62 protein-coding genes (2 of these 62 running past the window's edge) are annotated in these 54,253 nt (G+C 60.1%); 29 read left to right on the forward strand and 33 right to left on the reverse strand.

The features are described from left to right. Window positions 1-398: the 5' portion of a hypothetical protein gene (locus N4A58_RS11065; protein WP_293709601.1), read on the reverse strand. Its footprint begins 157 nt before the window's first position; only the first 398 of its 555 coding nucleotides appear in the window; its start codon is at window positions 396-398; the stop codon falls past the left edge of the window. A 235-nt stretch (window positions 399-633) separates the two neighbouring features. Continuing rightward, complete coding sequence (locus N4A58_RS11070) at window positions 634-1,077, reverse strand: BrnA antitoxin family protein (RefSeq protein WP_293709603.1); 444 nt, start codon at window positions 1,075-1,077, stop codon at window positions 634-636. Between the two features lie 130 nt (window positions 1,078-1,207). Between N4A58_RS11070 and N4A58_RS11075 the strand changes: the two genes are divergently transcribed. Continuing rightward, entirely contained in the window at window positions 1,208-1,801 is a 594-nt protein-coding gene (locus N4A58_RS11075) for a thymidine kinase (protein ID WP_293709605.1), read from the forward strand. Between the two features lie 26 nt (window positions 1,802-1,827). On the opposite strand, the gene N4A58_RS11080 is transcribed toward N4A58_RS11075, so the two are convergent. From N4A58_RS11080 to N4A58_RS11100, 5 genes are all read right to left on the reverse strand, one after another. Further along, a complete protein-coding gene (locus N4A58_RS11080; protein WP_293709607.1) occupies window positions 1,828-2,781 on the reverse strand; it encodes a D-glycerate dehydrogenase in 954 nt (317 codons plus the stop codon). After that, entirely contained in the window at window positions 2,775-3,113 is a 339-nt protein-coding gene (locus N4A58_RS11085; protein WP_293709609.1) for a tRNA-binding protein, read from the reverse strand. Before N4A58_RS11085 ends, N4A58_RS11080 begins: the two co-directional genes overlap by 7 nt. Beyond that, a complete protein-coding gene (gene proC, locus N4A58_RS11090; protein ID WP_293709611.1) occupies window positions 3,106-3,918 on the reverse strand; it encodes a pyrroline-5-carboxylate reductase in 813 nt (270 codons plus the stop codon). The genes N4A58_RS11085 and proC overlap by 8 nt, the downstream gene beginning before the upstream one ends. Window positions 3,919-3,978: 60 nt before the next feature. Continuing rightward, complete coding sequence (locus N4A58_RS11095) at window positions 3,979-4,479, reverse strand: YbjN domain-containing protein (protein ID WP_293709613.1); 501 nt, start codon at window positions 4,477-4,479, stop codon at window positions 3,979-3,981. A gap of 298 nt (window positions 4,480-4,777) precedes the next feature. Beyond that, window positions 4,778-5,023, reverse strand: a complete 246-nt coding sequence (locus N4A58_RS11100; RefSeq protein WP_293709615.1) for an accessory factor UbiK family protein — start codon at window positions 5,021-5,023, stop codon at window positions 4,778-4,780. 96 nt (window positions 5,024-5,119) lie between these two features. On the opposite strand from N4A58_RS11100, the gene lgt reads away from it, so the two are divergent. From lgt to pgeF, 3 genes are read left to right on the forward strand one after another with little or no spacing between them, the layout of a single operon-like run. Next, window positions 5,120-5,989 carry a prolipoprotein diacylglyceryl transferase gene (gene lgt, locus N4A58_RS11105; RefSeq protein ID WP_293709617.1) on the forward strand — a complete coding sequence of 290 codons (870 nt, stop codon included), beginning with the start codon at window positions 5,120-5,122 and terminating at the stop codon, window positions 5,987-5,989. Next, the gene (locus N4A58_RS11110) at window positions 5,986-7,053 is read left to right on the forward strand and encodes an SAM-dependent methyltransferase (RefSeq protein WP_293709619.1); all 1,068 of its coding nucleotides are present in this window, start codon (window positions 5,986-5,988) and stop codon (window positions 7,051-7,053) included. Before lgt ends, N4A58_RS11110 begins: the two co-directional genes overlap by 4 nt. A gap of 2 nt (window positions 7,054-7,055) precedes the next feature. Next, window positions 7,056-7,811, forward strand: coding sequence for a peptidoglycan editing factor PgeF (pgeF, locus tag N4A58_RS11115; protein WP_293709621.1), 756 nt, complete (start codon window positions 7,056-7,058; stop codon window positions 7,809-7,811). A gap of 716 nt (window positions 7,812-8,527) precedes the next feature. Here pgeF and N4A58_RS11120 read toward each other — a convergent pair. Beyond that, window positions 8,528-9,028, reverse strand: a complete 501-nt coding sequence (locus tag N4A58_RS11120; protein WP_072704980.1) for an Lrp/AsnC family transcriptional regulator — start codon at window positions 9,026-9,028, stop codon at window positions 8,528-8,530. Between the two features lie 216 nt (window positions 9,029-9,244). On the opposite strand from N4A58_RS11120, the gene trxB reads away from it, so the two are divergent. Continuing rightward, complete coding sequence (trxB, locus tag N4A58_RS11125; RefSeq protein WP_072704977.1) at window positions 9,245-10,195, forward strand: thioredoxin-disulfide reductase; 951 nt, start codon at window positions 9,245-9,247, stop codon at window positions 10,193-10,195. Window positions 10,196-10,307: 112 nt separating this feature from the next. Here the strand turns inward: trxB and N4A58_RS11130 are convergent, their stop codons facing one another. Continuing rightward, window positions 10,308-10,535, reverse strand: coding sequence for a DUF1150 family protein (locus N4A58_RS11130; protein ID WP_072704973.1), 228 nt, complete (start codon window positions 10,533-10,535; stop codon window positions 10,308-10,310). 5 nt (window positions 10,536-10,540) lie between these two features. Beyond that, window positions 10,541-10,954 carry an Hsp20 family protein gene (locus N4A58_RS11135; protein WP_072704970.1) on the reverse strand — a complete coding sequence of 138 codons (414 nt, stop codon included), beginning with the start codon at window positions 10,952-10,954 and terminating at the stop codon, window positions 10,541-10,543. A gap of 159 nt (window positions 10,955-11,113) precedes the next feature. On the opposite strand from N4A58_RS11135, the gene N4A58_RS11140 reads away from it, so the two are divergent. Genes N4A58_RS11140 through N4A58_RS11150 form a run of 3 tightly spaced genes read left to right on the forward strand, consistent with a single transcriptional unit; the run spans window position 11,114 to window position 12,941 of the window. Then, window positions 11,114-11,338, forward strand: coding sequence for a DUF465 domain-containing protein (locus N4A58_RS11140; RefSeq protein ID WP_072705386.1), 225 nt, complete (start codon window positions 11,114-11,116; stop codon window positions 11,336-11,338). A gap of 48 nt (window positions 11,339-11,386) precedes the next feature. Further along, on the forward strand, window positions 11,387-11,875 hold the full coding sequence (gene purE, locus N4A58_RS11145; protein WP_293709626.1) for a 5-(carboxyamino)imidazole ribonucleotide mutase: 489 nt from the start codon (window positions 11,387-11,389) through the stop codon (window positions 11,873-11,875). Beyond that, window positions 11,868-12,941: a 5-(carboxyamino)imidazole ribonucleotide synthase gene (locus N4A58_RS11150; RefSeq protein WP_293709628.1), complete on the forward strand. Its 1,074-nt coding sequence runs from the start codon at window positions 11,868-11,870 to the stop codon at window positions 12,939-12,941. The genes purE and N4A58_RS11150 overlap by 8 nt, the downstream gene beginning before the upstream one ends. On the opposite strand, the gene N4A58_RS11155 is transcribed toward N4A58_RS11150, so the two are convergent. Next, entirely contained in the window at window positions 12,934-14,118 is a 1,185-nt protein-coding gene (locus N4A58_RS11155) for an alpha-D-ribose 1-methylphosphonate 5-triphosphate diphosphatase (RefSeq protein ID WP_293709630.1), read from the reverse strand. The two genes, N4A58_RS11150 and N4A58_RS11155, sit on opposite strands and share 8 nt — an antisense overlap. Before the next feature lie 74 nt (window positions 14,119-14,192). Between N4A58_RS11155 and N4A58_RS11160 the strand changes: the two genes are divergently transcribed. Next, complete coding sequence (locus N4A58_RS11160) at window positions 14,193-14,642, forward strand: NUDIX hydrolase (RefSeq protein WP_293709632.1); 450 nt, start codon at window positions 14,193-14,195, stop codon at window positions 14,640-14,642. On the opposite strand, the gene N4A58_RS11165 is transcribed toward N4A58_RS11160, so the two are convergent. From N4A58_RS11165 to groES, 4 genes are all read right to left on the reverse strand, one after another. Beyond that, complete coding sequence (locus N4A58_RS11165) at window positions 14,608-15,444, reverse strand: DMT family transporter (protein ID WP_293709634.1); 837 nt, start codon at window positions 15,442-15,444, stop codon at window positions 14,608-14,610. The genes N4A58_RS11160 and N4A58_RS11165 overlap by 35 nt on opposite strands. A 227-nt stretch (window positions 15,445-15,671) precedes the next feature. After that, complete coding sequence (locus N4A58_RS11170) at window positions 15,672-16,148, reverse strand: GNAT family N-acetyltransferase (protein ID WP_293709801.1); 477 nt, start codon at window positions 16,146-16,148, stop codon at window positions 15,672-15,674. 128 nt (window positions 16,149-16,276) lie between these two features. Further along, the gene (gene groL, locus N4A58_RS11175) at window positions 16,277-17,914 is read right to left on the reverse strand and encodes a chaperonin GroEL (protein ID WP_293709636.1); all 1,638 of its coding nucleotides are present in this window, start codon (window positions 17,912-17,914) and stop codon (window positions 16,277-16,279) included. A gap of 45 nt (window positions 17,915-17,959) precedes the next feature. Further along, window positions 17,960-18,247 (reverse strand): co-chaperone GroES, encoded by a 288-nt coding sequence (gene groES, locus N4A58_RS11180; RefSeq protein ID WP_072704948.1) that lies wholly within the window; start codon window positions 18,245-18,247, stop codon window positions 17,960-17,962. A gap of 229 nt (window positions 18,248-18,476) precedes the next feature. Here groES and N4A58_RS11185 point away from each other — a divergent pair, with 229 nt between their 5' ends. Together N4A58_RS11185 and N4A58_RS11190 are read left to right on the forward strand one after the other, a co-directional pair. Beyond that, the gene (locus tag N4A58_RS11185; protein ID WP_293709638.1) at window positions 18,477-19,478 is read left to right on the forward strand and encodes a TraB/GumN family protein; all 1,002 of its coding nucleotides are present in this window, start codon (window positions 18,477-18,479) and stop codon (window positions 19,476-19,478) included. 85 nt (window positions 19,479-19,563) lie between these two features. Next, window positions 19,564-20,484: a manganese-dependent inorganic pyrophosphatase gene (locus tag N4A58_RS11190; RefSeq protein ID WP_293709640.1), complete on the forward strand. Its 921-nt coding sequence runs from the start codon at window positions 19,564-19,566 to the stop codon at window positions 20,482-20,484. A gap of 65 nt (window positions 20,485-20,549) precedes the next feature. Here the strand turns inward: N4A58_RS11190 and N4A58_RS11195 are convergent, their stop codons facing one another. Together N4A58_RS11195 and N4A58_RS11200 are read right to left on the reverse strand one after the other, a co-directional pair. Next, a complete protein-coding gene (locus N4A58_RS11195) occupies window positions 20,550-20,921 on the reverse strand; it encodes a hypothetical protein (protein WP_072704940.1) in 372 nt (123 codons plus the stop codon). Beyond that, complete coding sequence (locus N4A58_RS11200; protein ID WP_293709642.1) at window positions 20,918-21,394, reverse strand: cupin domain-containing protein; 477 nt, start codon at window positions 21,392-21,394, stop codon at window positions 20,918-20,920. Before N4A58_RS11200 ends, N4A58_RS11195 begins: the two co-directional genes overlap by 4 nt. A gap of 116 nt (window positions 21,395-21,510) precedes the next feature. Between N4A58_RS11200 and N4A58_RS11205 the strand changes: the two genes are divergently transcribed. The 8 genes from N4A58_RS11205 (at window position 21,511) to N4A58_RS11240 (ending at window position 27,034) form a co-directional block, all read left to right on the forward strand. Continuing rightward, window positions 21,511-22,203, forward strand: coding sequence for a LysR family transcriptional regulator (locus tag N4A58_RS11205; RefSeq protein ID WP_293709644.1), 693 nt, complete (start codon window positions 21,511-21,513; stop codon window positions 22,201-22,203). After that, window positions 22,155-22,454 carry a LysR substrate-binding domain-containing protein gene (locus tag N4A58_RS11210; RefSeq protein WP_293709646.1) on the forward strand — a complete coding sequence of 100 codons (300 nt, stop codon included), beginning with the start codon at window positions 22,155-22,157 and terminating at the stop codon, window positions 22,452-22,454. The genes N4A58_RS11205 and N4A58_RS11210 overlap by 49 nt, the downstream gene beginning before the upstream one ends. A 68-nt stretch (window positions 22,455-22,522) precedes the next feature. Continuing rightward, window positions 22,523-23,011 carry a DUF2867 domain-containing protein gene (locus N4A58_RS11215; RefSeq protein WP_293709648.1) on the forward strand — a complete coding sequence of 163 codons (489 nt, stop codon included), beginning with the start codon at window positions 22,523-22,525 and terminating at the stop codon, window positions 23,009-23,011. Window positions 23,012-23,108: 97 nt separating this feature from the next. Continuing rightward, window positions 23,109-23,984: a TIGR01459 family HAD-type hydrolase gene (locus tag N4A58_RS11220; RefSeq protein ID WP_293709650.1), complete on the forward strand. Its 876-nt coding sequence runs from the start codon at window positions 23,109-23,111 to the stop codon at window positions 23,982-23,984. Window positions 23,985-24,106: 122 nt separating this feature from the next. Next, entirely contained in the window at window positions 24,107-24,550 is a 444-nt protein-coding gene (locus N4A58_RS11225) for a MaoC family dehydratase (RefSeq protein ID WP_293709652.1), read from the forward strand. A gap of 38 nt (window positions 24,551-24,588) precedes the next feature. Next, the gene (locus tag N4A58_RS11230; protein WP_293709654.1) at window positions 24,589-25,524 is read left to right on the forward strand and encodes a bifunctional riboflavin kinase/FAD synthetase; all 936 of its coding nucleotides are present in this window, start codon (window positions 24,589-24,591) and stop codon (window positions 25,522-25,524) included. Further along, entirely contained in the window at window positions 25,521-25,991 is a 471-nt protein-coding gene (locus N4A58_RS11235; RefSeq protein ID WP_072704925.1) for a YcgN family cysteine cluster protein, read from the forward strand. Before N4A58_RS11230 ends, N4A58_RS11235 begins: the two co-directional genes overlap by 4 nt. Beyond that, complete coding sequence (locus N4A58_RS11240; protein ID WP_293709656.1) at window positions 25,991-27,034, forward strand: low specificity L-threonine aldolase; 1,044 nt, start codon at window positions 25,991-25,993, stop codon at window positions 27,032-27,034. The genes N4A58_RS11235 and N4A58_RS11240 overlap by 1 nt, the downstream gene beginning before the upstream one ends. Window positions 27,035-27,113: 79 nt before the next feature. Here the strand turns inward: N4A58_RS11240 and N4A58_RS11245 are convergent, their stop codons facing one another. After that, the gene (locus N4A58_RS11245; RefSeq protein ID WP_293709658.1) at window positions 27,114-28,103 is read right to left on the reverse strand and encodes an adenosine kinase; all 990 of its coding nucleotides are present in this window, start codon (window positions 28,101-28,103) and stop codon (window positions 27,114-27,116) included. 17 nt (window positions 28,104-28,120) lie between these two features. After that, entirely contained in the window at window positions 28,121-28,765 is a 645-nt protein-coding gene (gene nth, locus N4A58_RS11250) for an endonuclease III (RefSeq protein ID WP_293709660.1), read from the reverse strand. A 128-nt stretch (window positions 28,766-28,893) separates the two neighbouring features. Here nth and N4A58_RS11255 point away from each other — a divergent pair, with 128 nt between their 5' ends. The 4 genes from N4A58_RS11255 to N4A58_RS11270 all read left to right on the forward strand — a co-directional run bounded on the left by N4A58_RS11255 (window position 28,894) and on the right by N4A58_RS11270 (window position 31,993). Beyond that, the gene (locus N4A58_RS11255) at window positions 28,894-29,706 is read left to right on the forward strand and encodes a methylated-DNA--[protein]-cysteine S-methyltransferase (RefSeq protein WP_293709803.1); all 813 of its coding nucleotides are present in this window, start codon (window positions 28,894-28,896) and stop codon (window positions 29,704-29,706) included. Between the two features lie 107 nt (window positions 29,707-29,813). Beyond that, window positions 29,814-30,494 carry an OmpA family protein gene (locus N4A58_RS11260; protein WP_293709662.1) on the forward strand — a complete coding sequence of 227 codons (681 nt, stop codon included), beginning with the start codon at window positions 29,814-29,816 and terminating at the stop codon, window positions 30,492-30,494. A gap of 172 nt (window positions 30,495-30,666) precedes the next feature. Beyond that, window positions 30,667-31,212: an NADPH-dependent FMN reductase gene (locus N4A58_RS11265; protein WP_293709664.1), complete on the forward strand. Its 546-nt coding sequence runs from the start codon at window positions 30,667-30,669 to the stop codon at window positions 31,210-31,212. 22 nt (window positions 31,213-31,234) lie between these two features. Beyond that, entirely contained in the window at window positions 31,235-31,993 is a 759-nt protein-coding gene (locus N4A58_RS11270) for a MaoC family dehydratase N-terminal domain-containing protein (RefSeq protein ID WP_293709804.1), read from the forward strand. Here the strand turns inward: N4A58_RS11270 and N4A58_RS11275 are convergent. Next, a complete protein-coding gene (locus N4A58_RS11275) occupies window positions 31,990-32,766 on the reverse strand; it encodes an alpha/beta hydrolase (protein WP_293709666.1) in 777 nt (258 codons plus the stop codon). The two genes, N4A58_RS11270 and N4A58_RS11275, sit on opposite strands and share 4 nt — an antisense overlap. A gap of 91 nt (window positions 32,767-32,857) precedes the next feature. Between N4A58_RS11275 and N4A58_RS11280 the strand changes: the two genes are divergently transcribed. Then, entirely contained in the window at window positions 32,858-34,327 is a 1,470-nt protein-coding gene (locus N4A58_RS11280) for an NAD-dependent succinate-semialdehyde dehydrogenase (RefSeq protein WP_293709668.1), read from the forward strand. Here N4A58_RS11280 and N4A58_RS11285 read toward each other — a convergent pair. Then, window positions 34,324-35,220, reverse strand: a complete 897-nt coding sequence (locus N4A58_RS11285; RefSeq protein ID WP_293709670.1) for a LysR family transcriptional regulator — start codon at window positions 35,218-35,220, stop codon at window positions 34,324-34,326. The two genes, N4A58_RS11280 and N4A58_RS11285, sit on opposite strands and share 4 nt — an antisense overlap. Window positions 35,221-35,318: 98 nt before the next feature. Between N4A58_RS11285 and N4A58_RS11290 the strand changes: the two genes are divergently transcribed. Further along, window positions 35,319-36,287 (forward strand): NAD(P)-dependent alcohol dehydrogenase, encoded by a 969-nt coding sequence (locus tag N4A58_RS11290; protein ID WP_293709672.1) that lies wholly within the window; start codon window positions 35,319-35,321, stop codon window positions 36,285-36,287. 57 nt (window positions 36,288-36,344) lie between these two features. On the opposite strand, the gene N4A58_RS11295 is transcribed toward N4A58_RS11290, so the two are convergent. The 5 genes from N4A58_RS11295 to N4A58_RS11315 form a co-directional block, all read right to left on the reverse strand. Next, on the reverse strand, window positions 36,345-36,809 hold the full coding sequence (locus N4A58_RS11295) for an Hsp20 family protein (RefSeq protein WP_293709674.1): 465 nt from the start codon (window positions 36,807-36,809) through the stop codon (window positions 36,345-36,347). A gap of 129 nt (window positions 36,810-36,938) precedes the next feature. Beyond that, window positions 36,939-37,718 carry a trypsin-like peptidase domain-containing protein gene (locus N4A58_RS11300; protein ID WP_083595603.1) on the reverse strand — a complete coding sequence of 260 codons (780 nt, stop codon included), beginning with the start codon at window positions 37,716-37,718 and terminating at the stop codon, window positions 36,939-36,941. Window positions 37,719-37,820: 102 nt separating this feature from the next. Further along, a complete protein-coding gene (gene glcF, locus N4A58_RS11305; protein WP_293709676.1) occupies window positions 37,821-39,137 on the reverse strand; it encodes a glycolate oxidase subunit GlcF in 1,317 nt (438 codons plus the stop codon). Next, window positions 39,137-40,249: an FAD-binding protein gene (locus N4A58_RS11310; RefSeq protein WP_293709678.1), complete on the reverse strand. Its 1,113-nt coding sequence runs from the start codon at window positions 40,247-40,249 to the stop codon at window positions 39,137-39,139. Before N4A58_RS11310 ends, glcF begins: the two co-directional genes overlap by 1 nt. 84 nt (window positions 40,250-40,333) lie before the next feature. After that, complete coding sequence (locus N4A58_RS11315) at window positions 40,334-41,782, reverse strand: FAD-linked oxidase C-terminal domain-containing protein (protein WP_293709680.1); 1,449 nt, start codon at window positions 41,780-41,782, stop codon at window positions 40,334-40,336. Between the two features lie 93 nt (window positions 41,783-41,875). On the opposite strand from N4A58_RS11315, the gene N4A58_RS11320 reads away from it, so the two are divergent. Together N4A58_RS11320 and N4A58_RS11325 are read left to right on the forward strand one after the other, a co-directional pair. Further along, window positions 41,876-42,595 carry a DUF599 domain-containing protein gene (locus N4A58_RS11320; RefSeq protein WP_293709682.1) on the forward strand — a complete coding sequence of 240 codons (720 nt, stop codon included), beginning with the start codon at window positions 41,876-41,878 and terminating at the stop codon, window positions 42,593-42,595. Window positions 42,596-42,631: 36 nt separating this feature from the next. Continuing rightward, window positions 42,632-43,000, forward strand: a complete 369-nt coding sequence (locus tag N4A58_RS11325) for a hypothetical protein (protein WP_293709684.1) — start codon at window positions 42,632-42,634, stop codon at window positions 42,998-43,000. 7 nt (window positions 43,001-43,007) lie between these two features. On the opposite strand, the gene N4A58_RS11330 is transcribed toward N4A58_RS11325, so the two are convergent. The 4 genes from N4A58_RS11330 to N4A58_RS11345 are packed head-to-tail and all read right to left on the reverse strand — an operon-like array spanning window position 43,008 to window position 49,677. Then, window positions 43,008-45,059 (reverse strand): hypothetical protein, encoded by a 2,052-nt coding sequence (locus N4A58_RS11330; protein ID WP_293709686.1) that lies wholly within the window; start codon window positions 45,057-45,059, stop codon window positions 43,008-43,010. Then, a complete protein-coding gene (locus N4A58_RS11335) occupies window positions 45,056-47,803 on the reverse strand; it encodes a DUF4159 domain-containing protein (protein WP_293709688.1) in 2,748 nt (915 codons plus the stop codon). The genes N4A58_RS11330 and N4A58_RS11335 overlap by 4 nt, the downstream gene beginning before the upstream one ends. After that, a complete protein-coding gene (locus N4A58_RS11340) occupies window positions 47,804-48,673 on the reverse strand; it encodes a DUF58 domain-containing protein (protein ID WP_293709690.1) in 870 nt (289 codons plus the stop codon). Then, window positions 48,670-49,677, reverse strand: coding sequence for a MoxR family ATPase (locus N4A58_RS11345; protein WP_293709692.1), 1,008 nt, complete (start codon window positions 49,675-49,677; stop codon window positions 48,670-48,672). The genes N4A58_RS11340 and N4A58_RS11345 overlap by 4 nt, the downstream gene beginning before the upstream one ends. Before the next feature lie 82 nt (window positions 49,678-49,759). Between N4A58_RS11345 and N4A58_RS11350 the strand changes: the two genes are divergently transcribed. Further along, window positions 49,760-50,335, forward strand: coding sequence for a DUF1285 domain-containing protein (locus N4A58_RS11350; protein WP_293709694.1), 576 nt, complete (start codon window positions 49,760-49,762; stop codon window positions 50,333-50,335). 92 nt (window positions 50,336-50,427) lie between these two features. Beyond that, window positions 50,428-50,664, forward strand: a complete 237-nt coding sequence (locus N4A58_RS11355; RefSeq protein WP_072704857.1) for a DUF2798 domain-containing protein — start codon at window positions 50,428-50,430, stop codon at window positions 50,662-50,664. Here the strand turns inward: N4A58_RS11355 and N4A58_RS11360 are convergent. The 3 genes from N4A58_RS11360 to polA form a co-directional block, all read right to left on the reverse strand. Beyond that, entirely contained in the window at window positions 50,661-51,593 is a 933-nt protein-coding gene (locus tag N4A58_RS11360; RefSeq protein ID WP_293709697.1) for a cation diffusion facilitator family transporter, read from the reverse strand. The two genes, N4A58_RS11355 and N4A58_RS11360, sit on opposite strands and share 4 nt — an antisense overlap. Before the next feature lie 82 nt (window positions 51,594-51,675). After that, the gene (locus N4A58_RS11365) at window positions 51,676-52,380 is read right to left on the reverse strand and encodes an alpha/beta fold hydrolase (protein WP_293709698.1); all 705 of its coding nucleotides are present in this window, start codon (window positions 52,378-52,380) and stop codon (window positions 51,676-51,678) included. Window positions 52,381-52,536: 156 nt separating this feature from the next. Further along, window positions 52,537-54,253: the 3' portion of a DNA polymerase I gene (gene polA, locus N4A58_RS11370; protein ID WP_293709699.1), read on the reverse strand. It continues 1,091 nt past the right edge of the window; only the last 1,717 of its 2,808 coding nucleotides appear in the window; the start codon falls outside the window, past its right edge; the stop codon is at window positions 52,537-52,539.

Below are 54,253 nucleotides of genomic sequence, written 5' to 3' on the forward strand. Positions count from 1 at the left end.
AGAAGCTTCATTTGGGAATTAAGCTCAGAGAGCCGATTCTTTAAATCTTCTGTTATAGCTAGGTCTCGGCCCTGTGCGATTGGCCCCACTAGGGTTCTTACGATGTGTGATTTATCAGAAATTACTTCGTAGCTTCCCGCATGGACTCGAGTCTTCAAATCATCAATAAAAGACCCCGCTTGGTGCAAATCAGCAATCAAATCTACATGTGCTAGCTTAGAACGGGTCCTCTCGGCGGCGAGTTGAGAAGCTTCCGCAGCAGTTTTTGCACGCCAAGATAAATAAATTGTGATCCCAAGACCTACAAGCGAGACTACCAATCCGACCAGCGAAGAAAGATTGCCCCAATTTTCAATAAGCCAAGAACCTGATGAAGAGATATTCTCGGGTTCGTCCAAAACAAGAATTCCTATGATCTAGCTATCCTCGTGAACTATATAATATCAATCTTGAAGTGAAGTGAGAATTCGTCCTATCAAGCGAAGCGTGTTTTCATAAAAGAAATCATTGCTGAAGAGGGGTGAGATGGAGATGCGGAAGCGCTGCTTTGAGCGTCTTTGCTACCCTAGGCTTTACCCCCATAAGCGTTGAGAAATTCTCAGGCGGCCTAACTGCAATATCCATGACCGACCATTACCCCTGCTTCGCCCGCCAAGCCTCAGCCCGCTGCGCCATCTTCGCATCAAACTCTGCCTCGGCCCGATCATAATCCCCGAACTCTGGGCGCATCTCGTCCTTGCGCTGGATATCGCTTTCCTGAAATTCCTCGATCGTGTCCCGCGAGTTGATCAGCCCTGACAGCTTCGACAGCATAAAGGCCACCAGCACGTCGTTCATCCGCGTGGTGTAGCCCTTCCCTTGTTTCTTGAAGAACCGGATCACGTCCTCTTCGACCCACAGGGTGACCTTCTTTTTCCGCCCCGCCCCGCGCCGGTTCAGCATGTCCCGCCAGTCATACGGAATGCGTTTGTCATTAATGATTGGCTGGTGCAGGTCCCATTCCAGTCGGGCCAGCACATCCATCAGATAGCCAAAGTGTTCGCGTTGTTTCGGGGTTTTGATTTCGGGGATCAGCATGGCACACCTCATCGACTTGGATGCCTAACAGTCCGCAAATTCGGTAAACGCCCGCTGGAGCCACCGTACGGAACGTCAGTACGTGATCCATACGCTTGCCAGCCGTGATCCAGACGCTAAAAGAAGCGCCATGGCCAAGCTCTATTTCCACTACTCCACCATGAACGCGGGCAAATCGACGGTCTTGCTGCAGGCATCCCATAACTATCTGGAAAGAGGGATGAAAACCTACCTGCTGACCGCAGAAATAGACGGCCGCGCAGGCACAGGCCGCATCGCCAGCCGCATCGGCATCGGCGCCGAGGCGGACACCTTCAACCCATTGGAAAACCTAGAGGAAAAGGTCATATCCCGCCTCAAGTCCGGCGAAATCACCTGCATTTTCGTGGACGAAGCGCAGTTCCTGACCGAAGACCAAGTCTGGCAACTTGCCCGAATTGTCGACGATCTGTCCATTCCGGTCATGTGCTACGGCTTACGCGTTGATTTCCTTGGAAAACTTTTCCCCGGATCAGCGGCATTGCTCGCTTTGGCAGACGAAATGCGAGAAGTCCGCACAATCTGCCACTGCGGAAAAAAAGCCACCATGGTCATCCGCAAAAACCCCGACGGCTCCGTCCAAACCTCTGGAAATCAAGTGCAAATTGGCGGCAACGAAACCTACATCAGCCTCTGCCGCCGCCATTTCCGAGAGGCCACGGGCGACGCGACCATCACCTCTTAACCTCTTTCTTGGTAAAAATACCCAAATCAGACTGGATTCACCAATTCCCGCCCTTCGGCAAACGCGATCAGGTTCTCAACCGCGACCATCCCCATCGCCTCGCGCACTTCCAGCGCCGCCGTGCCCAGATGCGGCAACAAAACAACGTCCGAGCGGGCCATTAACGTTTCGGGAACCGCTGGTTCATTTTCGTAAACGTCCAAGCCCGCACCGGCGATGTCTCCAGCTTCCAACGCCGCAATCAGTGCCGCCTCGTCCACCACATCACCCCGGGCGATGTTTACCAAATACCCGTCAGGTCCCAGCGCCTTCAGCACCTCGGTATCCACCAGATGCCGCGTCTCAGCGCCGCCTGGAACGGCCACAACCAGCACATCCACCGCAGCCGCCAGTTCCGCCGCAGACTTGTGCCAAGACGTCTCCATCACCGCCTCTTTGGGCGTCCGAGAGCAGTAATGCACCGTCATATCAAACCCATAGTGGCAGCGCCGCGCAATGGCCTGACCAATGCGCCCCATCCCCAGAATGCCCAAGCGTTTGCCCGTCAGGTGCATTCCCAGCATCTGCGTGGGATGCCAACCGGTCCAGCCACCAGAGCGCACCAGACGTTCGCCTTCGCCAGCGCGGCGCGTTACCATCAGCATTAAAGTCAGCGCAATATCTGCCGTTGCATCAGTAACAGCGCCGGGTGTGTTGGTCACCAGAACGCCAGCGCCCTTGGCCGCAGCCACGTCGATATGGTTAAAGCCAACGCCAAAATTTGCCAGCAGCTTGCAGCGCCGCTTATCTACGGCGTCAAATACCTTGGCGCTATAAAGATCGCGCAACGTGGGCAAAACCACGTCATAATCACGCAAGCTTGCCGTCATTTCATCGAATTCCATAGGCAATTCGCTGGGACGGACAGTCATTTCAAACCGCTCGGCCAAGGCATCCAAAACCTTTTCGGGCAGCGGGCGGGTCACAAACAGCTTCAGCATAGGCGCGCTCCGATTGGGGTTTCTTTGTCTGGGGTGGCCAGAACGACTGCATCGTCGGCGTCGTGGAAGCCAAGAACCAAGACCTCGGACATGAACTTGCCAATCTGGCGCGGCGGGAAATTCACAACCCCCATGACCAAGCGGCCGACCAACTCTTCGGGCGCATAGTGGACGGTGATCTGGGCAGAGCTGCGCTTTTCCCCAATCTCGGGCCCGAAATCGATCCAAAGTTTGATCGCGGGCTTGCGCGCCTCTGGATAGGGTTCGGCTTTGACCACGCGGCCGACGCGGATGTCGACTTTGGCGAAATCGTCATAGGTGATCTCAGTCACGGCCCAACTCCCGACTGCGGTCTGCGGCAGCCTTGACAGTTGCACGGACCAGAGACGGCAAACCAGCGTTCTCGTCCATCAGCACTTCGAGACCCGCTTGGGTGGTCCCATTCGGGCTAGTCACGTTCACGCGCAGCTGCGCGGGCGTCTCATCCGCCCCTTCGGCCAAGGCACCTGCACCCGCGACGGTCGCCTGCGCCAGTTTCATCGCCAGCTCTGGCGACAGACCCTCGGCCTCTCCAGCCGCAGCAAGGCATTCGATCATGTGGAACACATACGCGGGACCAGAGCCAGACAGGGCGGTCACAGCGTCCATCTGATCTTCGCTCTCCAATCGCACGGTCTGGCCAACCGCCTGCAACAGGGCCTCGGACAGGGCCAGTTGATCTTCGGAAACGTTGGCATTGCCGATCAGAGCGGTGATCCCTTGGCCTACGGCCGCGGGTGTGTTCGGCATACAGCGAATGATCGCACTGTCTGCGCCCAAAGCAGCCTCGTAGGTGGCCAGAGATGTCCCCGCCGCCACCGAGACGAACAGCGTGTCGCTGCCCATTGCCGCCAATGTCGGCAGAGCCTCGCCCATCATCTGGGGCTTAACAGCGATCAGAACCAGCGCGGGATTGGCAGGCAAATCGGCGTTCACATGGACGCCTTGGGCCTGAACCCAGTCAGAGGGGAACGGGTCAATCACCCACACCGAGGTGTTCGGCAGTCCGCCCTTGAGCCAGCCCGCCAACATGGCCGAGCCCATCTTCCCACATCCCAGCAGAACAAGGCCGCGTTCGGCCACGTCTTTCATATCCATAAGGAAATCCCCGTTTTTCAGGGGCAGGTCCAGCCCGCCCCGCCTGAATTTGGGGACAGGTTAGGCGCGGCCGTACGCCTCTGCAATGGCGACTTGCAGGCCATCCGCAGGCTCGCGTCCGCCCCAAGCCACCAGCTGCATCGCAGGATAGAAGCGCTCTGCGTTCGACACAGCGCTGCTGATCATTAAGTCCACCTGCGCAGCCGTTGCCAGCTGACCGCCAGCCAGTAGCAGACCATAGCGATAGACCATTAGGCGATGTTTTTCCCAGTAGCTAAACGCACCAGACCAGACCTGATCGTTGATCAGGTTCAACGTCTCGTACACCTGCGGCATCCGGTGATGCGGCGGGTCCATTTCAAAGGTGCAGACCAGACGCAGCGTCTCGTCATAGTCTGACCACGCGAGGGTGATCGAATACGTGCGCCACTGCCCCACGACCGCCATGGCGATCTGGTTGTCCCCGACCCGGTCGAAATCCCAAGCCCTGTTTTCAGCTAACGTTTCCACAAGGTCGATCGGATGAAGATCGTCGCTCAGGAATTCTTCTGTTACCGCCATGCCGTCACCTCGATTTTTTAGATGGCTTTGGGACGTGGCAGCGCCCCAAGCGCTAGGTGCCTGCTCAAGGAAAAGCGGCATAGCGCCGCTCTCTATACGACATATGGTGCGGGTTATTGATTCGTTCGTCCAGCGATTTCTGCAGGCCGAGTCGCAATAAGTTGTGGATAGATCAGGAAAATCGCCCAAATCCGCCCACTTGCAAGACGGCTGTCACTAGACCCAAAAAGAGTCAAGGGGCGACACCGATGCGCCGCCCCTTGATCCAATTTTCGCCCAAAAGTCGGGTAAGTGACTCTTAACCCTGACCTTTTTCCAGAGCATCAAGACGCGCCTTCAGCGCCTCGTTCTCTTCGCGGGCTTTTTGCGCCATGGCGCGCACCGCGTCGAATTCTTCGCGGGTGACAAAGTCCCGCTCGGCCAGCCAACGGTCCAGCACAGAGCTGACTGCGGTTTCGGCCTCTTGCTTTGCGCCTTGGGCGACACCCATGGCGTTGGTCATCAGTTGCGAAAGATCGTCGAAAATCTTGCCCTTGGTTTGCATTGGTGTCTCCGGCGTTACATTTGACTTCTATATGGGGCGTGACGGCGTCAGGCTCAACCTTGACTTCGCCTGAAAGACAACGGCACACAGACGCACATGCAGGCACTTATACCGTACCCCAACTTTTCCCCCGAACTCTTTTCGATCGAAATCGGCGGGTTCGCGTTCGCCCTGCGCTGGTACGCGCTGGCTTATATCGCTGGCCTGATCATCGGCTGGCAGCTCATCGTGCGCGCCCTAAAGCGCCCGAGCCTGTGGCAGAACGACCAGCCCCCGATGACCCCGCGCCAAGTCGAGGATCTGCTGACTTGGATCATCCTTGGTGTGATTGTGGGCGGCCGTCTGGGCTTTGTCCTGCTTTACAAACCGCTCTATTACATGGCCCACCCCGCCGAGATCCTGATGGTCTGGCATGGCGGCATGGCCTTTCACGGCGGGTTTGCCGGGGTTGTCGTCGCTGCGTGGCTCTTTGCCGCCCGTAACAACATTCCCAAATGGCCCCTTGCCGATGCGCTGGCGCTGGCAGCGCCCACGGGCTTGCTGCTGGGCCGGATCGCGAACTTTATCAACGCCGAACTTTGGGGCCGCCCGACCGATGTGCCGTGGGCGATGATCTTTCCCACCGATCCGCTTGGCCTGCCCCGCCACCCCAGCCAGCTGTACGAAGCCGCGCACGAGGGCCTGATCCTTGGCGCCCTGATCCTCTGGATGGTATGGGGCCGCAAATACCTGCGCACGCCGGGAATTGTGACCGGAACATTCGTTGCGGGCTATGGATTGTCGCGCTTTATCGTCGAATACTTCCGCGAGAGTGATCCGCAGTTCTATGAATCCAACCCCTATGGCTACGCGCTCTGGGTTGGGGACTACGGGCTAAGTATGGGACAGCTTTTGTCCCTACCCATGCTGCTGATCGGACTTTTTATCGTTGCCTACGCGCGCCGCAAACATAGCATTCGCCCATGACAGAGTTGCTTGACCATTTCCTGAGCCGGATTTCCGCCCAAGGTCCGATCTCCTTGGCTGACTACATGAGCACGTGCCTGCTGCATCCGGATCTGGGGTATTACACCAACCGTGACCCGTTGGGTGCACGGGGGGATTTCACCACCGCGCCAGAGATCAGCCAGATGTTCGGCGAAGTCATCGGCCTCGGGCTGGCCCAAGCGTGGATGGATCAAGGCACCCCCGAGCGCTTTGTCATGGCAGAGCTTGGCCCCGGTCGCGGCTCTTTGATGGCCGACATACTGCGCGCCACGCGCCGCGTGCCGGGGTTTCATGCCGCCGCCGAGGTGCATCTGGTCGAGGCGTCGCCCGCCCTGCGTCAGGCGCAATCGGCGCGCTTGGCCGGCTATATGCCAACGTGGCACGACCACTGCGCAGACCTGCCCGACGATGTGCCGCTCTACCTCGTGGCCAACGAATTCTTTGACGCTCTGCCGATCCGCCAGTTCCAACGCGCTCAGGATGGCTGGAGCGAAATTCTGGTGACCGCGGCCGAAGGTCGCCTGACCCGTGCCCGTGCAACGCCCGCGCCTTTGGACGCGCTCGCCCATCGGCTTGATGACACGATCGAGGGTGACTTGGTCGAAACCTGCGCCCCCGCCCACGCCATGGCCGCCGAGATCGGCAGCCGGATCGCCAAGAATGGCGGCGTCGGGCTAATTATCGACTACGGCGACTGGCGCTCTCAGGGGGACACGTTTCAGGCGCTACGTCGGCACGAATACGCCGACCCGCTGGAGATGCCCGGCCACGCCGACCTGACCGCCCATGTAGATTTCGAGGCGATCGCAACCGCCGCCAGCCCCGCAAAATATACCCGCCTGACGGGACAGGGCCTGTTTCTAGAGCGTTTGGGCATCACCGCCCGAGCGCAGGCACTGGCCAAGCAACTGACCGGAACACCTCTGGAAAACCATATCGCCGCGCATCGCCGCTTGACCCACCCCGAAGAAATGGGAACGCTCTTCAAAGTGCTCGGGATCTACCCCGAGGGCGCCCCAATTCCCGCAGGACTCAGCGAATAATCATGACGCTCGACATCATTTCCGATCCCCTTCTTGCCCCCACCCAACACGGCTTTTTCGGTCGCAAGGGCGGCGCATCCTCGGGGATCTTTGCCGGACTGAACTGCGGCGCAGGGTCGTCTGACCTCAAGGAAATCGTGTCGATCAATCGCGCCCGCGTGGCCGAAGCTATGGGCGTCACACCGACGAACTTGGTCACCGTCCATCAGACACACTCGGCCACCGCCGTTGCAGTCGATGGCCCACTGGACGCCCCGGTCGAGGCGGACGGCATCGTCACCAAGAACCCCGAGATCGCCATCGCGATTCTGACGGCGGATTGCCAACCCGTCCTATTTCATGACCCCGAAGCTGGCGTGGTCGGCGCGGCCCATGCGGGGTGGAAGGGCGCCATCGGCGGCATTCTGGACGCCACACTCGACGCGATGGAGCAGATCGGCGCGCAGCGCGCCAACACGCGCGCCCTGATCGGCCCGACAATCAGCCAGCGCGCCTACGAGGTTGGCCCCGAATTCTTCGAAGACTTCATCGCAGAGGACATGGAGAACAGCCGCTTCTTTGTCCAAGGGACCGGCGACCGCATGATGTTCGACCTCCCGTCCTATGGCTTGCACCGCCTGCGCAGCGCAGGCGTGGGCGACGCGCAGTGGACCGGACATTGCACCTACTCGGACCCTGAACGATTCTATTCCTACCGCCGCACCTGCCACGCTGGAGAAGCGGATTACGGGCGCCTTATTTCGGCAATTCGCCTCTGACGTGTAAGGTGGGCGCGCCTCCTTTGCAAAAACATAGGATCACCGCCTTTAATCCAACAATCTGCCACAGGTTCGCCGCATTCAAACGTCACATTAAGCGTAAGCAAAAATAAATAGATGTGAGCGGCAACCATGAAGACCAAGACCCGGTTTATCCAATCGGTGCTCAAAACAGCATCGGAACAAGGCGCAACCCCCATGCCGTGGACACGCGGCAAGTCTCGGAAGGCATCAATCGCCAAGCGCGAGGAGCCGATTCGAAAGTCCGCCTAAACACTTTCAATCGACTCGATATGTGCCAGACCCAGCTCATGGTTTTGCAAGGAACGGCATCACATTCGGCACGCAGACAGAGACAATCCCACCCAGCACGCGCTTTGGTTTCCCATGCGTGTGCAACATCGGGAAATTTGTAAAATCTTGCGTCAAATCTTTGACACGTCGGTCAGATTACGGCATCAATGAGGCAACCCCGCTCATGGCGGGCCGCTGCCTCGCTGAGGCAGTCCTTCCAGACCGCAGGCCTCGCGGTTTATGCCGGAAACGGCGTGTTGAAAGCAAAGAGCGATCCCGACGGAGCCTCAACCGTCACATGGGGTCGCTTTTTTCTTTGCCCGATCAGCCCCCTAGCCCAAATGAAAACGCCCCGCGCATCAGACACGGGGCGGCATCCTTTGCCATATCTATACGCGCGAACCCGCAGGTTCCGTCGCGGATCAGGCGCTGCGACTTAGACGTTCCTCTAGGACATCAAACGGCACGCCGGGCTCGTCCTTTTCGCCGCGAATGACCAAAGAGGTCTTCACGCTGGCCACATTGTCCGCCTTCAGCAGCTCTTCGGTCAGGAACGACTGGAACGTCGACAGGTCAGGCGCCACGCACTTCAGCAGGAAATCGACCTCGCCATTCAGCATATGGCACTCGCGGACCAGCGGCCACGCACGGCAGCGCGCCTCAAACGCGCTCAGATCCGCTTCGGCCTGACTGATCAGACCGACATTGGCGAAAACTTTGACCTCAAAGCCTAGCGCGCGGGCATCGACTTCGGCGTGATACCCTTTAATGTATCCGGCATCTTCCAAGGTCCGGACACGGCGCAAACAAGGAGGTGCAGAGATTCCGACGCGCTTTGCGAGTTCAACGTTGGTCATTCGGCCATCGGCTTGCAACTCGGCCAGGATTCTTCGATCGATGGGATCAAGTCGTGTTCCGGGCATTGGGCTTTCCTGCTTTTTTCCGAACCTTATACATCCTACCACAGTCTGCGCAACAATATTTCAACAAAGCGCAAGAAAGTTAAGCGGACTTTCGCAAGACGCAAGGCGGCGCTGCTTTTCGCGCCGTATCACTTGTACAAGCAGCCCCTTTAACCACAGCGGCGGGGCGTCTATATCCTGCGCCTGAGACAAAGACGCAAGACAGAAAGGTGCCCTATGGCCGAGACCCGTCACACCAAGGTTCTGATCATCGGCTCCGGCCCTGCAGGTTACACCGCAGGTGTCTATGCCAGCCGTGCAATGCTGGAGCCCCTGCTGGTTCAGGGCATCGAGCCCGGCGGTCAGCTGACCACCACCACCGAGGTCGAAAACTGGCCCGGTCACACCGAAATTCAAGGCCCCGAGCTGATGACCAACATGGAAGCGCACGCGCGCGCCATGGGCACCGAAATCATCGGCGACTACATCACCAAGCTGGACCTAGAGGTGCGCCCCTTTGTGGCCCACGGCGACAGCGGCACCACCTACACCGCCGATGCAGTCATTCTGGCCACCGGCGCCCGCGCCAAGTGGCTGGGCCTGCCGTCGGAAGAGAAGTTCAAAGGTTTCGGCGTATCTGCCTGCGCGACCTGTGACGGCTTCTTTTACCGCGGCAAGGAGATTGTGGTCATTGGTGGCGGCAACACAGCCGTCGAAGAGGCGCTGTTCCTGACCAATTTCGCGTCGAAAGTGACCCTGATCCACCGCCGCGACTCGCTGCGCGCCGAGAAAATCCTGCAGGACCGCCTCTTCAAGCACGAGAAGATCGAGGTTCTGTGGAACCACGCGATCGAAGAAGTTGTCGGCACCGAAGCGCCCCTAGGCGTCACTGGCGTCAAAGCCAAGCACGTGGACACCGGCGAGATCACCGAAATCGCGTGTGACGGCTTCTTTGTGGCGATCGGCCACGCGCCCGCGAACGAGTTGGTCAAAGATGTGCTGGAAACCCATTCGGGCGGCTACGTGGTCACCAAGCCTGACAGCACCGCAACCTCGATCCCCGGTGTGTTCGCGGCAGGCGACCTGACCGACGATAAATACCGTCAGGCGATCACCTCGGCTGGCATGGGCTGTATGGCCGCTCTGGAAGCGGAACGCTTCCTTGCGGAACAGGGCGACGCGGAATAATCCCGTAAAAACAACAAAGGCTGCCCGCGACGGCAGCCTTTTTCATTACTTCATGAAATAACAAAGGCGGCCCATCAGGCCGCCTTGTTTGCCCCTTTAGCGGGCGAATGGTTCAGTGCACCGCGACCGGTGCCATATCGTTGTCCCAAGCGAGAGCAAATGCCATCTCTCGGTCACGGACCAGAGCAAGACGCTCTCCGTCTGTGTCGTGCAGCGCGTACAAAGTTGTCAGCCCCTCTGCTTGCTCTTGAACGTCCTCGGGAAGGTCAGCAACCTCGACGGAACGTACATAGACGATCTTGCGTTCGGCGCCGCTGATGAAATCGACTTTGGTGTCCATAGTCTTCACCCCTTTCGGATTTTGATTTCCTGTACCACCGCGTCAGGCACGGTGCGGTTCAGATCGATGTGAAGCAGGCCGTTTTCCATAGAGGCCTCGCCGACGTCGACTCCGTCCGCTAATACAAAGCTACGCTGGAACTGCCGCGCGGCAATGCCCCTATGCAGAAAAACCCGCTCTGCACTGTCATCTTGCTGCCTTCCGCGCACAACAAGTTGGCGATCTTCGACAGTTATTGACAAATCTTCCTCTCGGAAGCCCGCTAAGGCGAGCGTAATCCGGTAGGATCGGTCAGAGGTTTGTTCGATATTATAGGGCGGATAGCCTTCGTTGCCGCTTTTGGCGGTTCGTTCGACCAGGCGTTCCAGTTGTTCGAACCCCAGCAAATAGGGGTGCGCACCAAGAGTGAGTTTCGTCATCGACATGTCCTTATATCAAGCGACCGTCTGGCAGGCCCCGCTATGGCAACCCGCCTTGTCCCCCCAAATATGGTAGCGCAACAATCGGTGCGCAAGACCTTTGCGAAAAGCCTAACGACTTGGTAGTATGGAGCTCTGTTTTTACATCCGGTGTCCAAAATGAACGCACGCAGCGAAATTTCCATGACCGAAGAAGAAGTGCTCCGCTATGAGCTGGAGGTGTTCAAGGTCAAGCACCGCGATCTGGACGAGGCGATCACAGCCCTGCAGGAAAAGGGCACGGCTGACGCGCTGACCCTGCAGCGACTGAAACGCGAGAAACTTCATCTCAAGGACCGGATCGAACGCATCCGCGACCAACTGACGCCTGACATTATTGCGTAATCTAGTGTGTGCGCTATAAGGCGCACTCAATTTGCTAGAGGATTGCCAATGACCCAGCCGCGCGTAGGGATCATCATGGGCAGCCAGTCGGACTGGCCCACCATGAAAGAAGCCGCCGATATGCTTGATGCCCTCGGGATTGAACACGAGGTCAAGATCGTATCCGCCCACCGCACCCCCGACCGCCTTTGGGATTACGGTAAAACTGCCGCGGACCGTGGATTGCACGTGATCATCGCGGGCGCTGGCGGTGCAGCGCACCTGCCCGGCATGATGGCCTCGAAAACCCGTATCCCCGTGATCGGTGTGCCCGTGCAGACCAAGGCGCTGTCCGGCGTCGATAGCCTCTATTCGATCCTGCAGATGCCCCGCGGTTTCCCCGTGGCGACCATGGCCATCGGCGGCGCAGGCGCCGCGAACGCGGGCCTGATGGCCGCTGGCATTCTGGCCGTGAACGATCCCGATCTGGCAGAACGCCTTGATAAATGGCGCGCGGACCTGTCCGCTTCCATCGCAGAGGAGCCTGTCCGTGACTGAGCTCCTCGCCCCCGGTAGCACCATTGGCATTTTGGGCGGCGGTCAGCTCGGCCGGATGCTCGCTCTGGCTGCGGCCCGTCTGGGTCTGCGAACCGCAATCTTTGATCCCGATCCGAACGCCCCGGCTGGCCAAGTCAGCGACAGCCTGACCACCGCCGCCTACACCGACGCTAACGCCTTGAAAGCATGGGTAGAAACCGTCGATGTCGTCACCTACGAGTTCGAGAATATCCCGACCGAGGCGCTGGACATTCTGGAATCGGCCAAGCCGATCCACCCCAACCGCAAGGCGCTGGCAGTCTCTCAGGACCGTCTAACCGAAAAGGCGTTCCTGTCCGATCTGGGTCTGAAAACCGCGCCCTTCGCCGCGATCGACGACATGGACGACATGAAAGAGGCGCTCGACGAAATCGGCGCACCCGCGATCCTGAAAACCCGCCGCTTCGGCTACGACGGCAAGGGTCAGGCCCGCATCATGGCCCCCGAAGACGCGGAACAAGCGTTCGCCGACATGAACGGCGCCCCTGCGATTTTCGAAGGCTTCGTGAACTTCACCCACGAGGTGTCCGTGATCGCCGCCCGTGGCACCACCGGCGAAGTTGCGTGCTTTGATCCCGGCGAGAATGTGCACGTGAACGGCATCCTGCACACCACCACCGTGCCCGCGAACCTGACCGGCAAGCAGCGCACCGACGCGGTTCTGCTGGCGGGTCAGATCCTGAACCGTCTGGGCTACGTTGGCGTGATGGGTGTGGAACTTTTCGTGACGCCCCAAGGGCTTGTGGTGAACGAGATCGCGCCCCGCGTGCATAACTCGGGCCACTGGACCCAAGCAGGCTGTGCCGTGGACCAGTTCGAACAACACATCCGCGCCGTGGCGGGCTGGCCCCTTGGGGATGGCGCGCGCCACGCTGATGTGGTCATGACCAACCTGATCGGCGACGACGCGCACACTTGGCCGGAATTGGCCAAAGAGGCGGACACCCAAATCCACCTATATGGCAAAGCCGAGGCCCGCGCTGGCCGCAAAATGGGCCACGTGAACCGCGTGATCCGCTCTAAATAAAACGCTCCGCGAGCGGAGAGGTCATATAGGTGATCTTTCCGCCCGCCATCGTCGCGCCCACACGGCCCGTCTCGCGGTCGAAAATCACCAGATCGGCGCGCTTTCCAGCCTCAATCACACCGCGATCCGTCAGACCAAGCACCTTGGCCGGCCCCTCTGACACCAGCCGCCACGCGGCAGGCAGATCGCAGATGCCCTTTTTCACCAGTTCCAGCGCCGCATAACGCGGGCTCGGATAATGGTAATCGGACGCCAAAGCATCACACAGCCCCATCGCCACAATCTCGCGTGCGCTGACCTTGCCCGCATGGCTGGCCCCGCGCACGATATTGGGCGAGCCCATCACAACCAGATCGCCCGCGTCCCGCGCCGCCTGCGCAGCCTCAATCGTTTCGGGGAATTCACTGACATTCGCACCTAAACTGCGGAACTTTGCGCGTTTCTCGGCGGTGTCATCGTCGTGGCTGCCAATTTGCACGTGACGCTTCGTCAATTCAGCAGAAAATGCCTGCAATTCGCCAAACACGCGGTCATTTAGGCCGTGAAGCCGTTTCATGTTCTCCAGATGCTTTTCCGGACTCCGTCCGGACTTCAAAGCCTGCCCCGTCAGCCGAGGCGGGGTTTTTCCGGCCGCCAAACGGTCATGTGGCAAATGGTCATTGAAAACGACGTATCGCAGCCCTGTTTTGTTGATTAGCCGAATCACATCGTCGAATTGCTCGAACATGTGGGTTTCCAGCCGCAGCTGCAGCCGAAGATCCGTTTTCACTTGTGGCGCGGCCTGCTCCCATGCAGAAAACAGGCGATCCGCGAACTCAGGGCCCCGCATCCCGCCTTCCCAGCTGTAAAACTGGGCCAAAACGGCTGTGGTGATGCCATTTGCGGCCAATTCAGCCTCTACGCTGAACAAACCGTGCTCCATCGCGGTCAGCGCCCCGCGCCGAACGGCCACATGACGCTCGAACCCGTCGCCATGCACATCCACGATGCCGGGCGCGACGGTCCAGCCGCTCAGATCGACTTTTCGCCCGTCTGGGTTGGCATTTCCACCATTAGCCCCTGCGTTTCCACAAAAGACTTCGGTGATTTGACCATCAGCGATCAACAAGGCACCACGCCCCAAGGCCTCGCGCCCCAGAACATCCCCGTTTTCAAGGATCAAAGCTTGATTTGACATGGGCGTCCTTTGCCCTTCCCCTAGTACAACGTCCAGACTCGCCCTCGCTATAGCCCTCAAATCGCATAAAGACCATGAAGCCCAAATCCCCCCGCGTGGCCGTCCGCGCCGTGATCCTGCATGATGACAAACTGCTGCTGGTGAATGCGTGGCCCAACGGGCGCAGCGCCCTCATGTGCGCGCCAGGCGGTGGCGTGAACGCAGGCCAAAGCCTGCCCTGCGCCCTCATGCGAGAGATGAAAGAAGAAACGGGATTGGATGTAACTGTCCTAGAGCCCTGCCTGATCAACGAGTTCCACGATCCGAACTCGGGCTTTCATCAGGTCGAGGTGTTCTTTCGCTGCACAATAGAGGACGCAACACTGGACCCCGCGTGGCAGGATCCAGAGGGCGTCGTCACCCAGCGCCGCTGGGTCACACGCGCAGAAATCAATGATCTAGAGGTCAAACCCAGCAGCCTTGCCGCTGTGGCTTGGGGCGAAACGGGGCTCAGCTACGACCCGCTCGAGCCGATCCGGAACTAAGCGACAGGGCCACACCGCCCAAAACCAGCGCCCCTGACAGGATCAGCCGCAGGCTCGGCACCTCGGCCAGGAGCAGCGCCCCCATGCCAGCGGCGATCACAGGCACGGTCAGTTGCGACACAGCCGCGCGGCTGGCCCCAAGCTGCGACACCAGCCGATACCACAGCGCATACCCCATGCCAGAGGTCACAGCCCCCGAAATCACCGCCAGAACGGTGCCCATCGGGGTCAACCCGCCGCCTATGACGGCCCAAGCCAACACACCAAGCGGCGCAGCCAACAAAAAATTCGCAGCCGTGCCAGCGACCGCATCCGGTTCAGCCTTGCCTGCCAGAGAATAAAAGCCCCATGCCACGCCCGCGATTGCCATAGAGGCCGCTGGCCACAGGGGCACGGCCCCCTCGCCCGGGCTCAGCAGCCAAACCAAGCCGCCGAACGCCAAAAGCCCGCCAACCCAACGTTGGACGGGCATCTGTTCTCTGGCCGCAACAGAGGCGGCAAACATGGTGATCTGAACCATCCCAAACAGGATCAAGGCCCCGAGCCCCGCATCCAACGCGCCATAGGCCAACGAAAACCCGACCGCATAGGCCAACAGCGCCAGAACCCCGATCCCCCGCCTTCGCCCTTTAAAAACAAGGGGCGCGCGGGTCAAAAGCACCAGCACAATAGCACCCGACACCAGCCGCACAGCCGCAAAGGCCATCGGCGCCATATCCGCCCCATCCACCGCCATGCGGTTCAGGATCGAGTTCGCGGCAAAGGCGATCATGGTGAGGGTTGTCAGAACAATCAGCTGCATAGAAACACCCTATGCAAGTTTCAGGCCGACCGACATGACACTTTGGATCAATATGGCGCGATCCCGCCATCCGCCGCCAAGGTGCACGCGACCCGCGCAATCCCCCGATGTCCAACCGCGCGGCCCGTCATACCCGCTAAACTGCAGCCCGCACTGCGCCGTTGATAGAGTACGGCCATCGCATTGGGCGGCACCACATCACGCAGCGCAGATCTGTGCAGCTCACCTCAGCTTCCAAAGGCCTTCGGATATTCCAGCGTCACGGCCCCTTTCAAAGGGCCCGTCCCCGCCACCAACGTATGATCAGCGCTATAGGGTGTTATTAATTCGACGTCTGTTATGGTCGAAAAGCCACAGTTTTTGTAAAAATCGACGTCACCCAACACACAAATCGACGAATTAGACGCCTCGGCCCACGCGACCAGCTGCTTCACCATCCGCCGTCCGTGTCCGCGCCCCTGCCAGTCGGGATCAATGGCCACAGGCGCCAAACAAAGCCAGCCCTTGGGCCCCTTCATCGCGCTCAGCGCATAGTATCCGACGACACCGCCCTCAAACGGCAGCACCATCTCGCCGGCCATTGCGCCCGACTTGCGCAATGCCAATACCAGTTGCGCCTCGTCGGCACCGCCAAAGGCGCGTCGCAGCAGCCCATCCACAGCCTCTTCTTCTCCGCGCCGCATCTCGCGCACAAATTCCGGCATCTTCAGCACAGGCCTGCCCTCTTCTTTTTGCAAAAAATACTCACGGCACCACGATAACCACAGGCACACCGCAAAAGAAAAGGGCGCCCCGCAGGACGCCCTTCCCTCAATCCAATTGGATCGGCAGATTACATCATGCCGCCCATGCCGCCCATGTCGGGCATTGCAGGTGCTGCGCCTTCTTTGGCGGGCTTGTCTGCAACCATTGCTTCGGTGGTGATCAGCAGACCAGCAACCGATGCCGCATCTTCCAGAGCGGTGCGGGTCACTTTTGCGGGGTCAATGACACCAAAGCCGAACATGTCGCCATACGCATCGGTCTGAGCGTTGTAGCCGAACTTCAGGTCTTCGCTTTCGCGGACTTTGCCAGCAACAACCGAACCGTCTACGCCTGCGTTCTCAGCGATCTGGCGCAGGGGTGCTTCCAGAGCCTTGCGAACGATTGCGATACCTGCGTTCTGGTCAGCGTTCTCGCCTTCCAGACCTGCCAGCGACTTGCCGCCCTGAACCAGAGCAACACCACCGCCAACAACGATGCCTTCCTGAACAGCCGCGCGAGTTGCGTTAAGTGCGTCATCAACGCGGTCTTTACGCTCTTTCACTTCGACTTCGGTCATGCCGCCGACGCGGATCACAGCAACACCGCCTGCCAGTTTGGCAACGCGCTCTTGCAGCTTCTCACGGTCGTAGTCCGACGAGGTTTCTTCGATCTGGTTGCGGATCTGGCCAACGCGGGCTTCGATCTCGGCTTTGTCGCCTGCACCGTCAACGATGGTGGTCTCGTCTTTGGATATCTGGATTTTCTTCGCGGTACCCAGCATGTCCATGGTGACCGACTCGAGCTTCATGCCCAGGTCTTCGCTGATGACCTGACCGCCGGTCAGGATAGCGATGTCCTGCAGCATGGCCTTACGGCGATCGCCGAAGCCAGGTGCCTTAACAGCAGCAATTTTCAGGCCGCCGCGCAGTTTGTTGACAACCAGAGTTGCCAGCGCTTCGCCTTCGACGTCCTCTGCGATGATCAGCAGGGGCTTCTGCGACTGGATGACCTGCTCGAGCAGGGGAACCATCGGCTGCAGCGACGACAGTTTCTTTTCGTGCAGCAGGATGAGGCAGTCTTCCAGCTCGGCAATCATCTTGTCCGAGTTGGTGACGAAGTAGGGCGACAGGTAGCCGCGGTCGAACTGCATGCCTTCGACGACATCGGTCTCGGTTTCCAGACCTTTGTTCTCTTCGACGGTGATCACGCCTTCGTTGCCGACTTTCTGCATCGCGTCTGCAATCTGACGGCCGATTTCTGCTTCGCCGTTGGCCGAGATGGTGCCAACCTGAGCAACTTCGTCGGTGCCTTCAACAGGACGTGCCGCTGCTTTGATCGCTTCGACGACTTTGGCGGTTGCCAGGTCGATGCCGCGCTTCAGGTCCATGGGGTTCATGCCTGCTGCAACAGCTTTCATGCCCTCTTTGACGATGGCCTGAGCCAGAACGGTCGCGGTGGTGGTGCCGTCGCCTGCTTCGTCGTTGGTGCGCGAAGCAACTTCTTTCACCATCTGGGCGCCCATGTTCTCGAACTTGTCTTCCAGCTCGATCTCTTTGGCAACCGAAACACCATCTTTGGTGATGCGGGGCGCGCCGAAGGATTTCTCCAGTACGACGTTACGGCCTTTGGGGCCCAGAGTTACTTTTACAGCGTCTGCCAGGATGTTCACACCCTTGAGCATACGGTTACGGGCGTCGGTATCAAACTTGACGTCTTTAGCAGCCATTGTGCTTTTCCTCGTCTGAATTGGGTTGCGTTAAGAAAGACGGTCTCAGGCGATAACGCCGAGAATGTCGCTTTCTTTCATGATCAGCAGCTCTTGACCGTCGACGGTCACTTCGGTGCCGGACCACTTGCCGAACAGAACGCGGTCGCCGGATTTCACGTCCAGCTCGACGCGTGCGCCTTTGTCATCACGGGCGCCTGCGCCAACTGCGACAACTTCACCCTCTGCGGGCTTCTCTTTCGCGCTATCGGGAATGATCAGGCCGCCAGCGGTTTTTTCTTCGCTCTCTACGCGACGGACCAGAACACGGTCGTGAAGCGGGGTAAATGCCATCTCTGAGGCTCCTTGGCTCAAAGTTAAATTCCTGTTGGTTCCTCGGCAGGGCCGAGGGCGTTATCACTCTCTCGTGTCGAGTGCTAACGACGCGAAGCTAGGTATCGCCTCTTTGAGTGTCAAGCATTCTGTGTGCAGATTTTTTCGGAAAAATTTCGCCGCGGAAGACGGGACAAATATCCATTATTTTGCCATACGTTACGCAGCCGCCATCCGGACCGGAGATCCCATGTTACGCCTGATTGCCTTTGTCTTTCTGAGTCTTCTTCATGCTTTTCCGGCACTTGCCGCTTGCGGCGCTGGCCCCGACCTAGAGCAGTTCCTGACCCCCGCGGAAAAGGATGCAATTGCAGCAATCGAGGATGAGACCGCTAACAGCACGGGCACCCTCTGGCAGGCCACGCGGGACGGGCGCAGCGTCTATATCGTCGGCACCATGCACCTGCCCGATCCCCGTCACAGCGTCGCCATGGCCGCTCTGCGCCCGATTCTGCGCGAGGTCGACGCTCTGTATCTAGAGACCGCCTCGGACGGTGCAGCCCAGATGCAGAGCCAGATCGCCAGCGATCCCAGCATAATCTTTGCCGCCGATGCGGGCACCCCCACCCTGCCAGAGCTTCTGGACGACGCCACATGGCAGCAACTGCGCGACGCGATGGCCGCGCGCGGCTTCCCTGCCCCGCTGACCGCCAAGATGCGCCCGTGGTATGTGTCGATGATGCTGTCGATCCCGCCCTGCGCCATGGACACCATGACCTCTGTTGTCGGCGGTCTGGACAAAATGGTCGAACGAGCGGCGCTCGCCTTGGACAAACCCGTCCGCAGCCTAGAGGATTGGCAGACCATCTTCTCGACCTTCTCCGATATCCCCTACCAAGAGCAGGTGGACATCATGGCCCTGTCAATCATGCCGGACGAGGTGTCAGAGGCCGCCTTTACCGCCACCCTCGACGCCTATTTCGAAGAGCGTCACGCGCGGTCGTGGGGCCTGTCCGAAGTCCTGAGCCACCGCATCCCCGGCCTGACCGCCGAACAGATCGAGGCGGAGTCCGCCCGCATGCAGGACCTACTGCTGGACCGCCGCAACCAGAACTGGCTGCCGGTGATTCTCGACGCGGTACGGGACGAGGATATCCTCGTCGCCGTGGGGGCTGCGCATCTGATCGGGGAAAACGGCCTTGTTGCTTTGCTGGAAAACGCTGGTTTCGCGCTAACACGCCTGCCCTTGTGACATCCTGTCCTTTCGGCCTGCGTGACACGGGGGCAGATGCTTTTTATAAGGCGCGCGACAGTTCAATCCGCCAAGGGACATTTCAATGACCACACTCGTTTTCGGCCACAAGGCACCTGACACCGACTCGACCGGCTCCCCGATCATCTGGTCTTGGTACCTGAACGAAATCAAAGGCACCCCTGCCAAGCCCGTCCTCCTTGGCGAGCCCAACACCGAAGCGGCATTCGTTCTGGAACGCTGGAGCCTCGAGAAGCCCGAGATCATCTCGGACGTTGCGGCTGATACCCCTGTTGTGATCGTCGACACCAACAACCCCGCAGAGCTGCCCGCCGACATTAACGCGGCCGACATTCGTGCGATCATCGACCACCACAAACTGGTTGGCGGTCTGGAAACCAAAGGCCCGATCGACATCCGCATCGAGCCCGTCGCCTGCACCGCGCCCATCATGTACAAGATGATCGGCGACGATCTGGCTCAGGCCCCCACCGGGATCAAAGGTGCGATGCTGTCGTGCATCCTGTCCGACACGCTGGAATTCCGTTCGCCCACCACCACCCAAGAGGACAAAGCCATCGCCTACGCGCTGGCCAAATATCTGGGTGTGGACATCACCGAATACGCGGCGGAAATGTTTGCTGCGAAATCGGACGTCTCGGCCTTCTCCGACGCGGAACTGATCCGCATGGACTCCAAAGAGTACGAAGTCGACGGCAAGAAATTCCGCGTCTCGGTACTGGAAACCACCGCGCCCCAGATCCCGCTGGACCGCAAGGACAGCCTGATGGAATCCTTCAAGACCGTCGAAGCCGAAGATGGCGTTGATCAGGTTCTGCTGTTCGTCGTGGACATCATCAAAGAAGAGGCCACCCTGCTGGTCCCCAACGATCTGGTCAAAACCGTCGCCGAGAAAAGCTTTGGCGCGACCGTGGACGGCGACACCGTTGTCCTGCCCGGCGTCATGAGCCGCAAAAAGCAGATCATCCCCAACCTCAAGGTCTGATCTGCCGCACCGGCATCCAAGCACGACAAAGGGCAGGCCATCCGGTCTGCCCTTTTCCTTTGGCCTTACGCCGCGCCCACGCCCTTGCGGAACACGGTGTAGACAAAGGTCAGCATCGACAGCAGCGTCAGCACAGACCCCAGCTTGGCCAGCACCTCGCCCGACTGGGTCAGGGCCATCACGATGCCCGGGATCAGGACCACAACAGCCGCCAGCGTCAGCAGATAGTGCACCTTGGCCAATCCCGTGCGCGCCGCCGGCGTCACCGCGTAATACAGCCCGTAGACCGTCATGATCACGAACCCGATCAGGTTCAGGTGCCCGTGGGCCGGCGACAGACTGTGATCCTGCGTGGCGGACATCTGAATGCCCCAGACCATCCCGATCACTGCAAAGATGGCGCCTGTCCCGACAAAAAGTGTTGCGATCCCTTTCATGCGCTGGCTCCTTCCATCTCTGCCTGTATCGCGGCCAAGGGCGGCCCTGTGAATGCCATGTGATACCGCGCGCCCGCCTCGATCACCTGTTCGATCTGCGCGGGGATCGCGAACTGCCCCTCAGCCATCTCGGCAAAGAACCCTTCGAACCCGCCGGGCGTCAGGATCACCAAATGGCGGCTCGGCCGATCCCCCACCACGCGAAAGGTGTGCGGCGCCCCGCGCGGGATAAACACCGTCTCACCAGGCCCTGCCCGCGTAATCTCTCCGTTCAGAATGAAATCACACTCGCCCGTCAGCATGACAAAGGTCTCGTCCGCATCCTCGTGCACATGCAGGGGCGGGCCCGAGTCCACAGGGGACACACTGTCGACAATCGACATGGCGCCGCCCGACGCCGCCTTGGATAAAATGGTTTTGTAATAGGTGCCCATCCATTCGATGGCACCCTCTCCCAATTCAGGATGGGTCATCGTTCCTCCTCCAAATGATCTGGAATTCAAAGGGAAACGAAAGCGCTCTCGTTGAACATAGATTACATGTATCGTGCGTATATCTATAATCGATTGTTCATATACGGACTATTTGCGTGATCAATTTTGCAACCTTGGACCTGAACCTTTTGCGGATTCTGGACGCCCTGTTGATCGAAGGCTCCACCACCCGCGCAGGACAGCGCGTTGGCCTGTCCCAACCCGCGATTTCTGCCGCCCTCGGGCGGTTGCGCCACGCCTTGAACGACGACCTGTTCCTGCGGCGTGGGAACCGGCTGGACCCGACCGAATATGCCCGCCAGATCGAAGAGCCCCTGCGCCTTGCCCTCGAACAACTCGAAAGCGCCCTAACAGGCCCCCTGCAATTCGACCCGACTGTGGCCACCGACACCTTCAAGCTGTCCGGCAGCGATTTCTTTGCCGAAATGCTGATGCCCCGTCTCGCGGACACGGTCTATCGCCGCGCGCCCTATATGCGGGTCCAACTGGTGGATCTGGTCCCCGACAGCTACGTCGATACCCTAGAGCGCTATAGCGTCGACGCCGCGCTGATCCCCGACACCGATGTCCCCGACTGGATCGAAAAGCGGCCCCTCTTTCTGTCGGGCTGGGCTGTGGTGGCCCGCACGGGCAACCGGCGTCTAGCGTCGCTGGGGCTGCAACCGGGGGACACCATTCCCATCGACACGTTCTGCGACATGGGACACGTGCTCTTTTCCCCGAAGGCAACCTGCGCGCCATGGGCGATGCCGCCCTGTCCAAGGTTGGCCGCGAGCGCCGTGTTGTGATGACCATGCCCGTCTTCTCGGGCGTCTACCGCGCGGTCAGCGAATCCGAACTGATTGCGATCCTGCCGATCCAACTGGCCCAAACCGTCGCGCCCTACGCGGGCCTGACCGTCTACAAAGCGCCGATCGAGATTCCCACCGTCCAGATCGTTATGATCTGGCACAGGCGCTACAGCAATTCACCTGCCCATGTGTGGGTGCGCGATCTGATCGCCGAACTGCTGGCGCCCTTGGACGCCATGCACTGGTAGGGTTTGTCGCATCGCCCGCAGGGCACCGTCTGCCTAGGGTCGCCTCATTGACCCCAAAGGACTTTGCCATGGCCACCCTGCCCCCGAATGCCGAACTGCTGGCCCCGCGCGATCGGCTGAACTACTTCGACGCCCAGTCCCGATCCCTACCCCAAGACATGACCGCGCTTCAGGCGTGGAATGCTCTGATGGCGCGGCCCCTGCCGCTCATGGGGCTCGCCTTCAAAATCCGAGACAAGGTTTCCAGCCTCTTCGGCGTTAAACAGATCGGTGGCTTTACCGGCGACCGCAAAGACACCGTTCAGACCGGCGATCATCTGGACTTCTTTCTGGTCGAGGACGCCCGCCCCGACCGCCTGCTCCTGACCGAGCGCGACCGTCATCTGGACGTCCTGACCTGCGTCGCGGTCCACAATCGCCGCCTCTGGATCGTCAGTTCGGTCGTCACCCACAATCTGTTTGGCCGTGCGTATATGCTGCCCGTCGCGGTCGCGCACCGGATCATTGTGCGCGCAATGCTGAACCGCATGCCCGCTCCGGACAAATTCGTCACATAAAGAAAGCACTTTGACCTTAGTTGGGAACGGATTACCCACGTCATGACGTTTGCCATACGCAAACCAGACGTAAACCAGACCCTGAAAAAGGTGCCCTATGACCCGTATCATCGAGAGCTTGTCCGAGATCTCCGCCAACTATGACGCCCTGTTCTGTGACCTGTGGGGCTGCGTGCATGACGGGGTCAAAGGCCTGCCCGACGCCATCGAAGCCCTGCGCGCCTTCCGCGCGAACGGCGGCAAGGTCGTTCTAGTCACCAATAGCCCGCGCCCCCGAAAAGGCGTTGAAAAACAGCTCCTTGAGCAGTTCGAAGTGCCCGCAGACTGCTGGGACACCATCGCGACCAGCGGCGACAGCGCGCGCGCTGCCATGCTGACCGGCGCGGTCGGGGAAAAGGTCTACCACATCGGCACGCCCGCCGATGAGCCCTTCTTCGAGCCCTTGCACTTGATCAAAGATCCCGTGGATATTCAACGCGTTAGCCTTGACGAGGCAGAGGGCATCATCTGCACCGGCCCGTTCGACGCCAGCGCCGATCCCGACACGTTGCGCCCGCAACTGCTGCTGGCCAAGCAAAAGGGCCTCAAGCTGCTCTGCGCCAACCCCGACATCGTCGTGGACCGCGGCGAGGTCCGCGAATGGTGCGCGGGCGCAGTGGCAAAGCTTTATACAGAAATGGGTGGTGAAAGTCTGTACTTCGGCAAACCCCATCCGCCGATCTACGATCTGGCCCGCCGCCGTCTGGCCGAAGTCGACGCGGGCATCAACGACACCGCGATTCTGGCCCTGGGTGATGGCATCCACACCGATATCCAAGGTGCCATCGGCGAAGGCATCGATTCGGTGTTCATCACAGGCGGTCTGGCCCGCGATATTACCAAAACGTCGCATCAGCCCAATGAAGAGGCCCTAACCTCTTACCTTAACGAGGAAAAATCGAACCCAACCTACGCAATCGGGTTCTTACGCTAAGGCAAACAGGTGTCACGGGGCTTGATTTTCTGCGCGCGCAAAGTAATAAAGTTGCCAAGTCGTAGCTTACTGGTGCCAGAAAATTACCCCTTCAACCTTGGCATCCAGATCGGAGGACCCGAATGTTGGATAACCTGCCCCGTGGAACCATCTGCATCGAAGACATCGAGATGGGCATGACCCGTCACCTGCACAAAGTGGTGACGGACCGTGACATCGAACTCTTTGCCGAGGTGTCCACCGACCGGAACCCCGTGCACCTTGATGATGAATACGCCAACGACACCATCTTCGAAGGGCGCATCGCCCACGGGATGCTGACCGCCGGTCTGATCTCTGCCGTCATTGGCGAACAGCTGCCCGGTCATGGTACCGTCTATCTGGGCCAGACCCTGAAGTTCTTGGCCCCCGTCCGCCCCGGCGACATGGTCAAAGCGCAGGTCACCGTCACCGGAATTGACCACGCCAAGCGCCGCGTCACCTTGGATTGCGTCTGTGAAATCGACGGCAAACCTGTGCTCAAGGGCGAGGCAAAAGTGCTCGCGCCCAGCCGCAAGTTCGACTGAGCCTTGCGTCCCCGCATAAGGGGCGCTAACTGCCCTTTATGCGCATCATTCGCGATCACCAGTACATCGCACCGGAAAACAAAGGTGCCAGCGTCGCCATCGGGAACTTCGATGGCGTTCATTTGGGGCATCAAGCGGTTATCGACTTGGCCCGCGCCGGTGCACAGCGTCTGAACGCCCCCTTGGGCGTCATGACTTTTGAACCCCACCCACGCCAGTTTTTCGCCCCCGATGCCGCCCCGTTCCGCCTGATGAGCGCCGAGGCCCGTGCCGCACGGCTGGAAAAACTGGGGGTCGAGGTTCTGTACGAACTGCCCTTCAACGGCCCACTCGCCGGTCTGACCGCCGAGGCATTTGCCCGTGATGTGATCAAGGGGCTTGGCCTGTGCCACGTGGTCGTGGGCAACGATTTCCAATTCGGCAAGGGCCGCAGTGGCACCGCCGCAGACTTGGCCCGCATGGGCGCAGAGATGGGGTTCGACGTGACAATCGCCGACATGATCCAAGGCTCTCAGGGCCGCGTTTCCTCGACCGCAATCCGTCAGGCGCTGACCGACGGAGACCCCCGCCACGCCGCCGAAATGTTGGGCCATTGGCACCGTATCGACGGCCCTGTGATCAGCGGCGAACAGCGTGGCCGCGACTTGGGCTACCCCACCGCGAACATGTCCGTGGACGGTTTGCACCTGCCCAAACTTGGTGTCTACGCCGTGCTCGTCGAGGTGAAGGAAGGCCCCCACAAGGGCAACTACCACGGCGTTGCCTCGCTGGGTGTGCGTCCGATGTTCGGGGAAAACACCCCCAACCTCGAGACCTTTATCTTTGATTTCAAAGGCGATCTTTACGGCACCCACCTGTCGGTCGGCCTCGTGGACTATCTGCGCCCCGAGATGAAGTTCGACGGTCTGGACGCTTTGATCACCCAGATGGATGCGGACAGCGCCAAGGCGCGCGAAATTCTGGCCGCCCTATGAAAGACCCGATCGACCGCAAGAAAATCCGCTCCCGCTTCTGGGAACGCTTTGCCTTGGACAAGCTGACCGACACCGAATGGGAAGCCCTGTGCGACGGCTGCGGCAAGTGCTGCCTGAACAAGCTCGAGGATCCGGACACCGGAGAAGTGGCCCTGACCAAGGTTGCCTGCCGCCTTCTGGACGATCAGACCTGCCGCTGCAGTCAGTACCCGATCCGCCACCAGTTCGTGCCCGAGTGCATCGTGCTGAAACCGGACACGCTGGACCAGCACGCCTACTGGATGCCCGAGACCTGCGCATACCGCCTGCTCTGGCAAAAGAAACCCTTGCCCGAATGGCACCCCTTGCTGACCGGAACACCGCAATCGGTTCACGACGCAGGTGTGTCGGTGCAGGGCTGGACAGTCCCCGAATTCGAGATCGATGAAGAGGACTGGGAAGACTATATTATCGAGGAGCCCACCTGATGTACCTAGCCTCTGACAACACCGGCCCCATCCATCCGCAAATCATGGAGGCGCTGACAGAGGCCAATCAGGGCTACGCGCTTCCCTACGGCAATGACCCTTACACCGCCCGCGCGATCACCGCGATCCGAGAGCTGTTCGAAGCCCCGCAGGCCGAAGTTTTCTTTGTGCCCACCGGCACCTCTGGCAACGCACTGGCCCTGTCGACCCTGTGCCAACCCTACGAGTCCGTGCTCTGCACCGCCGCCGCCCATATCCACGAGGATGAATGCGGCGCGCCCGAATTCTACGGCGTGGGCAAGACCTATCTAGTGGGCGAAGGCGATCTGATGGACCCTGACGCCCTTGGCGCGTTGATCACCGACCTGAACGAAGGCGGCGTCCACTCGGCCCAACCCGGCGCAGTCAGCATCACCTCTGTCACCGAGCGCGGGCAGCTCTATGAATTGGACCGGATCGAGTCGCTTGCCACCATAGCACATGCAGCGGGCCTGCCCTTGCATCTTGACGGCGCCCGCTTTGCCAACGCCTGCGCAGCGCTAGAGGTGTCAGCCGCGGAAATGACGTGGCAGTCGGGCGTGGACGTTGTGACCTTTGGCGGGACCAAAGCGGGCTGCATGGGCGTCGAGGCTGTCATCTTCTTTAACCCCGATCGCGCCCGAGGCTTTGCCGCACGGCGCAAGCGCGCGGGACATCTGTTCTCGAAGAACCGCTTTCTGGCAGCGCAAATGCTGGGTTTTGTGCGCAACGACTTGTGGCTGCAGCTGGGGGCCGCCGCGAATGCGCGCGGACAGTATCTGGCCGAAGCGCTCTGCATGGATGCCCGCATCCAGTGGCCCTACGCCCCCCGTGCGAACATGCTGTTCCCCAAACTGCCCCGCAGTGTGTTGCAGGGTCTCGGCGCGGCAGGTGTCGCCTTTAACCACTGGGGCAACCGCGATCACGGGGCTCCGGACGAGATGCTGCTAACCCGCTTTGTCTGCGACTGGTCCGTGCCGTATGACGAGCTGGACAAGTTTCTGGCTGTGCTGAAAGCCAGCTAAAACGCGTTTCCCCGCCGGTGGTTTGGCGTCAATGTTCCGAAGCCTCCGGCGGGGGGTATTTATGCCAAGATGAAGAGCGTCAGCTCAGGACACCCTCGCGGCGGAAAAGAGCGCGGAGGTCGGCTTTGGGGCGCGGGCCCATGTGGCCGATGACTTCGCGCGCGGCGATACAGCCCATGCGGCCAGATGTGGCGAGGGTTGCGCCCGTGGCGAGGCCAAATAGGAAGCCTGCCGCGAATTGGTCGCCAGCGCCGGTTGCATCGACGGGGGTGACCTTTTCCACCGGGACATCCACACGGGTGTCGCCCTGTAGGATGCTGACGCCATCGCCAGAGCGGGTGCAGACCACCAGCGGGTTCTTGGCCGCGACACGGCCCAGAGCGGTGTCCAGATCCTCATCCTCGTACAGAGCTTTGATCTCGGCCTCGTTGCCGATCACGAAGTCCAGTTCGCCGATCAGGCGCTGGAAATCCTCGCGGTGGCGGTTTACGCAGAAGGGGTCAGAGATCGCGATGCCCGCTTTGCCGCCGGCCGCTTGGCACAGCTTGGCGGCGCGTTGGAACGCCTCCTTGCCCTTGGGCTTGTCGAACAGATAACCTTCGAGGAACAGGTATTCGGTGTCCGACACAATGGCTTCATCCACGTCCTCTGGGCCGACTTCGGCGGAGATGCCCAGATAGGTGTTCATCGACCGTTCGCCATCGGGCGAGACAAAGATCATGCTGCGTGAGGTGGGCAACTCGCCCCCTTCGACAGGAGCGTTCACGAAATCGGTCCCGCCGACTTCCATCTCTTGGGCGTAGAAACGGCCCAAAGCGTCATCCCGCACGCGGCCGATGAATGCCGCCCGCAGACCCAGTTTGCCCGCACCCGCGATGGTATTGGCGACCGAGCCGCCGGGGGCCTGAGTGCGCTCTTTCATCGAAGCATACAGCAGTTCGGCGCGCTCGCGCTCGACCAGGGTCATGATGCCCTTTTCGATGTCCATCATTTCGAGAAAGGTGTCGTCGGACTGGGTCAGCACATCGACGATTGCGTTGCCGATGCCGACAATCTGGTATTTTTTCACGGGTCAGTTCCTTTGGATCAGAGGACCTTGTCCTCGAATTGGCAGAGGTCGCGGATGATGCAGTTGCCGCATTTGGGCTTGCGCGCCACGCAGACGTAGCGGCCATGCAGGATCATCCAGTGATGGGCGTGCTGCTGGAAATCGACGGGCACGTTATCCTCGATCGCGCGTTCCACGGCGACCACATCTTTGCCCGGAGCGATGCCGCTGCGGTTCCCGAGGCGAAAGATATGGGTGTCCACCGCCTGCGCCGGATAGTGCCACCACATGTTCAGCACGACATTCGCGGTTTTGCGACCCACACCCGGCAGGCTTTCCAGCGCGGCGCGGGAATTGGGAACCTCGCCGCCGTACTGGTCCACCAGAATACGGCTGAGCTTGATGACGTTTTTGGCCTTGTTGCGATACAGACCGATGGTCTTGATGTGGTCGATCAGGGCCTCTTCGCCCAAATCCAGCATCTTTTGCGGGGTGTCGGCCACTTCGAACAGCTTGGCCGTCGCCTTGTTCACGCCGGCGTCCGTGGCCTGCGCAGACAGCGCAACGGCCACGACCAACGTGTAAGCATTGACGTGGTTCAGCTCGCCCTTGGGCTCGGCTTCGGCTGCCTGAAAGCGCGAGAATATCTCGCGCATTGTCATGTAATCGAGTTGTTTGGCCATGCTTCCTCATGCCCCGAGAATTTCATTTGCGCAACATTCGGGTCGCCCGCTGGTGCACATTCATGGCACAGATGGCGTCAGATCGACAGGAGGCAACCTTGGTGGACAGCTCTTATCATTACGGCGCCATGCGCAGGGCGATTGATCTGATCGACAGCGCCGAAGCGCCCCTGACCCTAGAGGGGTTGGCCGAGCAAATGGACATGAGCCCCGCGCATTTCCAGCGGCTCTTTTCCGCGTGGGTCGGGATTTCGCCCAAGCGCTACCAGCAATACCTGCAGCTGGGACAGGCCAAGAAGATGCTGGCAGAGCGGATGACGACCCTAGCCGTGGCGGACGAGGTCGGCCTGTCCGGCTCCAGCCGTCTGCACGACCTGTTCGTCCGGTGGGAGGCCATGAGCCCCGGTGACTTCGCCCGTGGTGGCGAGGGCTTGGTGATTGAGTGGGACTGGTTCGAAAGCCCCTTTGGCCCTGCTCTGGTGATGGGGACAGAGCGCGGCATCTGCGGGCTGGCCTTTGGCTCCGAGATGGGACGTGACGTGGCCTTCGACGATCTGGCGAAGCGCTGGCCCAAAGCACAGTTCGTTCGAAAAGGCGACCGGATCGCCCCCCTCTTTGACGCCGCCATGGCGGGCCGTGGGGAAACGCGCCTCCATATGATCGGGGCCCCTTTTCAGATCAAGGTCTGGGAAGCCTTGCTGAATATCCCCGAGGGCCACGTGACCACCTACTCGGAAATCGCGACCCGCGTGGGGTCGCCCAAAGCGGTGCGCGCAGTCGGCACAGCGGTGGGCCGAAACCCCGTCAGCTACTTGATCCCGTGCCACCGCGCCCTGCGCAAGAGCGGCGAACTTGGGGGCTACCACTGGGGCCTGCCTGTCAAACGCGCCATGCTGGCTTACGAGTCCGCCCGCGCTGACGTAAATCTAGCGGAAAAGTGACGGGCAAAGGCTTGCCGAAACACCTTCATGAAACTTTCCTGCGTCTCCGGCATTAGGATATAGACATATCGAAAGGGCATACCGCCCATGAAGGAAGAGGCACTGCCATGAAGAACCGCATGATTATCGCAACCGCAATGACCGCTCTGATGGGCCTGTCGGCATGTACCGACCCGGCCTACCTGAACAGCGGCGGCGGCTACCAAGACCCCAACGCCCGCGCCAAGCAAGGCGCTCTGGCGGGCGCGGCGATCGGTGGTCTGGCAGGTGCGATCACTGGCGGCGACGACCGTTCGGACAAACTGCGCGGTGCGGCCATTGGCGCTGCCCTTGGTGCAGGCGCAGGCGCGATCATCGGCAACCAACTGGACAAGCAGGCGGCTGAACTGCGCAACAGCATGAGCAACAGCGCAATCGACGTCACAAACACCGGCGACCGTCTGGTTGTAACTATGCCCCAGAGCATCCTGTTCGCAACCGACAGCACCGCCGTCAGCGGCGCGCTGCGCGGCGATCTGGCCGCTCTGGCGAACAACCTGAACAGCTATCCCAACTCGCGCGTTCAGGTCATCGGCCACACCGACAACGTGGGTGACGCAGGCTACAACCAAGACCTGTCGCAGCGCCGCGCCTCGGCCGTCGCAGACGTCCTGTTCCAGAACGGCGTGTCCTACAGCCGCGTTTCGACCATCGGCCGCGGCGAAGACGCACCGATCGCGACCAACCTCACCCCCGAGGGCCGCGCAGCGAACCGCCGCGTCGAAATCGTCATCATCCCGAACAACTGATAGGCTACTTCGCCTGTCGAATCTCAAAGCGCCCGGCCAATTTGGTCGGGCGTTTTTACATTGGTCTTCGCCTGTGCGTCAGAGCGCTGAACCCCTGCGAAAATTGATCTGGAGCGGCGCGTCACTCGGCCTATCTATAAGGAGAAACGTATTTTAATTCAGAGGCTTCATAATGTCCGATTCCACAATTCTTTTGCTGTCCGGCTCTCTGCGCAAGGGCTCTTACAACCGTATGCTTTTGGCCGAGGCCAAGCGCGTTTATGGCGATGCGACCTTCCTCGAAGGCGACCTGAAGCTGCCCCTCTATGATGGGGACGACGAAGAGGCGAACGGCGTGCCAGACGCCGTCACGACGCTGGCGGATCAGATCGCACAGGCCGATGCGGTCATCCTGTCCTCGCCCGAATACAACAAAGGGATCACTGGCGTACTGAAGAACGCGCTCGACTGGCTAAGCCGCACCAAGACAAATCCACTTGCCGATAAACCGGTGCTGGTAATGTCCGCGAACATGGGCCGTACGGGTGGCGAGTCCGGCCAACTGATGACCCGCACCTGCCTGGTCCCCCACCAAGCCCGCGTCCTCCCCGGCCCCCTACTGACCATCGCCCAAGCGCATGAAGCGTTTGACGACGAAGGGCACTTGAAGAACGAGATGTCTCAGAAGATGCTATCGGGGCTGATTGATCGCCTGAAAAAGGAAATCGCCCTTGGCTAACGCCACCGCCCTGACCGATATTATGGACCCCGCCCGCGCTCAGGCGCTGGCGGTAAGTCTGGGGATGCCCAACATTGCGGACACCATGCCGCCCTTCTTTCACCAGATCTACTTCTGGGATCCGGTTGAGAACGCGGGGCTTGGGCGTGATGGGCATCCCAAAGTCGGACAGGGCATTATGCCTGACATGGGACTGCCCCGTCGGATGTGGGGGGGCGGGCGGCTCGAGTTCCACACGCCGGTACGTCTTGGGCAGATAGCCGAGAAAACATCAGCGGTAGACAAGACCACGCATAAAGAGGGGCGCTCTGGACCCTTAGGGTTTGTCACCCTCCGCCACGACATCCGCCAGAATAACGAGCTTTGTGTCACAGAGTATCAGGATATCGTCTACCTGAACGACCCTGCGCCGGACGCGCGTCCCGCGACACCGCCAATGGCGCGCTCTGACGGTGAGATCCTTCTTGAGCGCAGCTTTTCCAGCACCGATCTGTTTCGCTATTCAGCGCTTACCTTCAACGGTCACCGTATTCATTATGATCTGGACTACTGCCGAGAGGTTGAGGGCTACGACGGGCTTGTGGTTCACGGCCCGCTGTTGGCGCAAACGCTGATGCTGCTGGCCGAGCGCGCGCTTGGTCCCCTAACATCATTTGAGTTCCGCGCCACGGCCCCTGCCCTGCATGGTGAACATACCGCCTTTTGCCTTGGGACCGACGGCGCAATGTGGGTACGCGGACCAGACGGACGCCAATGCATGCAAGCCGTAGCCCGCATCTAGGCCAGCAAGAAGTTCAAAAGCTTGCCATTGCGGTCCAGCGCATCAATCACGTCGAAATGGTGCCGCCCATCCGCAATCTCGAGCCCACAGTCCCAAACCCGCGCGAGCTTGGCCGCTTGTTCGATAAACGCAGGGCGCTCTGCTCCGCCAACCCAGACAGTGACGGGCACATCCGGCTTGGCCAAGGCGACGGGGCTCTCTCGCAGAGCTTCATCCGCGTCTATCCGTAGGATCTCGCTCATTGAGGTATGCATCAGTGGCTCTAGGTCCGCCACGGGCGAAATCGGAACGACCCGCCGGATACGGTGCATGACGCTCGCAGGTAGCAAACCCGCTGCGGCGCGCGCCACCAGATGCCCGCCCGCACTATGTCCTGTCAGAACCAGCGGACCTTTTGACGTCTCGGCTATTTGGGTGATGACTGATGCAATCTCTGCCCCAATCTCGGCAATGCGCGCTTCGGGACATAGGGTGTAGCTTGGCATCACCACGGCCCACCCCCGTGCTACAGCGCCAGACGCCAGATGCGACCACGTGGATTTGTCGAAGGCCTTCCAATAGCCGCCGTGGACAAAAATCAGCGTGCCCTGCACCGGACCGTCGGGCAAAAACAGATCGTACTTCTGACGCGCGCCCGCGCCGTAGGGCCGATCCAGCCGCGACAAACCCGAATGTGAAATCCGAAACGCCTCTGCCTGCGCATTCCATCGCGCGGGAAAGGAACTTCCGTCCGGAATAAACGCTGTGTTCTCGTATGCACGATCCAAGTTCATACCTGACACTCCTGTTCGCTGGACAAGTGTAGCGAGGCCTGCTTCTGCTATGCCAGCGGAAAATGAAATACGAATGCCAACGGAGGCTCTTATGACCACATCGCCCCTCTCCGAAATTCTGGCGGATCCCAGCCTGATTGCCACCCAAGCCTACTTGGCCGGTGACTGGGTGGACGGCGCAGGCGGTCAATTCGAAGTGACCAACCCCGCGACTGGCGAGGTTCTAGCCATGGTCGCCGACGTCACCCGTGAACAGACCGCCGAAGCTGTCGAAAAAGGCCGCCTCGCGCAAAAGGAATGGGCCGCCCGCACCGCCAAGGACCGCTCGAACGTGATGCGCGCTTGGTTCAACCTGATCATGGAAAACCAAGAAGACCTCGCCAAGATCATGACCGCCGAGCAAGGCAAACCCTTGGCCGAGGCGCGTGGCGAGATCAGCTATGGTGCCAGCTTCATCGAGTTCTACGCCGAAGAGGCCAAGCGCATTCTGGGTGAGATCATCCCCGGCCACCAGCCGGACAAGCGCATCCACGTGCTCAAGCAACCCATTGGCGTCGTCGGCTCGATCACCCCTTGGAACTTCCCCACCGCGATGATCACGCGCAAATGTGGCCCCGCGATTGCGGCGGGGTGTTCGTTCGTGGCGCGCCCTGCATCGGAAACCCCTCTGTCGGCTTTGGCTCTGGCCGTGCTGGCCGAGCGTGCTGGCCTGCCCAAGGGCATTCTGTCGATCCTGCCCTCGTCCGACGCGGCCGGCATCGGTCAGGAATTCTGCGAGAACCCGAGCGTGCGCAAGCTGACCTTTACCGGCTCGACCGGCGTGGGCCGTATCCTACTGCGTCAGGCCGCCGATCAGGTCATGAAATGCAGCATGGAATTGGGGGGCAACGCGCCCTTTATCGTTTTTGACGACGCCGATCTGGACGCCGCGGTCGAGGGCGCCATCGCCTGCAAATTCCGCAACAACGGCCAAACCTGCGTCTGCGCTAACCGCATCTACGTACAGGACGGCGTGTACGACGCCTTTGCCGAGAAGCTACGTGCCAAGGTCGCCGAGATGAAGGTTGGCAATGGCCTCGAAGACGGCACCGATCTGGGCCCGCTGATCACCGAGAAAGCTGTGGAGAAGGTCGAAGACCACCTGCAGGACGCTGTATCCAAGGGCGCCACAGTGATCCTTGGCGGCAAACCCCATGAAAAGGGCGGCACCTTCTATGAGCCGACCATCGTGACCGGCGTGACCCAAGATATGAAGGTCTCCAAAGAGGAAACCTTTGGCCCCTTCGCCCCACTGTTCCGTTTCAGCGATGTGGATGACGTGATCGAAATGGCGAACGACACCATCTTTGGCCTCGCCGCGTATTTCTACGCCAAGGACCTGAGCCGCGTGCACAAGGTTTCTGAGGCACTGGAGTACGGCATCGTCGGCGTGAACACCGGCATCATCTCGACCGAGCAAGCGCCCTTTGGCGGCGTGAAGCAGTCGGGACTGGGCCGCGAGGGCAGCCACCACGGTATCGAGGAATATCTCGAGCTGAAATACGTCTGCCTGTCGGTCTAACCCAGCAGGCGCGGCACCTCTGCCGCCAGTAGATCAAAGACCAGCCGGATTTTTCGGCTGGTCTGCAGTTCTTTGTGCGCGACCAGCCAAACAGGATAGGAAATCGGGTCCAGCCCGCAATCGACCCGCGCCATGTCTCGCGTTGAGTCCCCGAGCCACACCGGAACGATCCCCACGCCGAGCCCTTGCTTGGCCATTTCCCAGTGCACCAGATGATCACTGGTTTGATAGGGGAAGTTCTGCGAGGTCACCCCCAGCCCCATCTTATTCAGTCCACCGATCAAGCGGTCGTTATGCTCCATCCCGATGAAGCTGGCGCGCTGCAGGTTGCCTTCGTCGCGCAGGTCCCCCAGCTTTTCCGCGTAATCCTCGGTCGAGAAGAGATAGCCATAATCCTCGGCGATTTTGCGGGCGATCAGGGTATCGCCCTCGGGCGGGGCATTACGCAGAGCGATGTCTGCCTCGCGCCGTTGCAGATCCGAGATATCGTTCTTGGCCACAATCTCGACCGTCAGATCAGGGGCTATCTGGCGGATCAGGGGCAGGATCGGCGGCAGCAGATAAGCCGCGTAAATCTCGCTGGCGGTGATGCGGATTGTGCCCTCAATGGACTGGGATTTGCCCGTGGCGGTCAAGGACAGGCTGCCCGCCGCCTCGGCCATCGCGCGGACATGGGCCAGCAGGCTATCGCCGGACTCTGTCAGCTCTAGCCCACGCCCGACACGGTCGAACAAGGCGATCCCAAGCTCGTCCTCGAGCGCGGCGACCTGACGGCCCAAAGTCGGCTGCGTCATCCCCAAAGCGCGGGCGGCAGCGGACAAAGAGCCCTCTTCTGCGGTGACCAGAAACGCCCTTGCGTGGTTCCAGTCAAATTTTACGCGGGTCCAATCCATGCGAATCTGTATATGTCCGGTCTGAATTTCGATAATTTTTTAATGGACCGATTCTAGTTAATTTCGACTAAAGATCACACCATTCAGGACATTCTCAGATGAAATCAGTTTCGTACAAATCGTACGGGGCGCCGGATGTATTGCGGTTAGAGCTGCGTCCGACCCCCAAACCCAAGGCCAAAGAGCTTCAAGTCCGCGTCCATGCCAGCGCTGTCACCACTGCCGACTGGCGCCTACGCGCGTCGGATTTCCCCGGTGGGCTGTGGATCGTTGGGCGTTTGATGTTCGGTCTGTTCCGGCCGCGCAATCCTATCCTCGGGATGACCTTTGCCGGCGAAGTCACCGAAGTCGGCGCAGGCGTGACCAAATTCAAAGTTGGCCAGCGGGTCTATGGATCGTCGGGCGGCGGAGCCCACGCCGAGTACCTGACAATTGCCGAAGACCGCGCCGTCGCCGAGATGCCGGAATCGCTGGAATACTCGGACGCGGCGGCCGTCCCGTTCGGGGGGCTCTGCGCATTGGAATTCCTGCGTGATGTGGCAGACCTGAAGCAGGGGCAGCGCATCCTGATCATCGGGGCAACGGGCGGCGTGGGAGCATATGCAATCCAGATCGCCAAGGCCAAAGGCGCCCATGTCACGGCCGTGTGCGGCGGCACCAGCGAAGAGTTGGCCCAGACTTTGGGGGCCGACGCGGTGGTGAACTACCACGACACCGATCCCCTGACTGGCAAAGACACCTACGACGTGGTTTTCGACTGTGTGGGCGCCAGTTCGTTTCCCAAGGCGCGCAAAGTTCTGAAGTCAACAGGGCTGTATATCCCCTTGAATTTTGGCATCAGGGAGGTGTGGCAACTGGCCATGCAGTCGAAAACAGGCGGCAAGCGGATGAAGCTGCACGTCAACGGTGACAAACCAGAGAACTTGCAAGAGCTCACCACGATGATGTCCGAGGGAACGCTCAAACCCGTGGTAGACAGGGTCTATGACCTGATCGACGTGTTCGAGGCGCACAGCCGCGTTCAGACTCGCCACGCCCGCGGCACTGTGGTGCTGTCGCTCGGATGAACAGCAAAGGGGCCCGGCGATGCGCCGAGCCCCCTATCATTCACCCTGAATCAGCGGTCACGCGTTGGCGTGGCCCTCGATCGACTGGCCGACGGGCTTGATCGATGCAATCTCAATCCGGCGCGGTTTCAACGCCTCGGGGATTTCCCGCTTCAGGTCGATGTGTAGCATCCCGTCGGTGTGGGTCGCGCCAACCACGCGGACATGATCCGCTAGGTGGAATCGACGCTCGAACGCGCGGGTCGCAATGCCGCGATGCAGGTAGGTGCGCGGGGTGTCCTCGTCGCCCTTGCGGGCCGAAACGACCAGCGCTTTTTCCTTAACCTCGACACTCAGATCTTCTGCGCCGAAGCCGGCAACAGCGATCGAGATGCGATAGGCATCGTCGGCAGTTTTTTCGATATTATATGGGGGGTAGGTCGGCTGCGGGGCATCGTTCGCCAGAACCCGATCCATCAGGTCCGCAATTTGGTCAAATCCGACAGTGGCCCGATACAGGGGGGCCAGATCAAAGTTACGCATGTCATCCTCCGTAAAGCGATAACTGTGTTGCTGTGCCTTCCGACATGGACAGGCAGGGGTGGGCGTGAACCCCATCATGGGCATTCACAAAACACAATTTGGGGAGGCCTGATCAGGCTTTCAAGAGGGTCAGGGGCGAATGAATTTCGCGCCTGTCCCGTTGGTGTGCGAGTTCTGTCCGACAATCACATGGCGCGGCCCCTTGGCCCCCATAGTGTTGCGGACGTTGTCCATCTCCAGCTCTGCCCGCAACTCGCGGTAGGCCAGCGACAGGTCCGATCCCAGCGCAACGGGTTCGCCGTTTACCTCGGCCTTGGCCGCGACCACAGACACGATTTTAGCGCCATAGGGAGTGATCTGGAAAATCGGCGCGCCAGAGGACCCAAAGTCGACTTGGCATGACAGGACGATCACACCATCCTGCACAGACAGGACATTGCAGATCTCTTGCAGCGACGGCGCCTCGGCGCGGTCATAGGCATAGGACACCACTCCGACTTCTGCGCCACGGTGGGGCAGAGGGCCGGTTGGGAATGGAGTCACCTGCGTGTTTCGGATCGGCTGCACCAACTCCAGCAAAGCCAGATCCAGACGCACACGCTCTGCCCCTTCGGAGCGGTCATAGCGATAGGACGGATGGGTCACGGCACGGCGGATGCCACGGTAGGCCAAGGCGCGTCCATTGCGCCAGCCTGCCAGAAATTCGATCTGGTCCAACTCGACCCGTTGGCCGGTTTCCTTGTCAAACAAGCAATGCGCTGCAGTGAGCACAAGATCGGGCGCAACCAAGGCACCGGTACAGAAGCCCTTGCCGCCAATATCCAGACGACCGACCCCCTCCCAGCCACGGCTGTCGACGCCCGTGTCTAGACGTCTGAGTTCAGATTCCTCTGCCGACGCAGCGGACATTCCCAAACACAGTGCGATTGCTGCCAGTATGAAGCGCAAACCGAACCTCCACTTACACTCATGCCTCGCAATAATCTCAGGATGAGGCAAAAGTAGGGCGGATTAAACCAAAATCGGGACTTCTCCGGGGCGCACCCCACCCATGGCACGTGGCATGGGTCCGCCGGTTGCCCAATCCAGAAGCTCGACACTGTGAACAATCGGCGTCTTTGTGCCGGAGCCAATCTGCATCATGCACCCGATATTGCCCGCCGCAATGACGTCGGGATTTTTGGCTTCAAGCGTCCGGACCTTTCTTTCCTTCAGCTTACCAGAGATTTCGGGCTGCATCAGATTGTACGTCCCTGCGCTGCCGCAGCACAAATGCGGGTCTGCAGGTTCAACGATTTGGAAACCAACCTTTTTCAGCAGATCCTTGGGCGCAGCCTTGATTTGTTGCCCATGCTGCAAAGAGCAAGCGGCGTGGTAGGCGACTGTTAAGCCCTTGTCTTCTCCAGCGGGGATATCCAGCTTGAGCAGGAGTTCGCTAACATCCATCGCCAAGGCGGAAATCTGCTCGGCGTCGGCGGAAAGTTCACTGTTTCTGAACATGTGCCAATAGTCTTTGACAGTGGTGCCACACCCGCTGGTATTGATCACAATTGCGTCCAGACCGCCTTGCTGAATCTCGCGCGTCCATGCGCGGATATTCGCCGCTGCCGCATCGTGACTGTCGTTTTCACGCCCCATGTGATGCGTGAGAGCGCCGCAGCAGCCTGCACCTTCGGCGATCACAACCTCACATCCGAAGCGTCTGAGCAAACGTATAGTTGCGTCATTGATGTCTGTGTTCAGCGCTTTCTGCGCGCAGCCGGTCATAAGTGCAACACGCATCCGCTTGGACGCAGCTGGTGCAAAGGTCTGCGGACGATCATTGGCACTGACGGGGGGGACTTGTTTCGGCGCCATCTCCAGCATCGCCTTCAGGCGCGGGTCTGGCACCAACCCCTTGAATGGGCGTCCCATCTTCGCCAGCCACAGCGCGAACCGGAATCGCGAAGGGTACGGCAGGATCTGCGCCAGCATCCAGCGCAGGGCGCGATCGTGCCACGGGCGTGTATAGTTCTTTTCGATGTACGCACGCGCATGGTCGACCAGATGCATGTAGTGCACGCCTGACGGACATGTGGTCATGCAAGCGAGACAACTCAGGCAGCGGTCTACGTGGCGCACGGTCTTTTCGTCCGGCACGCGGTTGTTTTCCAGCATATCTTTGATCAGATAGATGCGGCCACGGGGGCTATCCAGTTCGTCCCCCAGCACCTGATAGGTCGGGCAGGTTGCTGTACAAAACCCACAGTGGACGCAGGTCCGCAGGACCTCGTTTGCGCGCTTGGTGCCTGGGTCCTGAAGCTGTTCGTCGGTGAAAAAAGTCTGCATCAGTTGGCTCCCATCAGTCCAGGGTTGAAAATCCCCTTGGGATCAAATTTCGCGCGCAAACCCTCGGCCAATCGCGCATTGACGGGCGTCTCCGGATGAAAGCGCGCTTGCCCTGCCCCCCGCACCAGAGTCGCGTGACCAGCCACACCCAACCGCGATCTCACATCCGATCCCTCGGGCACCACAGCCCAGATCAAGCCGCCCCCCCAATCCATCTGAGCTTTGGTCGCGTTGATCGCCTTTAAAATCTCGGGCCCGTCAGACGGCTTCACTGAGATTCGCCATAGATCGCCCTTGGCCCCGACAAACCCCGTCAGATCGCGCACATAGCCCCAACCTGCGGTCACGCGGTCCACATTTGTTTCGACGCGCACATCTCCGAACCGGCCGAGCATCTCCTTCAGCTTGCCTGTACGGTAGTCCACTTGCGCACCAAAGCCCTCGACACGCACCATGGTCACTGGCGTGCCGTCCATTCCTTCGGGCAAATGCGCCGCGCCGGTCACGTCATAAGGCGACCCCAGCGCCGCCGACATCGCAGCAACGGCGTCATCAGGCGACAGGCCATCAATCAAAACGCAGCCCTGCGCTTCTGGCAAAGGCAGAACCTTCATCGACACTTCAGTCATGACACCCAATGTGCCGTGCGCGCCCGCCATCAGTTTGACCAGATCATAGCCGGTCACGTTCTTCATCACGCGACCACCATTTTTAACTGCGGTGCCAAGGCCATCCACATAGCGCACACCCAGGAGAAAATCGCGGCAGGCGCCCGCTTGGATACGGCGCGGCCCACTCACGTTCATCGCAACCACACCGCCAATCGTGGGCGCCCCATCGGTCCCGAGCACAGCGCGTAAATCCGCAGGCTCGAAAGCCAACCGCTGGCCTTCGGATGCAAGTGTCGCTTCAATCTCCCCAAGCGCCGTGCCCGCCTTCACCACCAGCGTCAGCGCGCCTGGTTCATATAGCGAGATGCCGTTCAGTCCAGACGACTCAATGACATCCGTGACCTGCGGCACGATCCCAGCAGTCCCGCCTCCGCGAATCCACAATGGCGCATCCCGCCCTGCAATCAGTTCGGCCAACTCGGCCTCTGTCTCAGGTCGCATATTCATCTTTGTCCAAATACTCTCGGGGGTGAATTGGGCCCTAGGCCCAAGAGGGGGCAGACAGCCCCCTTACCCAGCTTCTGTTTACTCGGCGGCGATTTTCACAGCGCGGCGCGCTTCGGACGACGCCAGCGGAAACACCTTGGCGGGGTTCAAGAGCCACGCCGGATCAAACACATCCTTCACAGCCATCTGTGCCTCCAGATCAACCAGATCGAACTGGTCCACCATAAGGTCCCGCTTCTCAATCCCGACACCGTGCTCACCTGTCAGACACCCACCGACTTCAACGCAGAGCCGCAGGATGTCCGCACCAAAGGCCTCGCATAGCTCCAACTGGCCGGGCTCATTTGCGTTGTACAGGATCAACGGATGCATATTGCCGTCCCCTGCGTGAAAGACGTTCGCCACACCCAATCCATAGTGTTTGGACAGCTCGCCAATGCGCCGCAGCACTTCGGGCAAGGCCGAAACGGGGATTGTCCCATCCAAGCACATATAGTCGTTGATCTGCCCCATCGCGCCAAAGGCAGACTTGCGCCCCAGCCAAATCCGATAGGCCTCGTCTGCATCCACTGCCTCTCGATAGTCCACGGGGTTGTGGGCGGCGGCGATCTCTTTGATCAGCCCCAACTGGTGCTGAATTTCCTCTGGGCTGCCCTCGACCTCGATAATCAGCAGCGCTTCACACATGGGGTATCCCGCCTTGGCGAAGGCCTCACAGGCTTCGATGCAAGGGCGGTCCATGAACTCGATCGCCACGGGCAACACGCCAGCCTTGATGATGTCCGACACACAGGCCCCCGCGCCCTCGTTCGTGCCAAATCCCATGAGCACTGGCAGCGCCCCTTCGGGTTTTGCCAGAATGCGCAGGGTCGCCTCGGTCACGACACCGAGCTGCCCTTCGGACCCACAGATTACCCCCAGCAAGTCCAAGCCCGCCGCGTCCAGATGCGCACCTCCGATCTCGGTTACGGTGCCGTCCATCAGCACCATGGTCACGCCCATCAGGTTGTTCGTGGTCACGCCGTACTTCAAGCAGTGCGCCCCACCCGAATTCATCGCGATGTTTCCCGCGATCGCACAGGCCAACTGCGAAGACGGGTCGGGCGCGTAGAAGAAACCATCTGCCTCCACCGCGCCTGTGACGCTCAGGTTCGTGCGTCCGGTTTGCACACGGATAAAGCGGTTGTCGTAGTCGGTCTCCAGCACCTCGTTCATGCGCGCCACGCCAAGGATCACCGAATCCGCCGTTGGCAACGCCCCACCCGCGAGCGAGGTTCCCGACCCGCGCGGCACCACAGGCACCCCCAGATCGTGGCAAATCCGCAGTACGTCAGAAACCTCTTGGGTCGAGGCAGGCAAAACCGCCGCCAAGGGCGGGCAGCGGTACGCCGTCAGCGCGTCGCATTCATAGGCGCGGGTCTCAGACTCTTCGTGGATGACCGCATCTTCTGGCAAAACCTCGGACAGTCGCCTGACCAATTCGGCTTTCTTTGCCAGAATGGTGGGGTTTGGTGCTGGCATTTCCATCGCGGGCTCCTCTTCGACATGGCGTGTCTGGTCAAAAAATATAACCAATTTTTCCATCTGGCAAGAACCAAGCGTCCAAACTAGAGTGCAGGCATGACTTGGCTTGACCGTATCACCCTGTTTCAAACCGCTGATTTCTGCGCTGTGGCTCTTATGATGCTCGCGTGGCTGCTGATTGGCTTGCGCATCGAAAACCCGGGGAAAAACCCGAGTGTGTCGGTACTTATGGCCCAATACCGGCGCGAATGGTTGAAACACATGGTGACGCGTCAGCCGCGAATCTTTGACGCAACGGTCCTTAGCGGGCTGCGTCAGGCGACCAGTTTCTTTGCGTCGGCCAGTATGATTGCCCTTGGCGGCGGTTTTGCGGCGATCGGTAACTCCGAGCAACTCCAAGGCGTGGCCGAGGATCTGACGCTGGACACTTCGCCCGCTGTGGTTTGGGAAATCAAGATTCTGTTCATCATGGTCTTTTTGACCAACGCGTTTCTGAAGTTCGTGTGGTCCAACCGGCTCTTTGGCTATTGCGCCGTTCTAATGGCCGCCGTGCCCAACGACCCGAATGACCCCGCAGCTTATGTTCGCGCGGACAAGTCAGCGTCTTTAAACATCAGCGCCGCGCGCGCGTTCAATCGCGGCCTACGGTCGGTCTACTTTGCACTTGGCGCCAGCGCGTGGTTGCTCGGCCCTTGGGCTTTGTTCGCGGCGACGATTTTTACGGTCAGTGTGCTATGGCGGCGCGAGTTTGCCTCGAAGTCGCGCCAAGTCCTGATGGACACGAGCGACGGAATGCCCCCGCCCACGGGCTTGTGACACCACTTGGTCGACACGCATGGTACGGTAACGCTCATGCGGATCAGTTCATTGCTTTACCCCTGCCTTATCGGCCTTCTTCTAGGCACGCCTGCCCACGCAGATGAGGGCGTCGTCGAAGCAACCAAGATTACCCGCAAGGGCATGGGCTGGCGTGTCGAAGTCACCGTACGCCACCCCGATTCAGGTTGGGACCACTACATCAATTACTGGATCGTCGAGACGCACGCAGGCGATGAAATTGCGCGCCGCAAACTGCTGCATCCCCATGTCAACGAACAGCCTTTTACGCGGTCACTGACAAGTTTGACCGTGCCAGACGGGGTTCACAAGGTCTACATCCGCCTACACTGCAAGCGCGACGGGCTCAGCAAGACTCGCTACATGGTCAAACTCAAAAAGTGAGGGCGCGTCAGCTGCGCCCCTCTCTGAGCCACGCTCCGATAATGAGCATCGATACCACAAGCAGCACAGCCCATGCGGGCAACAGCGGAACACGGCTGATGTCCCGTGCCTCAGTCGCATCGCGTGGGGTCAAACCGATCCATCCGCGTCCGATCGCGGGGCGGCCGGGCCGCACATCACGGATCGCGGGAACGCCGTCGGTCATGTTCCAGACACCGCCACCAGTCGAAGCCAGCAAAGGCCCAAGATCATCGCCGCTGGCGATGGTCTGCTCAAACTCGCGCGGCGCTGCGGGCCCCAAGCCAATGACAATCTCGTGGTCCCCCTCGGCCAGACGATACAGGCCCATGTCATCGCCCGCAAACAGTGCTTCGTAACGACCGGGCGAGACCTCTTCCAAGGTTACTTCGGACTCGGTTCCGTCAGGCGCAGTGATCGTCACAGCCCCAACGTCCCCATCCAACGAACGGCGAATGATCCGGATTTGCTGTCCCACAGCTTCGGCGGTCAGCGATTCCTCTTCCAACTCGGGCTCGCCCATCATCCAGTGCGCCAAGCGGCGCAGTAGTTCGAGCTGTGGGCCGCCACCTTCGAAACCGCGCCCCCAGAGCCACGCCTGATCCGACGCCAGAAGCGCGACGCGCCCCTCCCCCACGCGGTTCAGCAACAAAAGAGGCAGATCGTCGATGCCAGTCATGACGACGTCTGACTCTTTGGGGTCCACCTCAATCTGACGCAGCCAACGGCCCCAGTTCGGATCCCCTTCGATTGGTGCTAGGCCTTCGGTCACGGGATGACGCTGGCCCTGCTCGGTCACGCGGGGCAAATAGGCTTCTTCAACCACACGGGCGGTTGGTTCACCGGGCAACACTTCGCCCAAGGGCGAGCGATACAGGCTGTCCACGTTCGCATAGTCCGGTCCAGCCGAGACCAGCACAGCCCCGCCGTTCTCAATATAGTTCCGCACGTTATCCAAGTAGAGCGCGGGCAGGATGCCCCGCCGCTTGTAGCGGTCGAAAATAATCAGGTCGAAGTCGTCAATCTTGTCCAGGAATAGCTCTCGCGTCGGAAACGCGATCAGGGACAATTCGGTGACGGGCACGCCGTCTTGTTTTTCCGGCGGGCGCAGAATGGTGAAATGCACTAGATCGACCGAGCTGTCGGATTTCAGCAGGTTTCGCCACGTCCGCTCGCCCGCGTGGGGCACACCAGAGACCAGAAGAACCGACAAACGGTCGCGCACGCCATTCATCTGAACCAAAGCGCTGTTGTTGCGATCCGTTAGCTCGCCCTCCACAGCCGTGACCTTAAACTCAATCACGTTGCGCCCCGCGTGGGGCAATGTCAGCGGCAGTTCCATATCCTGCCCGACCGGGACGCGGACCGTCCGCGCTGGCGCGCCATCGACCGACACCGATAGCTCAGCCGGACCCAGACCTGTGGGCACAGCGCCTTGATCTTCGACCCGTAGGGTCAGCGTAATCTCTTCGTCAAGTATGGCAAAGGCGGGGGCGTTACTTACGATCAGCCTGCGATCCCAATCCGTCTCTTCGCCCGACAGCAAGAGTTGCAGGGGCGCGGGCAGATCGGGCGCGGCGGGCAGATCATGTAGGCGGCCGTCCGAAAGCAAGATTGCGCCAGCGATGCGGGCCTTGGGCTCTTCGGCAATCGCCTCGGTCAGGGCGGTCATCAACTGTGTACCCGCATTGTCCGCACCATCGCCAACGGTGATCCGGCGCACCTCGGTGTTGGGACGTTCTGCTAGGCGTTGGGCCAAAGCTTCGGCCGCTTCGGCAGTCTGGACGGCGCGGTCCGAAAGACGTTGGCTCGCGCTGCGATCTTCAACCAGCAGAACGATGTCACTAAGGGGGGCACTGGCCTCTTCTTGCAACGCAGGTCCAGCGAGCGCCAACGCGATCACTGCAACAGCAAGGCCACGCAACGCCCACCCCGACAAGCGCCGGAAAAAAGCCAAAGCTGTAATCGCGATTGCCAGCGCAGCAACCCCATAGACGATCCACAGCGGCACCAAGGGCGCAAAAGCAATTTCGTAACTCATTGGCCCAACCTATCCAGCAGTGCAGGCACGTGCACCTGATCCGATTTGTAGTTGCCCGTGAGCACGTGCATCACAAGATTCACACCAAACCGTAGCGCCATTTCGCGCTGGCGTTCGCCGGTATACCCGCGACCGACCGTACGCATCGCGTAGCCTGAATCGTCAATTGCCCATGCGCTGGCCCAGTCATTGCCGCCAACGATGACGGGCGTGACCCCATCATTCAAATCCCGAAACGGCATGCCCTCAATCTGAATGGCGTCTTCGGGTGCGGCTTCGACCCAGACGTCACGACTATTATAGCGGCCCGGAAAATCCTGAAGCAGGTAAAACGCGCGAGTTAGAACATGGTCCTGTGGGATGCGCTCTAGCGGGGGAATGTCCAGCGGCGCAGCCAGTTCGCGGAGTTTGGCGCCCTCGGGCGAGTTCGCACCAAGGCGGGCGGTGTCTGCATCGCGGGTGTCGAACAGGATCATTCCGCCGCCCCGAAGATATTCGTTCAGTCGTGCATACGCCGCATCAGACGGGCGGGTTTGATCCGGTGTGATCGGCCAGTAGAGCAGCGGATAAAACGACAGCTCATCCTCTTCCAAATCAACAGAACGCGGGTCGCTCGGTTCCACCGACGTGCGCTCAAAAAGCGTTCGCGCGAGCCCGCGCATTGCCGCCAGAGACAACGTATCCAAGCTCTGATTTCCGGTCAGAACATTGGCAAAAGTCACCTCGCCTGCTGCCAAAATTTCCTCTTCCGCCACGGGTGGCAAGTCCTCTTGGGCGCGAGAGACGTCTGGCTGAAACGCCAAAGAACAGGCAGCAATGGCTGCAATTGCCCCCCCGCGCAAACGACCACCAACAATCAACGACGCGATCAGATCTGCCGCCAAGAGCAGCGCGGCAAGTGTCAGGAACACACCACCCAACGGCTGTGCATCGGGCGCAACCAAGGGCTGAACGGATACAGAGGCGGGCCAGACGGCAGGTGTCAAAACGCTGTCCTCTTCGATCAAGTTGCGGGACAAGCGGCGGTCCTCGGATTCATACAGACCGGGGCGCAGATCGGGGCCCAGCGGTCGGTCAAACAGGTCCTCTCCTGCCACACCGGGCAGCGCGTCGCCGCTGGTCAAGCGGCCGAACCCATCCAGCACCTGCATCGGTTGCCACGTGGTGCCCGCCAATTGCGCGGCCTCGGGGCGGCTGGTGTGGGACGAGATCGACAACCGCTCGAGCATCTGCACAAACAGACCGGACAGGGGCAACGTGCTCCATTCCGCGTTGGCGGTCACGTGGAACAAAACGATCTGCCCTGCCCCGTGCGCCTTGCGCGTGACCAGAGGCGTGCCGTCGCTCAGACTGGCAATGACGCGATCCGTCAGAGTGGGATCAGGCTGCGCGACCACCTGAGAGGTCACATCCACATCATCTGGCAACGGAAGTCCGGCAAAAGGGCTGTCCTCGGGAAACGGCGCCAGTGTCTTGGGGTCGCCCCAACTCATCGCTCCACCCACGCTGCGACCCCCGGCACGCAGCCGCACGGGTAGCAACGGGTCTTCGCTATCGCGGGACACGTCGCTGGCCGCGAGGCGCGGACCGGCAAAACGCACGAGTTGTCCGCCCCGATCAATCCACTCCAGCAACTCCGCCTCTTCTTGCGGCGCCAGACGCGCGACATCAGCAAGGATGATCGTATCAGGGTTCGCCAGAAGAATATCCTCGAGCCCACCGTCCAGCAGGTCAGCCGTTGGCTCCAGCGCTTGACGCAGATAGTGCAGCGGAGACAACAGATCCAAAGCCTCGCGGTCGCGGCCACCGTCGATCAAGGCCACTTCGCGGCGTTGCAGTCGATCGTCCGTCAGGGTCACAGCGCCCGCACTGCGCACACCGTCTAGCGAAAAGCGGCTCACGCGGGCCCGAATCTCCGAAGGCAGTTCAATGGTCGTGCTGGCCTCTGCCTCGCCTGCTTCAAAGGTGATCGCCCCGGTTCCAAGAATGCGCTCGACTCCGGACGGATCAGGACCAAGCGCGGAAATGGTAAACTCTTGAGCGGGGCCCGAGGTCAAGCGCATCGCGGACAAAGTCAGTTCCGCGCCGTCTGCGACGGGCGGCATCAGGACAGTGGGCGTGGTCGCAGTATCAAAGACAGTCAGGTTGCCGCGCTCGGATAGCGCAGCGACCAATTCCTCTCGTCCATTGTGATCCAGCCCGTCGCTGAGCCACCAAGTATCGAAATCACCCTCCGGCAGCGTCACGTCAAATCGCGGCTCCCAGGGCGCGGGAGCCAGACCGGGCAAGCCCTCGATCACGGCGTCGGCATCAGCGAAGGTCACGGGTGCAGGCGCTGTTAACGGCAAAATGGCGACGGGGCGACCATTGCGGCCAGCTTCGGCCAGCATCGGCTCCAGCCGTGCAACCCGTGCACGCCAATCGGTTGCGCTGGCCCAACTTGCATCTAGCACAACCATAATTGGCCCGCGCCCGCTCTGCCGCGCATCAGGGTTCAGGACAGGACCCGCCAAACCGATGATCACCGCAGCAACCGCAAGCATCCGCAACAGAAGCAGCCACCAAGGCGTCTTGTCGCTCTGATGTTCGTCATCTTGCAGTCCGAGCAAAAGGGAAACCGCAGGGAATTTACGGCGAATGGGCGCGGGCGGCACCGCGCGCAGCAAAAACCAGAGAACAGGCAGAGCAATTAGCCCCACCAGCAACCAAGGCGCCGAAAATCCAAGGACTCCGAAAACGGTCATTTAGCGCGCTCCTTGTACGGCCTGATACACCCAGAGCAGCGCCGATTGTGCATTTTCAGAGGTGTGATGGTGTCCCAGCATCCACCCGGTGCTCAGGGCGAGGTCAGCCAGTTCCGCTTTCCGCTCGGCCAAGCGCGCCAGATACCGCTCGCGCAGCGTGTCGGCGCGCAGGGTTTCGTGACGGACGCCGCCAGTGATGCTCTCGAAAATGGTGCGGCCGCGGAAGTGGAACTCTTCTTCGGCAGGGTCTAGCACCTGCAACAAGGCCCCGCGAATACCGCGACCGGCAGCGCGGGTCAGGACGCGTTTCAGCGGCTCTAGATCCCCTAGAAAATCCGATACAATCAGGGCACGGCTGTTCGGCACCATGGGTGACAGGTCTGGCACACCGTAATCGTCTGGCCTGTTTTCGGTCAGAGCCACAGCGATCCGTTCCAGCTGCCCCGTCCCACGGCGCGGCGGCAAAACTGCACCCAAGGCGACACGTTCTCCGCCCCGCACCAGCAGCACAGCCGTCGCCATGCCGATCACGCGGGCGCGTTCGGCTTTGGTCGGTTGCCCTTCGCTGCTGGCGAAATTCATAGAACTGGCCTGATCCACCCAAAGCAACGCGCTCTGCGCAATCTGCCATTCGCGCTGCTTGATATACTGTTCGTCCCCACGTGCGGACCGCCGCCAATCAATCAAGCGTGCATCGTCGCCGGTTTGTAGTTGCCGATACTGCCAGAATGCCTCGCCCGCGCCAGACCGTTTCCGCCCATGATCCCCTAGCTGCACGTTTGCGGCCAAGCGTTCAGCGCTGGCAAGCAGAGGGGGATACGCAGCGGCCAAAGCCTCTGCGCGGCTGCGCAAGTGGGGGGCTTGGGTCACGCGGCGGCCTCGTGTCCGGTTATCTGCGCCACCCCTTTGGCAATGACGTCTTCGATCCGCTGGCCACGGGCACGGGCGGCGAAAGTCAGCTGCATACGATGACGTAGAACGGGGTCGGCCATGCTGGCGACATCTTCGGCGCTGGGGGCCAAGCGCCCATTCAGCATCGCCTCGGCGCGAACCGCCAGCATCAGGGCCTGTGCCGCACGGGGACCTGGCCCCCACGAGACGTCCTGAATAACTTCGGACAGCGCGGTCGGGTCCTCGGGGCGGAAGGCACGGACCAGATCAAGGATCATCTCGACGACGCTGTCACCCACAGGCATCCGGCGCAGAAGCTGCTGCGCGCCAATCAATTCTTCAGCGGTAAAGACCTGACGCGATGCCTCTTCGCTGGCACCGGTGGTAGCCAGCAAGATGGCCTTCTCGGTGTCGCGGTCCGGGTACTGCACATTGATCTGCACAAGGAAACGGTCGAGCTGCGCTTCGGGCAGCGGGTATGTGCCCTCTTGGTCGATCGGGTTTTGGGTTGCCAAAACGTGGAACGGCGCGGGCAAGGGACGGGTTTCCCCGCCGATCGACACTTCACGCTCTTGCATCGCTTGCAGCAGCGCTGACTGGGTGCGTGGGCTGGCGCGGTTGATCTCGTCCGCCATCAACAGCTGACAGAAAATTGGCCCCTCGAGAAAACGAAAAGCGCGGCGCCCGTCGGGGTCTGCTTCCAGCACCTCGGAGCCCAGAATATCGGCAGGCATCAGGTCGGGCGTAAATTGCACGCGTTTCCCGTTCAGACCCATCACCGTGGACAAAGTCTCGACCAGTCGCGTCTTGCCCAAACCGGGCAAACCAATCAGCAAACCGTGACCGCCACAAAGCAGCGAGGTCAGGGTCAGGTCAACAACGCGTGTCTGACCAATGAACCGTTTGGTGATAGACTCTCGGGCCAGAGCCAGTTTTTCCTCGAAGGTTTCGATTTCGGACACCAGATCGGCGGTTTCGGTCATGGTGTGGCTCCTGCTCTGGGGAATGCTATATGGATTAAGGGTATCTCAGGAATCCGAAATGGCAAAAGGGAACTAAAAACACATGACCGTGAAGCCATCCGCAGATGACATCGCTGCCGCAGCTCGTGCTGCTTCCAAAGGCGGCCTCCCCCCGATCCACAAATGGAATCCGCCGTTTTGCGGCGATTTGGATATGCGCATCGCGCGGGACGGCACATGGTTTTATAATGGAACGCCAATCGGTCGTGCCCCGTTGGTCCGACTGTTTTCCACGATTCTCAAGCGCGAGGACGGAAAGTACTTCCTCGTAACCCCGGTCGAGAAGGTGGGCATAACGGTCGACGACGCGCCCTTCGTTGCCATTGATTTTGAGGTGGTGGGGACCGAGGAAGACGCCGTTCTGACATTTCAAACAAATGTCGGAGACCAGACCGCTGCGGGGCCAGAGCACCCAATCCGTGTGATCCGCGACCCAGAGTCAGGCGAGCCCTCGCCCTATGTCCATGTCCGTGACGACCTAGAGGCGCTGATCGACCGCAAAAGCTTTTACCGTCTGATTGACCTAGGCCAGCATCAGGATCACGACGGAGTCAGCTGGTTCGGGATCATGTCTAGCGGTCAGTTCTTTCCCATCATTCCATCGGCAGAATTGGAATAACGCAGGATCGAGTGTGCGGGAATGACGCCTTCACATCACGACCCACTCAGATATTCTATTTCCTCGATATTTTCTGAGAGTGGGCCGTCACAATGATCCATCCCAAATTTGCCCCTTACCTTTTCAGCTTGCTGTTGTCGGGTATGATGTCTTGCCTTGTGTCGGGCATTGCGACCTACCGCGCGCTCGGGTTCGTCCCCAACTTCGTTGCCGAATGGATGGGTGCGTGGGGCTCCAGCTGGCTGGTCGCCTTCCCTGCCGTTCTTGTGGTTGCACCGATTGCACGCCGCCTTGTGGCGCTCTTGGTGCGGTCCCCCGACGCGGCTTAATGACCGATTGCAGGGGCGTTTGGACACGCCTCTGACGCCCTCTCGATCTCCAGCGTTACGTGGCTGATCCCCTTTCCCGTCAGCATCGCGCGCACACGGTCGCGGATGACCATGGCCGAGGACCAGTCCGGATCGGACACCACCACATGCACCTGCAGCGCGGCCTCATGCTCTGTCATCTGCCAAAGGTGTAGATGGTGCGCGCCAGCGACGCCTTCTTCGCCCTGTATGTGGTTTAGCAAATCTTCGGCGCTGTGATCGGGCGGGCTGGCCAGCATCAGGTTGCGGATCACCGGTCCGATTTCGGTTGCCGCAAGCCACAAAATATACCCCGCGATCAGTAGCGTGATGATCGGGTCGATCAGCCGCCAGTCGTACAGAATGACCAATACGCCGCCGATGATCACCCCCAGTGATCCCAGTGCATCCGACAGATTGTGCACAAAGGCCGCGCGAATGTTGGCGCTGTCCTTGGACAATTTGAGCGTCAAGAGCGCGGTTGCTAGATCAATCACCAGCGCAATCCCCGCGACGATCACAACGGTCCAGCCTTGAATCGCGGGCGGGTCAATCAGGCGGTGCACCCCCTCCCACGCGAGGTAGAGGCTGATCACAATCAGCGTGGTGTAGTTTACGAGCGCGGCCACCATCTCTGCCCGCCCATATCCAAAGGTCATCTGCGCGTCAGCAGGACGTCGCGCGATCTTGCGCGCAAAGAACGCGATGAGCAGAGAGATCGCATCGCTCAGGTTGTGCACCGCATCAGCGATCAGCGCGATTGATCCCGAAATGACACCCCCGACAATCTGCGCCACAGTCAGCAACAAATTGATTGCGACGGCAAAGGCCACCTGACGGTCACCAGCCTCGGGATCAATGTGGTGGTGATGATGCCCGTGGTGGCCGTGATGGCTGTGGGAAGGCCCCATGGTGTGCCCCTTCTTCTGTCACCCCAAGGTCCCGCGTTCGCCCTTGGGCCGCAAGAGACGATTGCGAGAAAAACGACGCAAATCAGGAGGCGGCGCGCAGGCCAGTGTCGCTCATGTCAGAACAGGCTTCGATATCGGCGACAGTCTGCTGGATCAGCCGCTTGCGTGCTCCCAACTGCGTCCACCCATGCCCGCCGATGCTGTAACGATGCAGGCGCGCTTGTTCGCCCCACAGCGACAGGTACCTCTCTGACGCGCGGATTGGCACGATTGGATCATCTTCGGCGTGATGAAGATTTACGGGCCCGTCGTAATTGCCCAGTCCCCTGTAGGGATCGAACGCACGCGCATCATTGATGAACGGCGCACCAACGCCTTGGCCATCGAAATCGAATAGCTCTTCTTCGGGGTTCTCAGGCAGCGGATCGCCCATGATATGACCCGCATTGATATCCTCGACAAAGCTTGCAGCCGGAGCCCATAGGTTCAGGGATTTCACCAAATCCGGCCGTTCACCGGCCAGAACAGCGGCACCCATTCCACCCAAAGAGTGTCCTACGACGTGCATTGGGCGGCCAACCCGTTGCTTCATGGTGTCGAGAACGGTTTCCAGTTGGCGCACCTCGTCCGAGGCTGTGATTTCCGAGAATTCACCATCACTCTCACCATGCCCCAAACGGTCAAAGGCCAGCACTGCGTACCCCTCGTCATGCAGGGCGCGGGCGATCTGAACCAGCAAACGGCCAGTGCCATATCGGTTGCTCGAGAAGCCATGATTCAGGACCACGTAATCTATCGGAGCAGGCACCTGATAAAAGCTGGCCCGCAATGTGAGCCCGCGATGCAAAAATACAAAATTCTTTGGAACTTTCAAAACACTGCTCCCCCAAATCTCCTGCAGGATAACACAAAATTCGGGGGATTGTTCCAGAGTTTTCAGGGATTAATGCGCCTCGGCCCAAGTTCGCCCACGGCCCGCATCCACGATCAAAGGCACATCCAAATGGATAGCAGGCATTGCAGAGCTTTCCATCACATCCTTGGCGGTTTTAATCAAATCATCGACCGCGCCTTCTTCCACTTCGAACAGCAATTCGTCGTGCACCTGCAACAGCATTTTTGCAGGCATATCAGCGATTGCGTCAGGCATCCGGATCATGGCGCGGCGGATGATATCGGCAGCGGTGCCCTGAATCGGTGCGTTGATCGCCGCCCGCTTGGCAAAACCGGCCCGCGGCCCCTTGGCTGCGATCTCGGGTGTATGGATTTTCCGACCGAACATTGTTTCCACGAACAGGTGCTCTTTGGCAAAGGTCACGGTGTCATCCATGTAGTCCTTGATGCCGGGGAACCGCTCGAAATAGCGGTCGATAAAGCCCTGCGCTTCGGCGCGTGGAATGCGCAGGTTGCGGGCCAGACCAAAGCCGGAAATGCCGTAAATGACGCCAAAGTTGATCGCTTTGGCCTGACGGCGGACTTCCGGGGTCATTTCATCCAGCGGCACGCCAAACATTTCGGACGCGGTGGCGGCGTGAATGTCCTGCCCCTCGCGGAATGCTTCTTTCAGGCTGTCGATCCCTGCGACGTGGGCCAGAATGCGCAGTTCGATCTGGCTGTAGTCGAGCGCGACCAGCACCTTGCCCTCGGGCGCGATGAACGCCTCGCGGATGCGGCGGCCCTCTTCGCTGCGGATCGGGATGTTCTGCAGGTTCGGATCGGTCGAAGACAAACGCCCCGTCGCCGCACCGGTCTGCATGTAGCTGGTGTGGACGCGGCCGGTGTCGGCGTTGATGTGGTCCTGCAGCGCGTCAGTGTAGGTCGATTTCAGCTTGGACAGCTGACGCCAGTCCAGAACGCGGCCGGGCAGCTCATGCTCGGTCGACAGGTCCTCTAGTATATCCGCACCGGTGGCATAGGCGCCGGTCTTGCCCTTCTTGCCGCCCTGATACCCCAGCTTGTCGAACATGATCTCGCCAAGCTGCTTGGGGCTACCCACGTTGAACTTCTCGCCCGCCAGCTCGTGGATCTCTTCCTCGAGCTGCGCCATCTTCTGGGCAAAGGCGTTAGACATCCGGCTTAGGGTGTCGCGGTCCACCAGCACGCCCTCACGCTCCATCTGAGCCAGTACAGGGACCAAGGGGCGCTCCAGACGTTCGTAGACGCGCGTGACTTTTTCGCGGTGCAGTTCAGGCTGGAATTTCTGCCAGAGGCGCAGGGTAATGTCCGCATCCTCGGCTGCGTATCGGGTCGCTTTGTCCACCTCGACCTTGTCAAAGGTGATCATGGACTTCCCGCTGCCGATCAGCTCTTTGATCGGGATCGGCTTGTGTCCCAAATAGCGTTCGGACAAGGCGTCCATCCCGTGCCCGTGCAGACCGGAATACAGCGCATAGGACATCAGCATCGTGTCCGCGATGCCCTGCACGGTGATTCCGTAGGTCTGGAAAATCTTTATGTCGTACTTGGCGTTCTGGAAAATCTTCAGAACAGACACATCTTCGAGCACGGGTTTTAGCAGCGACAGACAGGTGTCAAAATCCATCTGCCCTTCGGCCTTTTCCGCGCCGCCGAACAGATCGCCGTCGCCCTTGGTGTGGCCGATGGGAATGTAGCACGCCTTGCCCGCTTCGGTGGACAGGGACACGCCGACCAGATCGGCT

The organism is Donghicola sp. (assembly GCF_025210255.1).
GTDB lineage: Bacteria > Pseudomonadota > Alphaproteobacteria > Rhodobacterales > Rhodobacteraceae > Donghicola > Donghicola eburneus.

Bases quoted from the DNA above. Each gene is read 5' to 3' on its own strand.
- N4A58_RS11240 (WP_293709656.1), top strand. From the start codon at position 25,991: ATGTACCTAGCCTCTGACAACACCGGCCCCATCCATCCGCAAATCATG.
- N4A58_RS11080 (WP_293709607.1), bottom strand. From the start codon at position 2,781: ATGCTGAAGCTGTTTGTGACCCGCCCGCTGCCCGAAAAGGTTTTGGAT.
- N4A58_RS11335 (WP_293709688.1), bottom strand. From the start codon at position 47,803: ATGACCGTTTTCGGAGTCCTTGGATTTTCGGCGCCTTGGTTGCTGGTG.
- trxB (WP_072704977.1), top strand. From the start codon at position 9,245: ATGGCCGAGACCCGTCACACCAAGGTTCTGATCATCGGCTCCGGCCCT.
- N4A58_RS11275 (WP_293709666.1), bottom strand. From the start codon at position 32,766: ATGAACTTGGATCGTGCATACGAGAACACAGCGTTTATTCCGGACGGA.
- N4A58_RS11330 (WP_293709686.1), bottom strand. From the start codon at position 45,059: ATGAGTTACGAAATTGCTTTTGCGCCCTTGGTGCCGCTGTGGATCGTC.
- N4A58_RS11210 (WP_293709646.1), top strand. From the start codon at position 22,155: ATGGGCGATGCCGCCCTGTCCAAGGTTGGCCGCGAGCGCCGTGTTGTG.
- N4A58_RS11235 (WP_072704925.1), top strand. From the start codon at position 25,521: ATGAAAGACCCGATCGACCGCAAGAAAATCCGCTCCCGCTTCTGGGAA.
- N4A58_RS11100 (WP_293709615.1), bottom strand. From the start codon at position 5,023: ATGCAAACCAAGGGCAAGATTTTCGACGATCTTTCGCAACTGATGACC.
- N4A58_RS11200 (WP_293709642.1), bottom strand. From the start codon at position 21,394: ATGACCCATCCTGAATTGGGAGAGGGTGCCATCGAATGGATGGGCACC.
- N4A58_RS11280 (WP_293709668.1), top strand. From the start codon at position 32,858: ATGACCACATCGCCCCTCTCCGAAATTCTGGCGGATCCCAGCCTGATT.
- N4A58_RS11350 (WP_293709694.1), top strand. From the start codon at position 49,760: ATGACCGTGAAGCCATCCGCAGATGACATCGCTGCCGCAGCTCGTGCT.
- N4A58_RS11140 (WP_072705386.1), top strand. From the start codon at position 11,114: ATGAACGCACGCAGCGAAATTTCCATGACCGAAGAAGAAGTGCTCCGC.
- N4A58_RS11320 (WP_293709682.1), top strand. From the start codon at position 41,876: ATGACTTGGCTTGACCGTATCACCCTGTTTCAAACCGCTGATTTCTGC.
- N4A58_RS11295 (WP_293709674.1), bottom strand. From the start codon at position 36,809: ATGCGTAACTTTGATCTGGCCCCCCTGTATCGGGCCACTGTCGGATTT.
- N4A58_RS11185 (WP_293709638.1), top strand. From the start codon at position 18,477: ATGTTACGCCTGATTGCCTTTGTCTTTCTGAGTCTTCTTCATGCTTTT.
- N4A58_RS11195 (WP_072704940.1), bottom strand. From the start codon at position 20,921: ATGAAAGGGATCGCAACACTTTTTGTCGGGACAGGCGCCATCTTTGCA.
- N4A58_RS11170 (WP_293709801.1), bottom strand. From the start codon at position 16,148: ATGCCGGAATTTGTGCGCGAGATGCGGCGCGGAGAAGAAGAGGCTGTG.
- N4A58_RS11070 (WP_293709603.1), bottom strand. From the start codon at position 1,077: ATGCTGATCCCCGAAATCAAAACCCCGAAACAACGCGAACACTTTGGC.
- N4A58_RS11310 (WP_293709678.1), bottom strand. From the start codon at position 40,249: ATGCGACCTGAGACAGAGGCCGAGTTGGCCGAACTGATTGCAGGGCGG.
- N4A58_RS11270 (WP_293709804.1), top strand. From the start codon at position 31,235: ATGGACCCCGCCCGCGCTCAGGCGCTGGCGGTAAGTCTGGGGATGCCC.
- N4A58_RS11260 (WP_293709662.1), top strand. From the start codon at position 29,814: ATGAAGAACCGCATGATTATCGCAACCGCAATGACCGCTCTGATGGGC.
- N4A58_RS11265 (WP_293709664.1), top strand. From the start codon at position 30,667: ATGTCCGATTCCACAATTCTTTTGCTGTCCGGCTCTCTGCGCAAGGGC.
- N4A58_RS11165 (WP_293709634.1), bottom strand. From the start codon at position 15,444: ATGCAGCTGATTGTTCTGACAACCCTCACCATGATCGCCTTTGCCGCG.
- N4A58_RS11325 (WP_293709684.1), top strand. From the start codon at position 42,632: ATGCGGATCAGTTCATTGCTTTACCCCTGCCTTATCGGCCTTCTTCTA.
- lgt (WP_293709617.1), top strand. From the start codon at position 5,120: ATGCAGGCACTTATACCGTACCCCAACTTTTCCCCCGAACTCTTTTCG.
- N4A58_RS11215 (WP_293709648.1), top strand. From the start codon at position 22,523: ATGGCCACCCTGCCCCCGAATGCCGAACTGCTGGCCCCGCGCGATCGG.
- N4A58_RS11130 (WP_072704973.1), bottom strand. From the start codon at position 10,535: ATGGACACCAAAGTCGATTTCATCAGCGGCGCCGAACGCAAGATCGTC.
- proC (WP_293709611.1), bottom strand. From the start codon at position 3,918: ATGGATATGAAAGACGTGGCCGAACGCGGCCTTGTTCTGCTGGGATGT.
- purE (WP_293709626.1), top strand. From the start codon at position 11,387: ATGACCCAGCCGCGCGTAGGGATCATCATGGGCAGCCAGTCGGACTGG.
- N4A58_RS11075 (WP_293709605.1), top strand. From the start codon at position 1,208: ATGGCCAAGCTCTATTTCCACTACTCCACCATGAACGCGGGCAAATCG.
- groL (WP_293709636.1), bottom strand. From the start codon at position 17,914: ATGGCTGCTAAAGACGTCAAGTTTGATACCGACGCCCGTAACCGTATG.
- glcF (WP_293709676.1), bottom strand. From the start codon at position 39,137: ATGCAGACTTTTTTCACCGACGAACAGCTTCAGGACCCAGGCACCAAG.
- N4A58_RS11255 (WP_293709803.1), top strand. From the start codon at position 28,894: ATGCGCAGGGCGATTGATCTGATCGACAGCGCCGAAGCGCCCCTGACC.
- N4A58_RS11315 (WP_293709680.1), bottom strand. From the start codon at position 41,782: ATGGAAATGCCAGCACCAAACCCCACCATTCTGGCAAAGAAAGCCGAA.
- pgeF (WP_293709621.1), top strand. From the start codon at position 7,056: ATGACGCTCGACATCATTTCCGATCCCCTTCTTGCCCCCACCCAACAC.
- N4A58_RS11360 (WP_293709697.1), bottom strand. From the start codon at position 51,593: ATGGGGCCTTCCCACAGCCATCACGGCCACCACGGGCATCATCACCAC.
- N4A58_RS11300 (WP_083595603.1), bottom strand. From the start codon at position 37,718: ATGTCCGCTGCGTCGGCAGAGGAATCTGAACTCAGACGTCTAGACACG.
- N4A58_RS11120 (WP_072704980.1), bottom strand. From the start codon at position 9,028: ATGCCCGGAACACGACTTGATCCCATCGATCGAAGAATCCTGGCCGAG.
- N4A58_RS11230 (WP_293709654.1), top strand. From the start codon at position 24,589: ATGCGCATCATTCGCGATCACCAGTACATCGCACCGGAAAACAAAGGT.
- N4A58_RS11345 (WP_293709692.1), bottom strand. From the start codon at position 49,677: ATGACCGAAACCGCCGATCTGGTGTCCGAAATCGAAACCTTCGAGGAA.
- N4A58_RS11110 (WP_293709619.1), top strand. From the start codon at position 5,986: ATGACAGAGTTGCTTGACCATTTCCTGAGCCGGATTTCCGCCCAAGGT.
- N4A58_RS11095 (WP_293709613.1), bottom strand. From the start codon at position 4,479: ATGGCGGTAACAGAAGAATTCCTGAGCGACGATCTTCATCCGATCGAC.
- groES (WP_072704948.1), bottom strand. From the start codon at position 18,247: ATGGCATTTACCCCGCTTCACGACCGTGTTCTGGTCCGTCGCGTAGAG.
- N4A58_RS11220 (WP_293709650.1), top strand. From the start codon at position 23,109: ATGACCCGTATCATCGAGAGCTTGTCCGAGATCTCCGCCAACTATGAC.
- N4A58_RS11225 (WP_293709652.1), top strand. From the start codon at position 24,107: ATGTTGGATAACCTGCCCCGTGGAACCATCTGCATCGAAGACATCGAG.
- N4A58_RS11135 (WP_072704970.1), bottom strand. From the start codon at position 10,954: ATGACGAAACTCACTCTTGGTGCGCACCCCTATTTGCTGGGGTTCGAA.
- N4A58_RS11190 (WP_293709640.1), top strand. From the start codon at position 19,564: ATGACCACACTCGTTTTCGGCCACAAGGCACCTGACACCGACTCGACC.
- N4A58_RS11355 (WP_072704857.1), top strand. From the start codon at position 50,428: ATGATCCATCCCAAATTTGCCCCTTACCTTTTCAGCTTGCTGTTGTCG.
- N4A58_RS11160 (WP_293709632.1), top strand. From the start codon at position 14,193: ATGAAGCCCAAATCCCCCCGCGTGGCCGTCCGCGCCGTGATCCTGCAT.
- nth (WP_293709660.1), bottom strand. From the start codon at position 28,765: ATGGCCAAACAACTCGATTACATGACAATGCGCGAGATATTCTCGCGC.
- N4A58_RS11290 (WP_293709672.1), top strand. From the start codon at position 35,319: ATGAAATCAGTTTCGTACAAATCGTACGGGGCGCCGGATGTATTGCGG.
- N4A58_RS11285 (WP_293709670.1), bottom strand. From the start codon at position 35,220: ATGGATTGGACCCGCGTAAAATTTGACTGGAACCACGCAAGGGCGTTT.
- N4A58_RS11155 (WP_293709630.1), bottom strand. From the start codon at position 14,118: ATGTCAAATCAAGCTTTGATCCTTGAAAACGGGGATGTTCTGGGGCGC.